Genomic DNA, 57,671 nt, shown 5'->3' on the forward strand with positions numbered 1-57,671 from the left:
CACAGTTTTAATGCGGGGCTGCCACCAGTGAAAGCAGAACAACCTAAACTGGTGTCTGGAAATAGTTGACCACTACAAGGTAAGCTACAGGTAGGTAGTTTATAGTTTTCTGCCGACCGCCATGGACGGCGGAAGTGCAGAAAACGCACGACTCCATGGATGGAGGAGGTAGGGCGACTCAGGAGACAAAGCCGAGGAGCAGCTTTTCTGACCATCCATCCCTGGATATCGCCGGTGACTGTTCCCTACCACACCGGCATACCATCCATCCCTGGATATAAAAAGCCCCGGCAGAGCCGGGGCAAAAGGACACAGTGGAAAAGCTCACCAGTATTACTGGCGTTGTTCCTCTATCAGGAACCCGGGAATGCCGGCGTTTATACTTGTTTTAATCACACCGGCATAAATTGAATTACTTACGCGAACCGGTGAAATCGGGATAAGCTTCCAAGCCACAATCCACCATATCCAGCCCCTGGTATTCGTCTTCCTCACTGACGCGGATGCCCATCACGGCCTTAAGCACACCCCAAACCACCAGGCTGGCACCGAATACCCAAACAAAGATGGTTACAGCCCCCATAATCTGGCCACTGAATGTCGAGCCGTCATTGGTCAGGGGCACAATCAACAAACCAAACAGACCGACAGTACCGTGTACGGAAATGGCACCAACTGGATCATCGATTTTCAGTTTATCCAGACCGATAATCGACAGCACGACTATCACACCGCCAATGGCGCCAAAGATACTGGCTTGTAACGCAGTAGGTGTGGAAGGTTCAGCAGTAATAGCGACCAATCCGGCCAGTGCACCGTTTAGTGCCATCGTCAGATCGGCCTTTTTAAACAGGATCTTAGCCAGTATCAGTGCTGCGACTGCACCTGCAGCGGCGGCGGCATTGGTGTTCAGAAATACCATGGCAACGGAGTTGGCATTGGTGATATCGCCCAGCTTTAACACCGAACCACCGTTAAAACCAAACCAGCCCATCCACAATATAAAGGTACCTAAGGTCGCCAGGGGCAGGTTAGAGCCAGGGATGGCATTAATTTTACCGTCTTTGGTGTACTTGCCTTTACGGGCCCCCAGCAGTAACACACCGGCAAGTGCTGCAGCCGCTCCAGCCAAGTGGACAATACCTGAGCCAGCAAAATCAGAAAAGCCCATATCACCCAGCACATACATGCCGAATACGGCTTGTCCGCCCCAGGTCCAACTGCCTTCCATAGGATAAATAAAACCGGTCATCGCCACTGCAAACAGCAGGAAAGCCCAGAGTTTCATACGTTCAGCCACTGCGCCGGAAACAATACTCATGGCCGTAGCGACAAAAACCACCTGAAAGAAAAAGTCCGATGCTTTGGAATAGATTGCCCCGCCTTCAAAGCCATCTTCACGGCCGGCAAACTCGCCCAAGGTGGCGCTGACATCCACATTACCAATACCAGCCAGGAAAACTCCGCCATCGTACATAATGGCGTAGCCACAGACCATGTACATAATGCAGGCAATAGCATATAAAGCGACGTTTTTGGTTAGAATTTCGGTGGTATTTTTAGCTCTGACCAAGCCGGCTTCCAGCATGGCAAAGCCCGCCGCCATCCACATAACCAGGGCGCCGCAAATCAGAAAGTAGAAAGTGTCGAGTGCGTACTGAAGGTGAAATGATTGTTCCACGTTATTGTCTCCTGCTGCGGTTAGATGGCATCGTTGTCAGTCTCACCGGTACGGATCCTGACTGCGTGTTCCAAATCAAAGACAAACACCTTGCCATCACCGATTTTTCCGGTTTTGGCGGCGCTCACAATGGCCTCAACCAAGCGATCAACATGATCGTCCTGCACGGCAATATCCAGTTTTACCTTAGGTAAAAAGTCCACCTGATATTCGGCGCCCCGATATAACTCGGTGTGCCCCTTTTGACGTCCGAAACCTTTAACTTCGGTGACGGTCAAGCCGTCAATGCCGATTTCGGAAATCGCCTCACGAACATCATCAAGCTTAAATGGCTTGATGATCGCACTGACTAATTTCATCTTGTTGCTCCTGAGATAATTGTTATGTGTCGACACAGGAACATAAACAAATGCCGTGCCACTTGATTTATTCATTATTAATCAATGGGTTAATCTTTTGACTCGGTGTTAACTGGTGATAAATTGCACCATTGAAGTGCTCACTCACAAAAATGCACCATTGCGGTGCGAGCCTGTCGTCAGCTAGTTTTCCTTTGCCCTGCATTTCTGCGTTACACTGATGCTGCACATCAATAACCAAGGAAAACGTTGTGAAACTCAGGTATTTACTGCTGGTGGGGCTCTTTCATGGGGGAGTTTGTGCACAACAGGCTGCTGAGCAAGATAATGTCGCAGAGGAGCCCAAAAGCACGCTGGTAACCGAAAGACTGGTTTCTGACAGTGCCGCCCTGGTGAACCCTTACGCCATCACCCAACATAAACTGAACTATCTGTTACCCTTTAGCTACCAACGAAATCCTAATCAAATAGGCTCTGATGGTTTTACTCAGGGCAATATTGACCACACCGAGGCCAAGTTCCAGATTAGCGTCAAAATGCCGGTCTATCTGCCGGAAGAAAATCTGGGTATTGAAGGCTTGTATTTCGGTTTTACCGCCATGTCTCTGTGGCAGGTCTATAACAGTGAGATATCCAAACCCTTTCGCGAAACCAACTATGAACCAGAGGTTTTCTACAACTTTCAAACCGATCTGAGTTTACTGGGGTATCGATTTAATCTGGCGCAGATTGGCCTGGTGCATCAGTCTAACGGGCAAAACCAGTTACGCTCGCGCAGTTGGAACCGTTTGTACGGTTCACTGCTGTTTTCCGACGAGGATTCATTTTATTTTTTAAAGGCCTGGTACAGAATCAAGGAAGATGAAAAAACCGATCCACTGGACCCGGCGGGCGACGATAACCCCGACATTACGCATTATTTGGGACATATGGAATTTGGCTACGGCACCCAACTGGGTAACTTCAAGTTGATGACGCAAATCCGCAATAACCTGAAAAGCAGCGACAACAAAGGCAGTATTGAGCTGAACATCAGTTACCCCTTAACTAAACGCTATGAGATCCTACTTCAATACTTTAACGGCTATGGTGATTCACTGATTGACTACAACCGGCACCAGCAACGTATCAGTCTGGGGATCCAACTGGCGTATTTTTAATCCCCAATTGGTCTGATTCCCTTAGCAGCACTAATGCCGTTTCGGCCGCGCTGGTAAAAAAGCGGCGGTCGATACGGCCAATCTCATCGTACTCAGTATGATAGAAACGATGTTCGCCGACTCCCAGGTATAAAAAAGCGATACCCTGTTGATCAAAAGCGGCATGATCACTGGCCCGGCGATAATCAATCCAGCCTTTTCCCTTATAGCCTCTTGCCAGCCCTTCCAACCCCAGTGATAGCGTTACAGGCGCTTGCGCTATGGCCCTTTCCACGGCACTTAACAAATGCGGATAATGCCTGGTTCCCCCCACATAAAGTTGCTGCTGACGCCCGCCATAACCCAACATATCCAGATTCAGATTTAACTTAATCGCACTCAAAGCAACAGGAGGGGATGCAACAAAAGCCTGCGCACCATAGAGTCCGGCTTCCTCTGCATCGGTAGCCAGAAAAATGACTGAATGCTCTGTTCGCTGCGCGTGTAAAACAGATGCAAGATACAACATAACCGCCACACCTGATGCATTATCATCGGCGCCATTAAATATACGTTTACCTTGTTTGCCCAGATGATCATAGTGCGCGCTGACAACGATATATTGCTGCGGCTTGGATTTTCCTGGCAACCACCCCAGTATATTTACCCCGACAAGCTCGCCAATGGCGAATTCATGACGAAATGGCATCTCGTAGTTTTCAGCAAATGCCTGCAGTTGGTTTTGCCTAAACACCTGTTTTATATAATCACGGGCCAGCTCTGCGCCGCTACTGCCGGTTTTACGCCCTTCCATGGCGTCACTGCTAAGTATCTGCAAGTGTTGCCAAAGTTGTTCATTTGCTGCAACTGGCAGGCATATCAGCCAAATCAGCAATAGCGAACTAAAATGCTTCATCAAAGCCTGGTCAGCAAATTCAGCTTATTCTGATAGCGGTGTTCGTCCTGATCGTGTATCGAGCGGCGTTTGGCCAGCTTAAGATAACGTTCAGCCATGGCCAGATCGCCCATTTCGTAGTAGCTCTTGGCCAAACCAAAGTAAAATTCATGTTGCTGGGGATTCAGGGCAATAGCACGACGATAGTGGCTAATGGCATCAGACCAATGAGCCAGATCGTATTCCTGTTCGCCCAATAAGAAGTGATAAAACGGATTATCGGCCCGCTGGCGCTCCAGTTTGTTGAAGATGTCCTGTGCCATCTCCTCACGGTCAGTCATATTGTATAGCACCGCCAGGTTTTCCAGGGCACTGCGGTTGTTCTCGATTGTGATAGCCCGTTGATAGCTCTTTTCAGCCGCGGCCATCAGGTTATTCTGACGGTACAATACGCCAAGATTGACCCAGGCCTCACCCAGGCTCGGATCAGCTTGCAGAGCCGCTCTTGAATAAGCATACGCCTGCAAATGTTGATTATGCACCAGCGCATCAGCTGCCTTGTTATTGTAAAACATGGCTAATACCCGGTGTTTGTCGATAGTTCGGGTGGGGAAATGAGCGCTCATGGACTGCGGATCAAAATCCACCTGCACGGTCTGGCTGGCGAAATACACGGTATTAGGGGAAATTCTGGGTAAAATCCGCAGGTTCACATGGCCGTTAAGCAAGCTGTAGCCATCGCGGCGCGTCCAGAATTCGGGCACATCCACTTCCTGAAACTCAATTTGCATGCCGGCATGTTCGCCAAGAGCATAGGTCATAATGGACATGGACAGACAATTGGCAGAACGGTTATGAAAGGTGTCGCGGGCCACCGTATTGGCTTCGTTGTCGTACAGTAGATTCATATTGGCGCGGCCGAAGATGGCACGTAACAATTTCTTGGCCATCAATTTAGCTTCGCCGGAGCCGCCGACAAACTGCTCGGCAAACTCCTGCATTTCTTCGTCCAGGGCAAATACATCCTGTTCCGATTCCACCGCCACCTGTGCAAAACCGGCGAACTGCTCATCCATAAACAAACCCTGGGGCGATTTAACCTGCGTAGTTTGTGGCGTACTGGTACAAGCCAGCATGGCCATACATATCCATACCAGTGTGATTGGGCGATACAGCTTCATATTGCGACTCCCGACAAGGGGTGGGTTACTTCAGGCTTTAACTGTTAAGTTAGTCCCCTGTTAACATCTTCTCAACAACTTTCAGCCCATCAAACTGTAAGTTGTCGTAACCACAGGTTGTCAGTCTCGTCTGGCAGAGGAAAAAGGCAGTGCAGTGAAAGTAACGCCAGATAGCTCTGGCGTTTGATGACTTGACCAATAGTGCAATTAGCGGGTGGCCAGATCGGCATCCCGCGCAGGCTTAAACTCAGCGCCAACTTTCCAGGCAGGCCAGGCATCAGAATTACCCAGTTTCTCGGTCAGCGTATAAATCAGCTCCAGATCCTGGCGCACGCCGCCATATTGCCAGCTATCCAGAAATTCATCGCTGGGCTTATGATAACGATTGGCAATATAGTCAGGATCGCTGTCACCTAAATCCATAAACAGCAGTCCGGGTACCCCCTGTTTGGCCAGCGCAAAATGATCGGAGCGAAAAAACAAGCCGTTTTGTGGGTTGGCATCCGGCTTGATATGGCGGTTTTGCCCCACTGCAGCGTCAGCCAACCAGTCTTCCAGTTCCTGCAGTCCCTGGCCATACTGAATGACATAGTCTGACTCACCCGTCATATTCATGCTGTCGATGTTCATCAGTGCCACCATGTTTTTGGTGGGGACGGGAGGCTGGGCAGCGAAGGCCTGCGCCCCCAGTAAACCGGTCTCTTCAGCGGTAAAGAAGGCCAGCAGCACCGAACGCTGCAGTGGTTGCTTGCGCTGTTTAAGCATTCTGGCCAATTCCAGAACACCGGCCACTCCGGTGGCGTTGTCCACCGCGGCATTGAAAATATTGTCGCCTTTTACACCAACCTTTTTGCCAAACCCGTCCCAATGAGCCGACAAAACCACATACTCGTCGGCCCGGCTGGTACCAGGGATCAGGCCAATCACATTGCGGCTTTCGCCCATCTGATGCCAGTGGCGGGTTTGCAGATCGGCATGAATGCCCAGGTCCACGGCTTTAAAACCCGGCTGGGCAGCTGCCGCTTTCAATTCGTCGAAATCCAGGCCTAGCTGGGAGAACAATGCACGGGTGCTGTCGGTTTGGATCCAGCCCATCGCTTCCAACTCCCCGGCGTTATCATTGTCATCCACCAGGGTGAATTTTGTGCCGGTGGCACCGGATTCCACAACCGACCAGGGGTAACCCGCCGCGCCAGTTTCGTGCACAATAAACACGCCAGCTGCGCCGCGACGAATGGCTTCTTCATATTTATAAGTCCAGCGCCCGTAATAGGTCATAGCATTACCGCGGAACACCTCAGGATCCTGAGTTGCGTAACCGGGATCATTCACCAGCATCAACAGGGTTTTGCCCTTAACATCCAGCCCCTGATAGTCATTCCAGCTATACTCCGGGGCATCAATGCCATAGCCGACAAACACCACAGCAGAGGATTTAAGCTCAGTGCGGGACGCCACTTTCTGGGTGCGGGATACAAAGTCCTTGCCAGGCTTAAAGGTCAAGGGTCCCATTTTTAGCTGCATGTCCTGGGAAGCGGCAATCCCCGCCATCGGTACTTTCTGCACAAAGTCACCAAAATAGCCAGGCTGCACTCCCAGTGCTTTTAATTCCTGAACAAGATACTGAATGGTTTTCTCTTCACCTGCAGACATAGGGGCCCGGCCCTCAAATGCATCAGACGCAATCGTTTTTACCTGCTGCTGATAATTGTCGGCGGAGAACACCACCTTGTCCGGTGTCGCCAATACAGAGGCTGACAAGCCTATACAACCTAAAAACAGGTATCTTCTTAACATCTCAACCCCCATTCCCCGTCACTACCGAGGATGCGTTTTTAATTTGTTCCAACAGCCACAGATGCGCAGACTGCTGGTCGGTAAAGAAAGCATGTGGCATCTCTGCGCCCTGGTATATTTGTCGCCATAACTGTTCCACCAGGCCCGGATAATTGGCATCGGCCAGCACCACCGCCGCAGCCACCATGCCGCTCGCTTTGGAACGGCCTATAGAGATATTCATCAACTGCACTGCATCATGGGTCAATAAGGACTCACCATGCAGCACCACGAGATTCCCCCAGGGCTGCCCCGACAAAGCCTGACGATACTCCTGCACAGCCTGCTGATAGCTTTCGATCAATTCCGCATTGCCGGGGCCTTCACCATGCAGCAACAAAACTCGCCCATCAAGCGCTAACGAAAAACTTCCATGTGCCCTGAACATATTTGCCATTCCAACCTGATACTCGCGGTACTGTTTTTAGATTACGTCATTGTAACCAAGCGCCTCTGTGCTGCCAGCAGATTGAGCAGCACGTCAGACCAGCCTAGTCTAAGCCAAGAAATCCGCCGGTCTGATGCGCCCATAACTTGGCATAGATACCCTGCTTTGCCAGCAGTTCTGCATGAGTACCGGATTCCACCACCCGGCCCTGATCCAACACCAGCAGTCTGTCCATAGCGGCGATAGTGGATAGCCGGTGGGCAATGGCCAGCACGGTTTTGTTTTGCATAACCTTGTTAAGACAATCCTGAATCGCCACTTCCACTTCAGAATCCAGTGCCGAGGTGGCTTCATCCAAAATCAAAATGGGCGCATCCTTGAGCATCACCCGGGCAATAGCAATGCGCTGACGCTGCCCACCGGACAAGGTCACGCCTCGTTCACCCACATGGGCATCGTAGCCGGTGCGGCCATGTAAGTCCGAAAGATTCTGAATAAAATCATGGGCTTCAGCTTGTTTGGCAGCCTTGATCATATCCTCTTCGCTGGCATCCATGCGGCCGTACAGAATATTCTCACGAACCGAACGATGCAGCAGTGAAGTATCCTGAGTCACCATGCTGATATGTTCGCGCAGACTCTCCTGACTGACATCGCGAATATCCTGCCCGTCAATCAGAATCTTACCTGAGTTGAGATCATAAAAACGCAAAAGCAGATTAACCAGAGTGGACTTGCCGGCACCAGAACGGCCCACCAGCCCGACTTTTTCGCCGGGCTTGATCTGAATCGTTAATTCATCGAACACCTTGTTGCGGTTGTCATAAGCAAAACTGGCCTGACGAAATTCTATGCCGCCACCTTTGATTGTCAGAGGTTTCGCATCAGGTCTATCCAGCACCGCCACGGGTTTTGACAGGGTATTCATACCGTCCTGCACGGTGCCAAGATTTTCAAACAAGCCAGCCACTTCCCACATTATCCATTGCGACATCCCGTTCAGACGCAGTGCCAGACTCACTGCAACGGCAATATCACCAGGGCTGGCAAGTTGCTGCAACCATAAGTAGATGGCCAGCGCACTGGTGGAAAAAATCAGTAGCGCATTACTAAACCAGACACAGGCGTTTAATACCGTTACCAGGCGCATTTGCGGATACACCGTGGTCAGAAAACTGTCCATACTGTCTCTGGCGTACTGGGTTTCCCGACTGGTATGAGCAAACAGCTTGACCGTGGTGATGTTGGTGTAACTGTCCACCACTCGACCTGTCATTACCGAACGCGCGTCAGCCTGGCGCTCGGAGATTTTCTCCAGACGCGGTAGCAATACTCTTAGAATCCCCACATAAACCAGAAACCAAATTCCCAGTGGCAATGCCAGACGCCAGTCGACGGCAAACACCACTACAAAGGCACTGATAAAATAGACGCTGACATAAACCATCAGGTCTAACAGCTTGAGTACCGTCTCACGCACCGACAGCGCTGTCTGCATCACTTTGGTGGCCACCCGCCCCGCAAACTCATGCTGGAAGAAGCCCAGACTCTGGCTAAGCAGATAGCGGTGAGCCTGCCAACGAATGCGCATCGGGAAGTTACCCAGCAAGCCCTGATGGTGAACCAGTGAGTGCAGCAGCACAGCACCGGGCAGCAGTAATAAAATTACCACGCTCATCAACAGCAGGCTCTGGCTTTCCTGCTGCAAAAAGGTGGCTCTGTCCCGGGTTGCAAACCAGTCCACCATTTGGCCCAGGTAACCAAACAAGCTGACTTCCAGAATAGCAATCAGGGCGCTGAGGATGGACAAACTGATGATCACCCGTTTGGCACCACGGCAATAGTACAGACAAAATGCCAGCATTGTGCCTGGCGGCTTGACAGGTGCTTGTTCGGGAAAGGCTTTTACCAGCCGCTCAAAAATAGCAAACATTTTATTCCTTATCTAAAGGCACAGAGAACACAGAGGGGTTGATGGGCCAAAACTCTGCAGGCTTCTCTCCACGCCTGAAAGCCAAGAGCATCCCCTGAAACCTCCGTGCTCTTCGTTCCTCGGTGGTGACAATCTATCTGCGCAACAGTATAAAAACCAAAGAGGCACAGAACACAAAGTGATTGTAGATTTTGCCACTGTGCACCTTGCTTTGCGCACTCAGCGGCTCTGCGAGCTATCTTCATTCACCGCCGAGGCGCACAGAGCGCAGAGTTTTTAAGGGCCTGTGTAAAACCCTATATGGGCTGCGTAAGGCTAAAGTAAAAATCGTTAAAGCTTACGAGCGCGAAAGCGCCGGCCTTTAATTTTACCTTCACGTAAGTAAGCAAGTGCTCGCTTAACACTGCGGGCTTTTATCGCAACATAGCTGTGAGAATCCAATAAACTAATTTGGCCAATATCCACACCTTCCACCCCACCATCTTTGCTTAACGCGCCAAGAATATCCCCTGGCCGCAATTTGTCTTTACGGCCTCCTTCAATGCACAGGGTTCTGAACGCAGGTTCACGAATGGCCCGACCGTTATAACGCACTTTGCTGATATCGGCCCAGGAAATGGCCTGCTGCTGCAGATCTTCTATGGCTGCAGCCCTTGAGGCTTCCTGCGGTGAACACAAGGTTAGGGCCAGGCCCTGACTGTCGGCCCGGCCGGTGCGGCCAATACGATGAATATGGGTTTCAGGATCGCTGGCCAGATGATAATTCACCACTACAGCCACATCCTTAATATCCAGACCACGAGCTGCCACATCGGTGGCCACCAGAATATTCAGACTGCGGTGAGCAAACTGCAACAGTACTTCCTGACGCTGACGCTGTTCCATATCGCCGTGCAACGCCAAAGCGCTAAAGCCTTTTTCATTCAGGTCGTCTGCCACTTGCTGACATTCTGCCCGGGTATTACAAAATACCATGCAGGACTCCGGTTCAAAATGCGTCAGCAAACAACGCAGTCCATGCAAACGCTTGTCGTCACTTATTTCATAAAAGAACTGGCGGATCTTACTTTGACTGTGCACGGCCTCAACCACGATGCGTTGCGGCTGTCTCTGTAGGGTGCGGCTAATCTGCTCGATAGCAGTGGGGTATGTGGCAGAAAACAGCAAGGTCTGCCTGCTGCTGGGCGTGGTACGAACCAGTTTGTCCAGGTCTTCAGCAAACCCCATATCCAGCATACGATCGGCTTCATCCAGAACCAGAGTGTTCACCTGACTCAGCGATAAATTACCGCGCAGCACATGGTCTAATACCCGGCCCGGCGTGCCCACCACAACCTGAGCCTGATGTTGCAATGAACTCACCTGCGCAGCCATGGGTACGCCGCCATATAATGCCAGTACTTTGATATTGTCCCGAAAGCGCGCCAGTTTGCGGATTTCACCACACACCTGCTCGGCCAGTTCACGGATCGGACACAACACCAGGGCCTGCGTCGCTATTTGTTCAGGTGTCAGGCGATTCAGTAAACCAATGCTGAATGCAACGGTTTTGCCACTGCCCGTGCTGGCCTGAGCAATAACATCCTGCCCGGCCAGAATGACTGGCAGGCTGGCGGCCTGTATTTCGGTCATCTGCGAATACCCTAAGGCAACCAGGTTATCTTGCATGGCAACGGGTAAAGACAGGGCTGAGAAAGCAGTGCGCATTGAGTTTATCCGGGACGAAGAAAAAGACCGACAAGTTTACCTTATTGGTCAGCTAAAAAGCGTAATAATTATTGAAAACCATCTTGTAAATTATTGCATTGCCCTTACTTAGGGGCTGTTCATTTCTTGATTACGATGTTGCCAGAAATAAACAGCCCCTCGTGTCAGCTACAACAGACGGAACACTATGCAAGCACAGTCACAAACAATTCCGACACCGGCATCCACTTCTTGGCTTATCCAATTGGTAGAAAGCCCTTGGTTCAGTAACAGCATTGTCGCCCTGATCCTGTTTAACGCCGTTACCCTGGGTTTGGAAACCACCGCCTTTGGCCAGGCCAATATCGCCGCCTTACATATGGTAGATACCGTTATCCTGTGTGTGTTTACCCTGGAATTACTGCTCAAACTGGTTGCTTATCGGCAGCAATTTTTCCGCGGAGGCTGGAATTGGTTTGACCTGATTATTGTACTGCTGTCCTGGCTGCCCACCAGTGGCCCATTAGCTGTGCTGCGAGCCTTCAGGATCCTACGGGTACTGCGCTTATTTTCTGTGGTGCCGCAAATGCGCAGAGTCATAGGTGCTTTAGGTCATTCATTGCCTGGTATGGCATCCGTGGTAGGCGTGTTGGGTATTATCTTTTATGTTTCAGCCGTGCTGGTAACGAAACTCTTTGGTACTCATCCCGATGCCAATATGCAGGAATGGTTCGGCAGTATCGGCGCTTCGGCTTATACCCTGTTTCAGGTGATGACGCTGGAAAGCTGGTCGATGGGAATCGTACGTCCAACCATGGAATTATTTCCCTGGTCCTGGTTGTTTTTTGTGCCTTTTATCATTATTACCAGCTTCGCGGTACTCAACCTGTTTATCGGTATTATTGTCGATGCAATGCAGATGATGCATGAAGAAGACGCCAGCAGACACCCAGAATCCGCTCCTGCCAGTAAAGAAGATGTCGCTGCACTGCAACAGCAACTTCAGGACATCATTGCGCGGCTGGACAAATAGCGCTGAGGCGCAGCTCAGGGTAAATGCGGTTCACGGTCAATCTGTTTGGCAGGCCAGAAATTCAGGGTGCCGTTGTGCAGATGCAATGGAAAGCCATAGTCTCGCCGGTACCGCGCAGCCCAATATTCAGCCAGCATGGTAAATGCTTGCCCCTGTTTGTATCTGGTGGCGGCACTGCGCCATTGGTCTACCAGCTCTGCTGATGTCCCCTGCCGTGACATGGCCAGATAGGTTGTTTCTATCTGATGCTGGTACACATTGGCAACGAAATGACAGTCTTGCTGCAGTTGCATGCAGTAATAATTGATTCCCGCCGAAGAAAAAAACAAAGCACTGACGCGCCCTTTCAGCAATGCACCAACCGCCTGAGCCCAGGTGGTGTAAGACACGATGTTTTCAAGCCCGGCCTCAAGCATCATCTGTTCACGAAAGTCGCCGCGTTGTACACCAATGGCCGGTAACGCGGCAAAATCCTTCAGGGTATGGATATCGGTTCGCAGTGGGCCGTTGGCAAACAGGCCATGCATATTGCGGGTGATAGGCGTAATCCAGTGAAACTGTGATTCCCGTTCTGCACTGCGTACCATCGAGAAAACCAGCAGATTGGGCTCGGTGCTGGCCCGATAAAAAATACGCGCCCAGGGGTGTAACAATATAGGGGCGGGGCTTTTGGCTTCATTCTGAATACCACGGACCAGTTGAACGGCATAACCATCCAGGTCCCCTTGTGCATTGCTGTACACAAAGGGCGGCTCCTGATGCGTTAATATCGTTAACGGGGCATCCTGTGCCTGGGTATACGCGCCCCACAACGAGCACAATGCCAGCAACCATCCATGCTTCAATGCCTTACTCCTGGGTCAATTGCAACTTCCAGTTAACGGTCTGACCTGCATGGAACGGCACAATAGGGTTACCGTTTGGCAACACTATTTGCTCCGGAATTTGCCAGGGCTCACGTACCAGCGTGATTTGATCGGTATTACGCGCCAGGCCGTAGAAATCTGCCCCATAGTGGCTGGCAAAACCTTCCAGTTTATCCAGACATCCCAGATCTTCAAAAACCTGGGCATACAGTTCAATAGCACTCCAGGCACTGTAACAACCTGCGCATCCACAGGCAGATTCTTTACGGTGTTTCTCATGGGGGGCAGAATCTGTGCCTAAAAAGAATTTGGCTGAGCCGGAGGCGACCACATCCCGCAAGGCCTGCTGGTGGGTGCTGCGTTTTAACACTGGCAGACAATAATTATGCGGTCTGATCCCCCCCACCAACATATCATTGCGATTCAGCATCAGATGCTGAGGGGTAATCGTTGCCGCCACGTGTGCGGACGCCTCCAGCACAAAGTGCGCAGCATCGGCTGTGGTAATATGCTCAAACACCACTTTAAGCTGGGGGAATGACTCAACAATTCGGCGCAGATGGCGGTCGATAAATTCCTTTTCCCGGTCAAATATATCCACATGCTTGTCGGTGACTTCACCATGCACCAGCAGCAACATATTCTGGTCGGCCATTTCAGCAAATATCGGAAACAACGCATCCAAAGCCGACACCGCAGCATCAGAATTGGTAGTCGCACCTGCCGGATACAACTTCGCAGCCACCGCGCCAGCGGCCTTGGCTGCACGAATGTCTGCTGCCGTTGTGCTGTTGGTCAGGTATAAGGTCATCAGGGGCTCAAAATGGCTGCCTACGGGCCTGGCGTCAATAATACGCTGGCGATATTCAGTCAGCATCTGGGCATTCGTTACCGGCGGTACCAAATTAGGCATGACAATGGCGCGGCGAAAACAACGGGCCGTCGCAGGCACAGTTTCACGTAGCATGTCGCCATCGCGAAAATGCAAGTGCCAGTCATCAGGCGTGGTAATGGTCAATTGAGTCATGAAGTCCTCTTGCTGGTCTATTTTGTCCAGTTGTCCTGAACATTAGCGTGTCACTTATTATGCCAGAACTACTCGGTATGTGTTGTGCCCGGTAATTAAAATTGTCTGCTTTATCATAAGGTGACGTATGGCCAGGTAGCGCGTAAACTGAACAGGTCAGAAAATATTGCAGATTTGCCAAGGGATTATTTCCATAGCAGTGGCAAAGCCAGTTGTGGCTGACTGGTAGCAAACCAGCCAAGGAGGAATATTGTTGAAGTATTTGGGTTCCCGGCTGACGTTACTGATTATTTTATTTGGCTGTATCAGCAAGCTGCAGGCTTCTTCCACGCCCCTGACTGATTATTTTGCCGAATCCTGGACAACTCAGGATGGCCTGCCGCATAACAGTGTCAACAGCATAGTACAAACCCCTGATGGTTACTTATGGTTTGCCACCTGGGAGGGTGTCGTACGTTACAACGGCAGACGATTCACCCATTTTGGCTGGGGAACCGATACCCACTTACGTGATTCAGGCATACGAACCTTAGCGATAAACAGCAAAGGGGAATTGCTGGCGGCAGGTTCCAGAGGCAGTTTTGCCCGCTATGCCAACCATCAATGGCACCCGATGCCACAATTAGATGTACGCATCAACCAAGTGCTGACAAATAATGCCGGTGAACTTTGGATTGCCACTAACAATCAGGGCTTGTACCGGCAAACGGCGAACGGCCAGTTACAGCATTTTGACAGTTCGTCCGGTCTGCCTTCGCAAAGTATCAAAGCCTTGTTTGAAGACAATAACAGCCGGATTTGGGTTGGCACCACTGCCGGTCTGGCCTATCTGGATAGAAATAGTTTTCACGTCCATACGGCCATCCCTGATATTCCGGTTGTGGGCCTGACAGAGGATAGTCAGGGTGCCTTGCTGGTCGCCTCTGAACAGGGTTTATTTCGCCAGAATGGTCAGGATTTTGTGCCTTTTTATCAGCATATCCTTTCCCGGGGCGTGAGTCAGATTTTGGCCGATAACCAAAATGCTTTGTGGGTCGGTACAGTGAACGACGGTTTATACCGGCTACACAATGGCCAGATTGAACATAAAGGAGTCAATGACGGCTTACCAGACAGCCGCATCAAAGCCTTGTATCAGGATCGTGAGGGCAGTATCTGGGTGGGGACTAACGGCGGATTGGTGCGCCTCAGAAAAGCCAACTTTACCACCATCAGCAGTAAAAGTGGTCTGGTCGGCGACTACGCCCGAACCGTCCTGGTAACTGAATCAGGTTCAATACTGGTTGGCACCAGCAATGGCTTATCCACAATTGACAATGGCCAAGTCAGTACCATCGAAATACCTATGCCAAATGGCGACACCCCTTCGATACTCAGTCTGGCCGAAAATGACCAGCACTTTTTACTCGGCACCTATAGTCATGGCTTGCTGATGCTGAATAAGCAAAACGGCCAGTTGTCACAGATGAATACCCGCGATGGGCTGTTAGCCAACCATGTCCGCTCATTGTTGGTCGCCTCTGACAATAGCCTATGGATAGGCACAACCAGAGGATTAAATCACCTGACGACCCAGGGCATACAGAGCTTCGATAAAAGTAACGGGCTGACGGACGACTATATCATGGCCATAGCACAAGACCCCCGCGGTGGCATCTGGATTGGTTCAGAAATGGGGGCACAAATTATTCATCAACATAAGGTCGTCAGCCTGGAACTGGCGAATCTGGATGAAACCCGTTCTGTGTATGGCTTTCATGCAGATAAGGACGGGCAACATATGTGGCTGGCCACCGACCGGGGTTTGATTCGGTATCGATATACCGACGGTCAGACCCGCCTGATTGGCAGGCAGCAGGGATTACCTATCAACAAGTTCTGGCAGGTCACCGAAGACAATCAGGGTTTTTTCTGGTTAACCTCCAATCTGGGCATGGTCAGAATTCCCTATAGCGCCGCCCACCAGGCGGCAGACAACGAGTCAGACAAAGTTCGCTACCGGGTGTTTGCCGATGGCGACGGTATGCAAAGCTTTCAGGCCAATGGCACATCCAGTCCGGCCATCGCCAAAGACCAACAGGGCAATATCTGGGTAGCCACGGCCAAAGGGGTGGTGCGTACCCGGCCTGAGGATATCAGCAAACTGACTACCGCCAGCTTACCGATGCAAATGGAGGCCATCTCGGTGGACGGCAAGACATTTACCCATAACCTGCTGAGTCCACTTCCAGCGCAGACCAGCAGGATCCGCTTTGAGTTTGTCGCGCTTGGCTACATTATGCCACAAACCATCCAGTACCAGACCAGACTGGTGGGGTTTGATCGGGACTGGATATCCCGGGATACCGACAACACCGCCGAATATACAAACCTGCCACCAGGGGATTATATCTTTGAGGCTCAGGCCTCTTACCCGGCTTCAGATGCAGAAATGGGGGTTGGCAGCTTGCGTCAGGCATTCAGTATCAAGCCGGCGTTCTGGCAACGTCTGGACGTTATATTGCTGTTTTTTGTGTTTGTTATTGTACTGCTGCTGATACTCATCCGTACCCGCGAACATCTTCTCAGGGTTCAGTCGCAAAAGCTTAAGCAACAAGTTCAGGAACAAACCCAGGCATTGCAGGAACAGGCCCAGCGTTTCGCTCGCCTGGCCCTGCAAGACCAGCTTACCGGCTTGGAGAACCGCCGCTCCTTTGACAGTTTTTTAAAATCGCTGGGCAGCCAGGCCAATCGCAATGTGCTGGCTTATGTGGCGATTATGGACATTGACCATTTCAAACTGGTTAACGACAACTGGTCACATGATGTTGGCGATCAGGTTATTCGTGAAGTGGGGCGAATCATTGCCGCGCACTCCCGCCCCGGCGATCACGCGGCCCGATGGGGTGGCGAAGAGTTTTCACTGATCATTAAAGATGTGGATGAAACCACGGCCGTGGAAATCTGCGAGCGTATTCGCAAACAAGTTGCCAGTGCCGACATGAGCCATATTGCCAACGGTGTCAAAGTGACACTGAGTGTGGGTATTAAACAATGCGACGACCCGGACAACTATCACAGGACTTTGGTGCTGGCTGATCAGGCCCTATATCACGCTAAAGCCAGCGGCAGAAATAAAGTGCAGCTATGGCGCCCCGATTTACCCAGCACCAACATTCCTTATGTTTCGTCAGTGCGAAAGAACTAGGGCACCGCCTGTGAACCTGAGGTCAATGCATTAAAGCGCTGATGTTCTCAGCTGTGGGGTAGTCACTTTTACTCCAACCAAGGCGCACAAACACCAGGTTCCAACTGGGGATCACCATGACCACCTGCTTACGGTTGCCCAGCATCGCATAGGCATCCGCTGGCAATTGTGGCCAGCGCCGCGCGTCTTCAGCTTTGTTTCTGCCAGCATTCAACCACAACTGATAGCCATACCTGTCATCATTTTCGCTGGAATTAGGCTGGGTTGCCCTGAACAGCCATTCTTTGTTCAATAGTTGCTGGCCCTGCCAGTTGCCGTCATTTAGCAACAATTGGCCAAGGCTGGCCCAGTCTCTGCCAGAGGCATACAAATAAGAGCTGCCGACAAACACGCCACTGGGGTCGTTTTCCAGATAAAAGTGTGACAAGCCAAGCGGCTGGACCAATTCCTGATGCAAGAAATCCAATGCCGCCTGGTTGCCGCCTAACTGCTGATTCAGATAGCGCATAATCACATTCGTGGTGCCAGACGAATAGGCAAAATGACGGCCTGGCTCATAGGCAATATCACTGTGCAAAGGCAGGGCTGAGGCATCATGGGCAATAAACAACATATTGGCCGCATCAGTTCCTGGTGCATAGGTTTCATCAAAATCCAAGCCGCTGGTCATCTGCAATAGTTGGCTGAGGCGGATACTGGCGCGCCGGTCAGACCGCCATTCGTCAAACAGCGACATATTATTTTCATTTACCAGGCCAAGCTGCTGCATGCGCCCTTGCATTATGGCCGTGACGCTTTTAGCCATCGACCAACCCAGTAGCGGTGTATAGGCGTTATATCCTCTGGCATATGACTCGGCCACCAATTTACCGTCTTTAACCAGCAGTAACGCTCGGCTGTCCAGGCCTTTTGCATTGTCAGCCGCCAACAGGTCATCCAGCTTGCTTTGCCAACTGGCGCTTATTTGCTGGGGCAACCCGGGAGAAAGGTCGGCCTTAGCGGAAGACAACTGCAAACGGTCAAGTGGCTGGGTATCCCCAATATCCAGCGTACAGCCCAGTCCCGGTCTGTAGGTTGCGCTGGCCTGGCGGATGCCAAGCAGATTGGCAGCGACGTTGCTGGATGAATAATGTAATTCAAGCAAACTGTTAGCCGGTGAATACGAAGCCAAATCTTGCAGAATCCGCTGATTATCCTGACCGCTGATAAAGTGCCCTGAACAACCGAGTTTCGCCCCCATACTGGCGGACACCTGCAAGGCGTCGGCGATCCGCCACAAACCAAACCCCAGCCAGACTGGTGACGACGCCACCGTCACGGTCAATATTGCTACAGCCCACCAACGTTTTTTCACTCTGAGTTTCCCGGCAAAGACCATTTTTATCCATCATCCTGGGGGCTTAATTCGAGCAAGTCAAAAGCAATTTTCACTGGTAATAGCCTCGCGCTTATTTGATACTGAACCTTGTTCTGACAGTGGATTTCGCTATGACCAGGTCGTTTTACTATGATTGCCACTATGACCCGGATATTCTTGCCGTCCGGGTAAGTACCGGTGGTCTGGCCGAGCCACAGGATATTCACACCCTGTATCAGCAAGCCCTGGATGCCGGCCGTGAAGCCAATTGTTATAAATTGCTGTTGGATGTACGTGAACTGGCGTTGGATTATGACAGTGGCAAGGTGTTTCAGGTGTTAAGGGATATCAGCCCAATACTGCAGCAGTTACAGGTGGCAAGACTGGTCACACTGTCCGAGTTCAAGCATGATTTAATTGAAGAATACGCTAAAGAACAAGGGTTTAACCTTAAAAACTTTACCGAACAACATCAGGCCCTTGAATGGTTGAACGCCGCAGGTTAGCCAAGGGACTGGGTCTGTGGTTACTGTTACTGATGCAAGCCGCCTGCAGTCGCCCGGTTGAGCCGATACCCGAGAGGCTGCCACCACCAGCGCCACAACCACTGTCTTTCTCACAAGATATTAAACCCATATTAGACAAGCGCTGCCTGACCTGTCACGGCTGTTTCGACGCCCCCTGCCAACTTAAGCTGGAATCTGCACAAGCCTTGCTGCGCGGTGCACATCATCAGGAAGTCTACAACGGTACCCGCAGAGAAGCGCAATCCCCTACCCGTTTAGGGATTGATGCCCAGACAGAAGCGCAATGGCGGGCGCTGGGTTTTTATTCGGTACTCACGCCCGACATGCATGGTCAATCCTTAATGCAGAATATGCTGGCACTGGGTAAACAACATCCATTTAAGGCCAATCAGAAACTGCCTGAGCATATTAATCTGGGATTACAGCGACAAAACCAATGCATAGACAACAGCGGTTTTGACCAATATGCGCAAACGCATCCTTGGGAAGGTATGCCTTTAGGTATGACGGCATTAAGTGACGCAGAATATGCCGCGTTAAGTGGATGGCTGAACCAGGGGGCCACTATCGATTGGCAGGACAGGCCATTAACCGCTCAGCAACAGCAATATGTTGCCTCCTGGGAAGCCTATCTGAATCAATCTGAGCCGAACCGGCAACTGGTGGCACGCTGGCTGTACGAGCATTTGTTTCTTGCCCATTTATATTTTGCTGATCAGGCTGAACAGACCCAGTACTTTAGCCTGCAGCGCTCCCTAACCCCGCCGGGGCAACCCATAGTGCCAATCACAACCGCGCAGCCTAACGGCGATGCGCAACAACAGGTTTACTATAGATTAAGCCTTATCGACGAAACCCTGGTGCATAAGCGCCATATCGCCTTGCGCTTTGACGAAGCCACACAAGCGCGTATTGAACAGCTGTTTTTTGCCAGTGAGTGGCAACCCGGGCAACTGCCAGGTTATACCTATGCAGAGCGGGCCAATCCGTTTGTTACCTTTGCCGCAATTCCCGCCAGGGCACGCTATCAGTTTATGCTGGACAATGCTGAGTACTTTGTACGCACTTTTATCCGTGGCCCGGTTTGTCGCGGGCAGATAGCCACAGATGTGATACGCGACCATTTCTGGACGCTGTTCCAGCACCCGCAACAAGATCTATTCATTACGCATCCAGACTATGCTGCCAAGGTGATGCCGTTGCTTGGCATGCCAGGACAGGACGATGACTTGCTGGATGCCGGCAGCAACTGGTTAAAATATCGGGAAAAACGTAATCAATACGCACGGTTGCGCGGTCAAGCCTACCAACAGCAATATCCAGATGGACCTGATCTAACGCATATATGGCATGGGGATGGCAACAATACCAATGCGCTGCTGAGTATCTTTCGTCATCACGACAGCGCCTCGGTAGAACGAGGCTTAATTGGTCAGATCCCTCAGACAATCTGGTGGATGGACTATCCACTGCTGGAACGCACTTACTATGAGCTGGTAGTCAATTTTAATGTATTCGGTAATCTTGCCCATCAGCTACAAACCCGTCTTTACTTTGACCTGATTCGCAATGGATCTGAACAGAATCTGCTGAGATTGTTACCGGCAAAATCCCGAGCTGACTACATGCAGGCCTGGTATCAGGGCAGTGGTTTATTAAAACGTAAATTCAGCTACGCACCGCTGGACGATACCACGCCAACGGCTTTGCTCTATCAAAGTGAGGATCCCTATCAGGAACTGGCACAACGTTTGTTGGCTGACTTTGACGACATAAATGCAATGCGAAAGGATCCGTTAAATCGTTGCACAAATAGCCCCTGTGCGCGCCAGGAGCAAGCCGCTTGGATGCAGCAAACTGACAACCTGCTGGCCGGACTTTCCACCCAAACCGCTGACAATTTGATGGCACTGCGCTGGCTGCCCGATGTGACCCTGCTAAGAATTAGTAATGGTGAAAAAGACACCTTATATAGTCTGATCCGCAACCGCGCCCATTCCAATGTGGCTTTTATGCTGGGAGAATCTTTGCGTTATGAAGAGGAAAAAGACAATCTGACCATTTTCCCCGGTTTACTTGGCAGCTACCCCAATTTCATATTTGATTTGCCAGCAGCGCAGCTAGGCAGTTGGCTTAAGCAAATGCAGGCCATCAGTAACGAGGCAGAATTTGAAAAGTGGATCAGCCAATGGGGGCTCAGGCGCACTCATCCGCTATTCTGGCAGACACTGGATAACATCCACCAATGGCACAAACAGCACCGGCCACTGGAAGCCGGTGTGCTGGATATTAACCGTTATAAAAACCTTTAGCGATTGCGTAACAGGAACACTAAGCCGACCACACAACCCATAAAAATCAGGCTCCAGCCCACAGACAGCAATACATAAGGCTCAGCCAATACACCCGCGCTTTGGGTCTCGTTGCCCCATACTTCCAAGGTTAAAAGGCAGGTAATTCCTGTGCTCAGAAACAAGCCACAGAGTCCGGGAATGGTTAACAAATTGCGCAACACATCAACCTCCTTGTTAGTTGCAAAAAATTCGATTGCAGGGATTCCGTCCCTGACGTTAAGCGGGAGAGGATAATACCTCTTGCAGGCACTGTTTGAAAAGCCCTACAGCGCGCTTCATCTGCGTCTCATCGAGTTGTGAATAGCCCAGCACGAAGCCACTTATCGGTTTTCCTTGGAAGTGTGATTGGCCAAAATTGTTATGGCCTAACGGACCTGAGTGACGGACAACAGCGCTATTGATCTTATGTAATCGCTGCATTGTTCAGAAACTGTATATTTTTCATAACCAGAATAACTCACATAATGAACAAGCCGCAAAGGCATATGATGTAATGACCAAGTAACAACAAGGAATAACAGGAGAGTTTATGTACGCTGTGATTTTTCGCGCCACGATAAACAAGGTTGATGATGAATATTTAAGTTTAGCCAGCCAGCTACGCCAACTGGCGTTTGACAAGTATGGCTGTCTGGACTTTATTGCCGTTTGTGAAGGCAATCAGGAAGTGGCGATTTCTTACTGGCCCAACGAGCAGGCAATTCGCGCCTGGAAGGCGGACCCGATGCATATGCAAGCCCAACAAAAAGGCCGCGAACACTGGTACAGCGATTACCAGGTACAGGTAGTAAAAGTAACACGTCAGTATCCGTAACCGGGTTACTGACCACTCTGAACCCGGATAAGCTGTAGCCATTTTCGGCCCACCACAGTAACAACATGTAACATCTTATTTACATTTTGATTCATTTTCCGTCAGCAACAAATCTTTGCTGACTTTCTCTCTGCCATGGCTTTTCTATACTGGGGGTGACCCGGCCAAAACGGTCAGGTTACCGCACTAAATCCCAGGAATGATTGACAAGGAACTGTCGACGCATCCACTGTTCCTTGCCCGCTTAATCCGTTGTTTTCCCAGGAATTCTTGATTTATTATCAAACAAGGAAAGACAATGTTCTCATCTAAATACAGCAAACTCAGCATAGGCCTGTTACTTGGCCTGTCCACACTTTATGCCCAGGCAGACAACAAAGGTCCACAACCCGCTAATCAGGTCAGCCCGCCTAAGCTTTCCGATCTGGTGAAAAAAGGTCGCTATATTGTGCGCTTTCAGGAAAGTGCCCCGTCAGTGGGGCTTGCCAGTAAGGCCCGCGGCCCTGCCGTGATTGCCGGTGGCAAATTCAACACAGACAATGCCAGAGCTATGCTGGAAGGTATCGGTGCTGAAGTACTGCTAAGCTTGCCTGAGCACAAAATGATGGCCGTTAATTTGGATCTGCTGGGGCTGAAACGCCTGAGCGACAACCCCCAGGTGGCCAGTGTTGAAGAAGACCCCCGCCGTTATCTGATGGCGCAAACCACGCCCTATGGGATTCCCATGGTGCAGGCCAATCAACTGAGTCAGCTGGATACCTCGGCCAGAAAAGTCTGCATTATCGACACAGGCTATAACCTCGGCCACCCCGACCTGCCAGACCAGAACGACGGCGTAACCGGGCAGGCCAATAACAGCCAGGTAGGTAACTGGTATAACGACGGTAATGGCCATGGTACCCATGTGGCCGGCACTGTCGCCGCCATTGACAATAGCCAGGGTGTTATCGGCGTCTATCCCGGAGTGAATTTGCACATTGTTAAAATTTTTAATGACAGCGGTAACTGGACCAATGCGTCAGACCTGATTGCCGGTATTCAGCAGTGCCAGAATGCCGGGGCCAATGTTGTTAATATGAGCCTGGGTGGCAGTGGCTCATCTTCATCTGAACAAACCGCCATGCAGAATTTTGTGAATAACGGCATTATGCTGGTGGCGGCAGCCGGCAACTCAGGTAACGGCAGCTTATCTTATCCGGCGTCCTATGATGCGGTGATATCGGTCGCTGCTGTCGATTCCAGTGAGAATCGTGCCTCCTACTCCCAATACAACAACCAGGTTGAACTGGCTGCGCCGGGCTCGTCTGTTTATTCAACCTACCCCACCAATACTTACGCAACCTTAAGCGGCACCTCAATGGCATCCCCGCATACCGCCGGTGCGGCGGCACTGGTATGGAGTTTCCATCCAACCTGCAGCAATGAAGAAATCCGTAACGCGCTGCAGGATACCGCCAAGGACAAAGGCAGTGCAGGCCGGGATAACTATTACGGCTATGGCCTGGTACAGGCCAAAGATGCGGTGGACTACCTCAATACCTATGGCTGTGAGGGCGACGATGATGACGGTGGTGGCGATGTTGACCCGGTTAATGGTTCAGTGAATGTAGCCAACACCAGCACCGGTAATTGGGTGCGGTATACCTGGGATATTCCGGCAGGTGTCACACAAATGCAGGTCAGCATTAGTGGTGGCAGTGGCGACGCCGATTTATATATGCGTCACGGCTCATCTCCCACCCTGTACACCTTTGACTGCCGCCCTTATTTGTACGGCAATAACGAAACTTGTACTTTCCCAGCTCCGGCCAGCGGCACCTGGCATATTGGGGTACGGGCATACAGCAGCTTTAACAATGTAGTATTGAACTACCAGTACTACTGATTTATCGCTGGCGGCCGGTAACCACCGGCCGCATCTTTATGTTGACCTAAGGCCTTAGCGCAGATAAATTTCACTTATGATATTATTTTTCATATTTGAAATGCATGTTTGACAACCAACTGGCCGCGCGTTTGGTCCAACTACGAAAAGACCGCCAACTGTCTTTGCAGCAGCTAGCCCAGCAAAGCGGCATTAGCACCGCTACGCTATCCAGAATAGAAAACGCCGCCACCAGCCCCACAGCCAGTCAGCTTAACAGCCTGTGCAACGCCTTTGGTATTACTTTGTCGCAATTGATGTATGCCGCCGAAGCCGGTGCGATTCGCTTGCTACGCAGCGACAAGATGATGCACTGGACCGATCCCGAAACCGGTTACCAGCGCCGCTTGCTGTGTCCGCCGACACCGGGTTTTGTGATGGAGTTATTGGAGATTCGCCTGCCGCCCGGGGCCGACATCCAATATGACAAACCTCCAATAGCCGGGCTTGAACAACATATCGTGCTGCACCAGGGCAATCTGCACTTAACCATTGAACAGCAAACGTACCAGTTAGGCCGCGGCGATAGTCTTGGATTTAAAGTCTATGGCAGTACCCGCTTTGTTAATCCGGGTGATAAAGAATGCATCTATATACTGGCGGTAGCAAAACCATGATAAACATCATTCAGGCCGATTTTAACCATCCACAGGTGCTTGAACTGCTTAGACTGCATCTGCAGGGCATGCAGCAGAACTCTCCGGCAGGCCATGTATTTGCCCTGGATTTATCCGGCCTGCAGCAGCCAGATATCAGCTTGTACTGCCTGTGGAATGGCGAGCATGCCTGCGGCATTGGCGCATTAAAAGCACTCAATACAGACTCTGGTGAAATCAAATCCATGCGTACCCACCCCAACTGGCTGAAGCAGGGAGTGGCCAGGCAATTACTGGAACATATTATCTATGAGGCCCGCCAGCGAGGCTATCAGCGGTTAATGCTGGAAACCGGCTCAGGCGAGGCGTTTGAGCCCGCGATCCGGCTCTATCAGCGCTATGGTTTTGTTAGCGGCCCGGCGTTTGCGGACTATGTCAAAAGCCCGTTTAATCAGTTTTTTCAGTTGGATCTGTTCAATCTGGCTCCGGATTTGATTCATTCCACCACTACAGGTGATTAAAAACTGTTTCACCACGAGGAAGCCTTTCTCGCAAAGTCGCAAAGAACCCGGGGAAATTGAAAACGACAGATACCTCAGTGAGCTATTCTCTGCGGCCTCTGCGTCACAGCGAGAGGCATTCTGCGGGCTATTCTTTGCCCCCTAAGCGTATTTGTGAGAAGCCTTTGTATTCACCGCCGAGTCGCAGAGAACGCAGAGTTTCCAATAAGATCAGCTTCTTACATACTCGTTTTAGCCAATGTCGCTTCTTATGTGGGTCTGCCCCTTTTTATCTGGATCTGACCCTTTTTATCTTTGCAGTGAGCTATTCTCTGCGGCCTCTGCGTCACAGCGAGAGGCATTCTGCGGGCTATTCTTTGCCCCCTAAGCGTATTTGTGAGAAGCCTTTGTATTCACCGCCGAGTCGCAGAGAACGCAGAGTTTCCAATAAGATCAGTATCTTAGATACTCGTTTTAGCGAGGGTCGCTTCTAATGTGGATCTGACCCTTCTTATCCCTGGATCTGACCCTTCTTATCCCCGGAGAGACTTGCCTGCACCATTTTTAGCTGGGAAATCCCGGCTGCTTTTCTGCCTGTATACCGGTCTGATGCCACTGGGTTTGTTCAGCGCAGAATATCTGCGCATCCACCACTTTAGCGGGCTCTGCATCTAAGCTGCCAGCAGGAACGATCAGGAACTTGCCACTTTTAGACAAAAAAGGCAAAGGCGACCCACAGTCTGTACAAAATACCTTTGCGAATGAGCGGCTGGGGTGTTCATAACGTTTGGTTTTCTCTTCACCTTTTAGCCATTGGATATTAGCGGGTGCCGTAAACAGGTTGGCGGCATTCGCCGACCCGGTAAGCTTTCTGCATTGCTCACAATGGCAGAAGTAGAACTTTTGAAAACTGTCTTCCAACTTAAAGGCAACGCTGCCACAGCAGCAACCGCCGGTAATTTCACCCATTATATTCAACCTCGTTGATTGCTTATTGAGATTATAAAGTACCAGTCAGCTCACAGGTGCGAAGTTCAACTTTAGCCTTAGCTTAACTGTGACACTCGAAGCCGAACCATCTGTTTAATTAAGTCTTTAGGCATAGGTTTGTTAAGCGGAAATTGAACAGAGCCTTTAGCAAACTTAAAGTCCGACAACTGCTCTTTAAACTGTTCGATTACATCTGGATGAGGGTAAAAGCCGATATGTTTCTTGTAACCTGCGATCATAAGTTGTTGCTCTCTTTTACCGCCGACCACTAAAGAAAATGCAGGGATATTGTAATTCATCAGTTCACTCACATAAGGTGAGCTCTCCCAGATAAGAGAACGCACCTCTTGCAGTGCGCGTTGAACTTCAGGGGGGTGGCTTAAGATATACTTGTCTACTTCAGCAGACTTGGCGTTCGAATCTTCCATAATTTTTACCTTTGAATTTAACGCAATGTCGATATTGGATGTAACCCGCACTCATTTCAAGTCAGCCCATCAGAGCGTCCTGCCTGTTGCCCTGCAGGCCAGCTAAAGCTGTGCAGTCTGGTTTTTGTATTCACCGCCGAGTCGCAGAGAACGCAGAGTTTCCAATAAGATCAGCATGTTACATACTCGTTTTAGTCAGTGTCGCTTCTTATGTGTATCTGACCCTGTTTATACAAGCCCCCCGGCTACCCGATTAGAATCTTAACTCTCTACAACATCGAATACAGTCAAGGTTACTTTATTTCCTTCAACAGATGCTATACCGCTTATGCTCACTCCCTCGACATCATAGCGGATAAAAAACTCTATAAAATCTCCCTTGTGTTTAAATGTGACAATTTCTAAATGCGGCTCTGTTGGCGCCTCACTCAAAAATAACACGGGTTTGTCAAATTTCTGAATGGTTATATGAGCCGGGATAAGGTTGTTCGTAACAACTCGAATGGGAAGTCTGTTTTCTATATCAGGGTGCAGATACTGCTGAATTTCATTGTGTTCAAGGATTGACTGAATAACCTTGGTCGATATTTCGTTGTCCATCGAGATATCCTCATTTTTTTGACAGGCGACTAGAGTGAATGCGGCCAATGCAATAAGCACTATAACCTTTATAGCTTTACCAATATCTGTTAATGTCTTTACCATATGCGGCCTTCTCAAATGCTTTTCCTTCTTCACCCGCCTGATCTTTGCCATCTTTCCAATCCCCCCAATGAACCATCTCGTGAAGCAATGTCGATTCAACTAATATGTGCATGTTAGGTTTTTTCATATCACTCGCTTCGAACTTGTCGCATATTGATTTTGCCAAGAACACCCTGTTTGGAAATTTCGCACCTTGGAATTGCCCATTACTGCCAGGCATCACCCGAAAGTGTATTTCCGGATTAAACCCCTTAGTGAGAGCCGTAGTTGCTTGTGTGGCAGTAAGCTCAGAGTATTTCAAAAAGGCACTCCACACTTTTGGTTTGCTTTTTACATTAGGTAGATTGGTTTCTATCCACGTGGCTAATTTCGGATATTGCTTTTGTAAAGCAGTATCAACTTTCATAGATAACCTCCTTATTATTTCGCGAAAATGCAGAAAAGTTGGCATTCTAACGAATGCTATGAACTCCCCCTTTTCTCGGAGTTTTCCAAACTAAGTGGCAACTGTTGAGGAGAACCGTCATGTCAAATTTAAACTAAGTCTATGGCGTTGATTTAGCCACATTGCATCTCAGTATTTACGGTAAATGCTGTTGTGGCAAGGCAGAAGCCCCTTAACTTTCATGTTGGATATGACGCGCAGCCCCATGCACGCCTGTCCCATTTATACCAGACGTCCTGTCTGTTGCCCTGCAGGCCAGCTAAAGCTGTGCAATCTGGTCCCTATCGGCCCACATCAGATAATTAAGTATGTTTCAGCACGATGAAGCCTTTTGTATTCACCGCCGCTTCCGGCTGCATCCGCTTGTATAGTGTTACTTGCAGCTCGCGTCTTATTACTACAAATAATCGCCCTCAAGTTCTCCATTGGAGGAGCCCTTAAACTGCTGAAGGTCATCTGTGATTTCGTAAAAATCCGCCTTATCTTTAACAAAGATATGCCCAAGTGTTTTCAAGTCGACCGGCCTGTCAAGGGACCCTGCGATGATACCAAGCGCGTTTTGTTCAATGTGGTCCCAAAATAATCCAGAACCGCATTTTCGACAAAATCCTCTCCGTGCAATATCCGATATTTTGTACCAGCTAAGCCCCTCATCTTTAACAATAGTAATCTTCGATTTAAGAGCTTTTGAATGTGCCCCGAAATTACCGTTAAGCTTAGCGCATTGAGTGCAGTGGCAGTTAACAATGCCCCGCAACGGGCCTTCTACTTCATACTGCACAGCGCCACAAAAACAGCCACCAGTGGTAATTTTAGTTTCTTCGTCAATCATGATAATCCTCTTGTAACACATAATGAATGATATGAAGTCCCTTTCCCGGGGTTATGCCATGCTTACCTGGCAAGGTTTGAACAACATGACCTCCATGTCTTATATGACGCGCCCTCCATGGCGCGCCAGTCCCATTTCTTTACTGCGCGGTAAAGAAACGAGACGCAAAGAAAGCGCGCCCGCTGGATTCCCAACAACGTCAGTCCAGGGCACTGCTAAAAGGCGGTCGTGAAAACGACGTTCCAGACGCGTCTTCCACTCAATTTGCTCCCAGCAAATTGCCCACCTTTTAGCAGCACCCTGAACCGACCGGAAATTTTTTAGCGGGGGGCAAAGCGGCTTGGGCCGCTTAAGGGGTGGCAACTGATTGATGTTTTGTCGGTTAATGTCTGCTTTGTGCCCAGGCTGTGTAAAAACTAGTTTTTTGTAGCATCTCAGTATTATCCCAGGCCTTTGATGTAAGAATTTCTTTGGAGTTGTCTGTATACACTCTGATTTGTTTCCAGTCGGTTTGGGGGCTTTAAAAGCGGGGTATTCAGTACTTTTGAGTGGTTTTCCGGGGTCTAAAGCGTTTATAGCGGCTAGCCCCAGTGCTCTTGAAGCTTACTGGCTAGTCCTTCAGTGCCCCAGATTGATATCATCCGTTTCAGGTTGTAGGCCAGTACATGTAGACTGATTTCGGTGCTGACATTTTTAAATCGTCGCATCAGGAAGTGAGTCGCACCCATCCACATTTTAATTGTTCCAAACGGATGCTCTACCGTTTGCTTTCGGATAACTGCTGTTTGTGGAAGTGCATCAAGCCTAGCTTGCATATCTTCCATTTCACCTTCATGAACCCATCGTCTGATACGTCTGGGATCGCGCTTGGATGTGGTGCATTTTGACCGCTGGCTGCAATCTCGGCAGGCGATATTATTGAAGTACATCTGAAGTTCCAGTCCGTCTTCAACTGCTGTAAACCTATTCTGAAGCTCGCTACCAGCCGGGCAAATATAGACGTCCTTTTCTCTGTCATACCTAAACAGCGAACGGTTATAAAGACCTTTACGGCCAGCACCAGAGGTGTCACCTTTTGGCACCAGGGCTGTGGCTCCTAAGTCTTGAGCTGCTTTAATATCACTACGGCTGTAATAGCCTTTATCAGCCAGTACGGTAATATCGGCCTTGCCAACAGCATCTTGCGCCAATTTCGTTACCGCCGTTAGTTGTCCACGATCAGGTGTATTTGTCACTTCATGGGCAACAATCAAGTGATGCTTGGCATCCACGGCGGTCTGAACGTTGTAGCTAACCTGACGGTTTACATTGTTTATCTTCATCAACCGCGAATCTGGATCTGTTAGTGATAGCTGTTTATCAGGGTGTTGCTCTACCTCCTGCTGAACTTGCTTTAGCTCTTCTAAACGCCTTTGAAGCCATGCCAGTTTAGCCGCTGTTAAATCTGCATTTTTTTCAAGCTCTGCGCTCTTGTCGGCATCATCGAGCTTATTCAAATACAGGCAGATACTTTGCTCAACTCGTTCGATGTGGCCTTTAACTTTGCTGGGGGTATAGTTATTAGATTTGCTGTTTACCGCTTTGAACTTGCTGCCGTCGATGGCAACAACCACATCTGTGAACATTTGCATCTGCCGACACAAGTCGATAAAAGCCCGGCAAGCATTCTTGATACCTTTACCGTTACTTTTTCTGAAGTCTGCGATGGTTTTAAAGTCTGGGGTTAGTCGTTCCAGTAGCCACATCAGCTCAACGTTCCGATGTGCTTCTTTTTCCAGCCTGCGGGAAGATTGTATGCGGTTCAGGTATCCATAAATGTATAGCTTCAGCATGGTCGCCGGGTGATATCCTGGTCGCCCAGTCTGTTTAGCGCTGACTCGCTCGAAACCCAGAGAATCAAGTTGGAGTCCATCAACAAAGATATCGACCACTCGCACAGGGTTATCTTCAGTAACGAAGTCATCCAGCGCTTCAGGAAGTAAGGTTACTTGATGCCTGCCTTGGCCTTTTATATGGTGGGTCATACCAGCACACTTTGTTCTAATTCGTATGCTGTGAATTTTAGTAAAGTGGCAGGTAACCACTTGGCTTTATCAAGAACGATTGATCATATAAATCTGCTGCTTAGGCCAAAAGGTGATCAGCAGTTTTCACACAGCCTGTGCCAGTTGCGGACGCTGAGACTATGGTTACTTTCCAATTGCCAGGAGGCAGCCAGGTGAATTAACTACAGCTCCTTTTTCGATACCCTGTGAAATGTAAGGTCTGACCCCGCTTTTATGAACATGAAGATCATAAATTCGTTATTATTGATTGTTCTCTGAATACCATCTCATTGAGGTCATGATGCTGTGATAAACGTTATATATAAACGACTTGCATAGCATCAAAATTAATACCATTAATGCATAAACTAACGGCTCTATTATGCTTATCAAAACTTCAATTTCAAAACTAATGCCATTAGCCATCTCCAAGAAGGCAAAGAATAAGAGGGATAGAAATGCAATCAACAATAAATCTACTAGTATTCGGATAAAGATGCAATGGGAGTATTTCAAATAATTCAACTTGGTCGTAGGTTCTATATGGTCAGCAAGTTCATGTTGCAACTCTTTATCTGTAAGAGTTGCAAAGATTGCGTAGCCTGCCAATATAAAACCCATTATTGAAAGCAAAGTGGATAACAATAACTTTAGAGCGTCTTTAACCCTGTCGAATTCATCAACTTCAATCTTTAGTCCATCATAGTTATAGCTAAAGAAAATGATATAAGACACAATGAAGATCAAAACGTTGTCTTTTGAGTCTGGTATCTTCCTCGTTAATGCATAAAGTTTCCAGAAGTTATTCTCTTCTGTGAGATCTTCAAATTTCATTGTTTACCTTTTTATGATATCTAATAAATACTTGATTTTTTCTTTAACTTTTTCAATATCTGTTATCCTAGGACCTCTAACTATTCCATCTTTTACTAGATCTTGAAATCTTTCGTATACCTTCTTTGTCAGCAAAATAGGATCGTCATCATGCTCTCCCAATGGAACAGTAAGCTTAAAGCTTTCGTTGGTTCCAACTAACTTGTCATCATGAATGTCTTTGCCAACTACCTTTAGCAAAATATTTCTGTCATCAGCGGCTTCTTTAGCCAGGTCTGCAACAGGTGAAGGGGGGAGTGACTTCTTATCTTTTGAGAATGTCACTGTGGATTTGGAGTTTGGAATTGTTTTTTTCTTCTTTCTCCAGCTCTCAAAGAAGGGATTTGAGTCAGATTCATTATTAGGAGTAACTAAGTCAAGAGATATTTTGTCAATAACTTTGAAGCTCTTAATGAATTCCTCAATGTCGGCATCCGAAGATAGGGGAATGATATTTACTTCAGGCTTTCCATAGGTTACATTTAAATCTTTCTTGGTCTTCTTTCTTCCTGTTTTTCCACGGAACTCATACTTTTCTTTTTCTGCTTGATAAATATCTTCTATCAAAGCATCCCTTTCTTCACTGATGAATCTCTCTATGCAAGCTCGAAAAGTATCAAGCGAAGGAGCAAATTTGTGCTCCTTTATAAAGAATAATTGATGGTCTTTCAAAGACAAAATAAATATTGATGATGGGGAGTTCTGCAAAGCAGTGGGGTCATCTTTAAGCTCTCCATCTAAATATACTTGCTCCCTTTCCAAAAATGTGTCTTTAACCAGTCTGCCGAAAACAAAAGGAATGCTCTCGTCTTCCGCTCCATAAATAACCTCCAGCAACTGAGGGTTGTAGAAAAAACATCTAGATTCTCCATAATGTCTTTCATGTTTATTAAAAAAAGCCGGATGCACAAAATCTAGGTAGCTTTCTAATAAGTTTCTTTCTCCAACATGACAGACAAAGTTTGCAAATTCAATATTTAAATCTTTCAAGCACAGGTCCTTACTTCTTGTTTATTTTATATAGTCCCAAACGTGACCGCAATAAAAGGGTCAGATCCAAATTAACGCCCTACCACTCTACTGAGCCGTCACTATGACGCCAAGCTTAATTGCTAATGTCCGCTTTGCTCAACCCAGCCATTCACAAAGTGGCATTAGTTATGAAATCCTCGCACTTGCGATAGTCAAAAGTTGATTTGTCGTTGGTGGACCAATTGCTCGTTGAATAAACCTATGATGCCCTTAAGCGGCCCAAGCCGCTTTGACCCCGCTTAAAAATTCCCGGTCGGTTCAGGGCGCTGCTAAAAGGTGGGCAATTTGCTGGGAGCAAATTGAGTGGAAGACGCGTCTGGAACGTCGTTTTCACGACCGCCTTTTAGCAGTGCCCTGGACTGACGTTGTTGGGAATCCAGCGGGCGTGTTTCTTTTGGTTACTTTTCTTTGCACGAGCAAAGAAAAGTGACTGGCGCGCCTGGACGGCGTGTCATAAAAAACAGGGAAGTTGCTAAATCAGGGCAACAAAAGCCCCTGTTTGTTGCCCAATCTACAATAAACAATTCGGCGGGCGCTTTGAAAGCTACGTCTCTGTAGCTTTTCCTTCGGACCAGCATAAAGCTGTCCAAAATTTTTCCTGAAAACTTGGTCTTTGCGTCTAGTTTCTTCACCACAAAGATCAAAAGATCAAAAGATCAAAAGATCAAAAGATCAAAAGATCACGAGAATGGACGACCACGAACTACACGAAAAGGCACAAACCGGCCTTCGGCCGATCTTAGAATACCTCTCACAGTGACGCGGAGGCGCAGAGAAAAGCGCGCGAAGGTATTTACTGCTTCAATTGCTCTGAGTTCTCAGCGACTCAGCGAGAATGGCTTCTTCGTGGTGAAACAGTTTTTTTACCTGTAGTGGTGTCAGGAAACAGATTGAACAGCGTTAGCTGGCCTGAAAGGCAACAGGCAGGACGCTCGAATGGGACAGGCGCGCCAGGTACAGCGCGTCATCAAGAACAGGGAAGTATGCTGGAAAATCCCCTTACGCCTTGACATCCGTTACGCAAGTTCAAAGCCTTACCATCGAAAGATCACAAAAAATCTGAGGGTTCTCATTTGCAGGTTAAGCTTGACTATAATCAGCGAAGAAACAAGTTCAATCAATTTTTTGTACTGGCTCAGACTAGGGGCTTACTACTGCTAATTTTCCTTAGTTAATGTGCGTTTCCACCTAATTATTAAAATTTCTAGGGGCATTAATCGGTACATTGTTCTGCTTTAATATCCATTTAGCAATATCATCTTTACGCATAAATTTTACAGCTTTGTGTTGCTTAGCGTAGGTAATAAAATCATCTAATGCTTTTACGCGAGCTGGTGAACCAGCTAACCTGTCATGCGCACTAATTGACATCATGCGACGACGCTTTTTTCCTTCTTGATAAAGTACGTCAAACTCATCTTTCAGCTCTTGTAAATAAGCTTTTCCTGTCATTGCGGTACTACCTGTGTAGCGAACAATATCATTGTTTCTAAACGTATAAGGCACCACAACAATTGAGCTATCACCTACTGGGGTATAAGATGGCTCATCTCTTGATAAATCATCAATGTGGTAAATAAAGCCAAGCTCTTTCAAAATGGCTAATGTGTTTGGTGAGTGACGCATCCAAAACGCATTAAATCCCACAGGACGTTTTCCTGTCACTTTTTCTATTATATCTGCGCTTTTTATATAAGAAGCACGCTCTTCCTCAGGTGTCATTGAATATTGTGGCGTCCAAGTTTGTCCATGACCTGAAGCTTCATGTCCTCTACGAACAACTTCTTTGGCAAGCTCAGGGTTGAGTTCAACCGCACGACCCACCATGTGTGAGGTGACTTTAATATTATGCTTATCCCATAAGTTCAATAGTCGTGGAACCCCCTCATTCATACCATATTGATACCATGATGGTGCAATAGTATCTGGGTATCCCGCTTCTTGTGCGGGGAATGGCCCAGGATCTTGCTTATCTTGTGCTGTTGCCTCAAACTGCATCGAAATTGAAATAACTAACTGTGCATCGTCAGGCCAAAAGGAGTCTTTATCATTTGGTTCTGTGGCACTGGCCAAAAAAGAAGCTATCGCTAATGGCAAGCCTAGCCAAACTGTTTTTAAAAATTTCATATAAACCTTAATAGATATTGTCAAAACCGTATTGTTATTGCCAAATGGTGCATTTACTTATTAGATACAACAACTTTGCCAATCGTATTGCCTTGTTCGATTAGGGCATGGGCTTTCCGTAAATTTTCAGCATTTATCGGTACTAGCTGTTCTTGAATCGTTGATTTAATAATCCCTTGCTCAACTAATGCAGATAATTCGTTTAATAGTTCCCCTTGTTTAGCCATGTCTTCTGTTTGATACATTGAACGGGTAAACATAAACTCCCATATAAAACCAGCACTTTTACTTTTTAACGGCCCCATATCCAGCGGTTGGTCGCTCTCAACAATACTGCAAATCATGCCTTGCGGCGCAATAAGCTGAGTCATTGCCTGCCAATGACCTTGGGTGTCATTTAAACAAAGAATGTAGTTCATGCTATTTTCATTTAGTTGCTCAACTAAATCATGACGATGGTTAACAACCTTGTCAGCCCCTAATGCTTGACACCATGCTATAGTTTCAGGTCTTGAAGCTGTTGCGATAACGGATAACTTGGTAAGCTTTTTAGCAAGCTGAATGGCAATTGAACCGACACCACCTGCGCCGCCGATAATCAACAGATTACCCACTGACTGTAAGCTAATACCTAATCGTTCAAATAAACTTTCCCAGGCAGTAATACTGGTTAGTGGCAATGCAGCGGCTTCTGAGAACGTTAGATTATTTGGCTTTTTACCAACAATCCTTGAGTCAACCGTTTGATATTCGGCGTTACTGCCTGAGCGGGTAATATCACCTGCGTAGAACACCTCATCGTCGACAGAAAAATCTGTCACTTGCTCTCCAACTGCTTCAACAGTGCCGGCAGCATCCCAACCTAATACTCTAGGCGATGTTTCAACCTTTTCTTTAGGCGCTCGCACTTTGGTATCAACCGGATTAACAGAAACAGCGTTAACTTTCACCAGTAAGTCGTAACCAGAAACCGAAGGCTTAGCGATCTCGAGGTCTTGTAGGGCTTGTTCATTTTCTATCGGTAAATACCGATATAGACCAACTGCTTTCATATTTAACTCCTTAATTTTTCTGAGCATAAACCGGGTAATCGGTGTACCCACGTTCATCACCACCGAACAACGTTGTTGGATCTGAAATGTCATTTAGCGGTAGGTTATTTGCTAATCGATAGGGTAAATCAGGATTGGCCAAAAATTTCCGACCAAAAGCAACGTAGTCAACTAAATTGTTATTAATTAGTTCGTCAGCTTTATCTAGTGTGTAATTACCCGCAACAACAATTGCGCCAGAGAAGTTTTCACGGAGTTGCTGACGAAATGCTTTCGTAACCGTTGGAGCATCGTCCCAATCGGCTTCTGCAAGGTGAATGTATGCGATACCCAACTCATCAACATATTTTGCTAGCAACAAAATTGCGTCAATTGCTTCTGGGTCATTCATACCTCTTTGGGTAATAAATGGCGCTAATCTTATCGCGGTGCGCTCAGCGCCTATTTCATCACTAATGGATTTAATGATCTCTAACGCAAAGCGAATGCGATTTTCTAAACTGCCGCCATATTCGTCGTTTCGTTTATTTGATGTACTTCGTAAAAATTGGTCAATTAAATAACCGTTTCCTGCATGCACTTCTACACCGTCAAATCCCGCTTCAATAGCGTTAACTGCAGCTTGGCGGTAGTCTTCCACAATACCTTTGATTTCTTGCCTAGATAACGCCCGTGGGATAGGACAGTCAAGCATACGGCCAACGCCATCATCACCCACGACCCACACTTGTGCGTCAGGTGCTAAGGCACTCGGTGCAACGGGTAGTCCATCAGGGTGAAACACAGGATGTGACATCCGGCCAACATGCCAAAGCTGAGAAAAAATAATGCCATCATTGTCATGAATAGCCTTCGTGACTTTCTTCCAACCGTCAATTTGTGCTTGTGTGTAAATGCCCGGTGTAAAGGAGTAACCTTTACCTTGTGCTGAAATTTGTGTCGCTTCTGAAACGATAAAGCCAGCACTTGCCCGTTGTGCATAGTAAGTTGCCATCAAATCAGTGGGGATATCACCGGGCTGCGCGGTACGAGAACGCGTCATAGGTGCCATCACCACTCTATTATTGGTATTAAGGTTTCCAAGTTTGCCTGTATTAAATAATGCATTTTTCATATTCTTAACCTTATTAATGAATGTCGTTTCTCGAAAATAGAATTTCGATTTTTAGGCCATCAGGGCCGGTGATAAATATTTGATGTTCGTTTGCTTCGGGTATCTCACGTTCAACAAAATGCACATTTAAAGTTAACAAACGACCTTTGATTCTTTGGTAGTCATTTGAGATAAACGCTAAATGATCAACCGTTGGCAAGCTCGGTGCTGAACTGGGCTTTTCATCATGTCCCAGATAAAAAGATTGCTCAGGGTTAATATCATTTCTTCCTGCAATGTGGATACAAGGCACATTGAGTTCGTCATACAACCAAACACCAGCAAAACCAAACGGTGGGCGTTGCCCCTCTTTCAAGCCAAGTGTCTGTATTAAAAACTGCGACATTTCATTTAAATCAGATACCAGCAGTAATGCGTGATTCAATTGCATATCGACCTCCTTAAAGCGATGCAATCAGTTTAACTGTTTTGACTAAATTGATAATTGCTCGTAGAGTTAATTCACTATTCAGAAAAACTGAAGAATCATGACAAAAATTGATGATATGGCATTGTTCGTTCACGTAGTGAAAGCTGGAGGATTAGCGGCAGCGGGGCGAAAATTAGGGCTTTCACCCGCAAGTATGACGGCACGCATTAACCAAATTGAAAAGCGTTACGGCACAAGATTGTTGACTCGAAATACACGAAGCATCTCGTTAACCGATGCTGGTGAGCGTTTTTATAGTGGCTGTTTGCGGGTAATTGAAGAAGTAGAAAATACTGAGAATATGCTACAAACATCGCAAAACACATTGCGAGGGCACTTACGGATATCGGCAACTTCTGATTTTGGCCGACAATATGTCGCACCAGCACTTGCCGAATTTACCAGTAACCACCCTGATGTTTCTCCTCATTTGATGTTATCTGATGACTTAATCAACATCATCGATGAAGGTGTTGATATCGCCTTTAGATTCGGTAATTTACCAGACAGTAATCTTATCAGCAGACCTTTAGCTCAAAATCGCCGTGTGTTATGCGCCTCTCCTGACTATATAAAACATAACGGGTTACCAAGACACCCAGAAGAGCTATCCAAGCACCGTTGTCTAATTCTAGAGCGCTCAGGCCAACCATTAAACGATTGGTATTTTGAAATTGATAATAAACGACAGTCAATAAAGGTAGATCCGCATTTATCATGTTCAGATGGTGAAGTAATCAGACGTTGGGCACTTCAAGGTTATGGTATTGCTTTTAAGTCATTAATCGACATAAGAAAAGATCTATCTAACAACAAGCTTGTATTGCTATTAGATGAATATGTACGAGGATTTAGCCATAGTGATACCGAAGTTGTCGGCGTACAAGCCATATATCCCAGTAGACAATATCTGCCAATGCAGGTAAAAGCATTTTTAACTTTTTTTGAACAGTGGCTAAATACCCAAATTATCAAAACATAAAGTTGAGAGCACACAAATGGGGCCAAGTCTTGCATTTTGCATGGTGATATTACATTTTAAAACGGCCGTTGTTCGCTCAACCCAGCCATCCACAAGGTGCCATATGTGCAGAAATCCTAGCACCTACATTAGTAAAAAGTTGGTTGGCCGTTAACGGACCAATAATTAGTCAAGCAAACCGACGGTGCCCTTAAGCGGCCCAAGCCGCTTTGACCCCCGCATTTCACAAATAATTATTTCTCCACCACGAAGATCAGAAGAACACGAAGAGTAGAAAATCGGATTTGCCCTTCGCGCACTTCGTGTTCTTCGTGGTGAAACAGATTTTTTACCTGTAGTGGTGTCAGGAAACAGATTGAACAGCGTTAGCTGGCCTGAAAGGCAACAGGCAGGACGCTCGAATGGGACTGGTGCACCATGGATGGAGTGTCATATCCAGCAGGGAAAGCCAAGTCAGAAACTCGCTCACCCCAGCCATTCACAAGTGGCATTAGTTCCGCAATCCTCGCACTTACGATAGCCAAAAGTTGGTTGGCAGTTGATAGACTAATTGTTAGTAAAATAAACCTATGACGCCCCTAAGCGGCCCAAGCCGCTTTGCCCCCGAAAAAACTCCCGGTAATGATTTCTGGCGGTTCCGTCAGTGATAAAGATTCAACGCCTATTCTTATGTTCCCTTTGCTTTTTTCAAACGGTCCAATCTTCCACTTGGAGACCCGGTACCCGGCAAAACTCCTTCATGTTGTTCGTGACGACCACGCAATTCACAGCAATTGCATGACCGGCAATCGCCGCATCATTGGGGCCAATCGGTGTACCCAAGGCGGCAAGGTGCTGCTTGATGGCCGCAGTGGCATCCACCGCCTCTTTGTCCCAGGCTAATACGCTATCAATACGCGCCATAAACTGGTCAACGATGATGGAGTGCTTGGGCGAGGCCTTCTTGCCAATGGCACCAAACCTTAGCTCTGCATAGGTGATAGCAGAAACTACCAGACGGTCCTTGTTCTCTACATGCCCCTGAAGCACCTTCAGCAGAGTTTCAGGACGCTCTCGCATAATAAAAGAACAGATGTTGGTATCGAGCATATAGGTTTTCTTCACAGCACAACCCGACCTTCTTCAATGACGTCGGGGCGTTCTACCAGGAAGTCGTCATCAGCTACATCTATTTCAGCGAAGCTGGTCCAGGTTTTCCGGGCAGGCCTCAGAATCACTGCGTCCCCTTCCCGGGTGATTTCCACTTCAGAGACGCCTTCAAATTCAAAATCCTTGGGCAGGCGAACGGCCTGGTTCCTGCCATTCTTAAAGAGTGATGCTGTTTTCATTTTCCACCTCAATTAAATGCATATGCCATATATAGGCTTAGCTTAGGCCTCCCCATGCATATGTCAAGCATATGATTGAATATTATGGTTTAGCTATACACGGCCATTGAAACCATCAGCCATTACAACCAAGTGTTACTTGGGTGCGCAGTTCAGTGAATGAGACGCTCATGACAACGTTTTGAGACGTTCTGACAACATCGATGAGAGTCCACAATAAAAAATAACCTAAAAACCTTGCGCCAGATCAACAAACATTTATAATTTTCAGAAATTACTGAAACTTCAAAAACAACATGAACCTTACCCCAAATCTAACCAGTTTTGTGATGCACTTCGGTGAAATGGGCAGCCGCTGGGGCTTTAACCGCACAGTGGGGCAGATGTATGCCCTGTTGGTGATCAGCGCCGAACCGCTGACGGCCAATGAGCTGGCCGAAACCCTGAATATTTCCCGCGGCAATGTCAGCATGGGCCTGAAGGAACTGCAGTCCTGGCAGTTAGTGCAGGTGTCCCATCTGCCGGGGGATCGTAAGGACTATTTCCGCGCCATCGGCAGTATCTGGGATATGGCCAAACGGGTCATTGAAGAGCGCCGTAAACGCGAAATCGACCCGACTTTGTCACTGCTCAGGGACATGCTGCTGGACAAGCCGGCCAGTGCCCAGGAAAAACATGCCCAGCAGCGCCTGCAGGAAATCCATGACTTGTTGGAGTCGGTTACCAATTGGACCAATGAGTTACAACGCCTTAGTCCGGATAACCTCAGCACCCTGCTTAAACTCAGCTCCGGGGTGGGTAAGGTACTGGATATGAAAGACAAGTTTATTGGTAAAGAGGAGCGTAAGAAAAACCGCTAGCCCCTTTACTGTTAAGGCCCCCGGGCCGGTTGCTTCAATCACCAATGGGAGTTTTCTGATGGAAGACGTACTGCTGCTTTCCCGGCTGCAATTTGCCGCCAATATCAGTTTCCATATTCTGTTTCCCACCATCACCATCGCGCTGTGCTGGTTGCTGTGTTTTTTCAAAATTCGCTTTGACCTGACTCGGGATCCAGTGTGGATGCGCGCCTACCGCTTCTGGGTCAAGGTGTTTGCCCTGAGTTTTGCGCTGGGGGTGGTGTCCGGTATTACCATGTCATTCCAGTTTGGCACTAACTGGCCGGGCTTTATGGAAAAGGTCGGTAATATTGCCGGGCCGTTGCTGGGCTATGAGGTATTAACCGCGTTTTTCCTGGAAGCCACCTTCCTCGGTGTGATGCTGTTTGGCCAGGGCCGGGTGCCTAACTGGGTGCATACGCTGGCCACCTGCATGGTGGCGGTGGGTACATCGATTTCCGCTTTCTGGATCCTGGCGCTGAATTCCTGGATGCAGACCCCGCAAGGCTTTGAGATGCGTGACGGCGTGGCCCATGTGCTGGACTGGTGGGCGGTGATCTTTAATCCGTCATTCCCCTACCGTCTGGCGCATATGCTACTGGCGTCCGGCCTGACCGCCAGTTTCTTGATGGCGGGCTTATCGGCCTACCGGATTTATCGCGGCGACGCCAAACGGGCACCGCGTCTGGCTCTGAAAACCGCCATGACCTTTGCCGCCATTTTAATGCCGCTGCAAATTCTGGTGGGCGATCTGCATGGTCTGAATACCTTTAAGCATCAGCCGCAAAAAGTCGCCGCCATGGAAGGGGTATGGGAAACAGAACAAGGTGCGCCCCTGCTGCTGTTTGCCATTCCTGATGAGAAGCAGCGTACCAACCATCTGGCCATCGGCATCCCCAATATGGCCAGTCTGATCCTGACCCATAAAGTGGACGGTGAAATTCGCGGTCTGAACGAGTTTATTGGCGAGCATCCGCCGGTCAAACCGGTGTTCTACGGCTTTCGGATTATGGTTGGTATTGGCATGTTGATGTTGCTGGTGGCCTGGATAGGCAGCTATCAGCTATGGCGTCACAATACGCTGTCGCCCTGGCTGCTGAAAACCACCATGGCCATGACCTTTTCCGGCTGGGTGGCCACCCTGGCTGGCTGGTATGTAACCGAAATTGGCCGCCAGCCTTATTTAGTCAGCGGTGTGCTGCGTACCGCCGAGGCGGTAACAGATATTGCCCCGGGCAATGTGCTGCTGACCTTTATCCTGTATATCAGCCTGTACGCCTTCTTGCTGGTCGCCTATATCCGTACTTTGCTGCTAATGGCACGCAAAGCAGTGGAGATTGAAGAAATCCAGCCCCATGAACATCCAAACCATCGGGACAATGCCCCACTGGCACAAGGAGCTCACTGATGATACTTGACGCACATTTGCCCTATATATTTGTCGGCCTGATGGGCTTAGCGGTGCTGGTTTACGCCATTCTGGATGGCTACGACCTGGGGGTGGGCATACTGCTGCCCCTAAAACACGAAGATAAAAGCGATCAGATGATTGCCTCTATTGGCCCGTTCTGGGACGCCAATGAAACCTGGCTGGTGCTGGCCATCGGCATCTTATTTATTGCCTTTCCCAGTGCTCATAGTCTGGTGCTTAAAGAGCTGTATTTGCCTGCGACCTTTATGCTGTTTGGCCTGATTTTACGGGGGGTGGCGTTTGACTTTCGCGCCAAGGTTAAACAAACCCGCAAAGCCAACTGGGACAAAGCGTTTAAGTTCGGCTCGTTATTAGCGTCCTTTATGCAAGGCTATATGTTGGGCATGTATATTATGGGCTTTGAGCATAGTCTGCAGGCCGAAGTGTTCGCCCTGCTCAGCGGCTTGGGTGTCACAGCCGCCTATTGCTTTATTGGTGCCTGCTGGCTGATTATGAAAACCGAAGGTGAATTGCAGCAAAAAGCCATTCACTGGGCACGTAAAACCGGCTGGATTTGTTTTGCTGGGGTGCTGGCCGTTTGCCTGGTCAATCCCCTGATTAACTCATCAGTACTGGAACGTTGGACCAGCCTGCCCTTCGCTCTGTTTATCTGGCCGATCCCCTTTGTCAGCCTGTGCCTGTTTGTGCTGTGTCACCAGGTGCTGAAACGTTTGCCACTGCAAAACGATGCAGGTTGCTGGGTACCTTTTATGATTGCCCTGTTTATCTTTCTGTTTTGCTTTCAGGGCCTGGCCGTCAGTTTCTTTCCGGATATTGTACCGGGTCGCCTGGATATCTTCGAAGCTGCCAGCGCGCCATCTTCCCTGCGTTTTATCCTGGTCGGCGCATTGATTGTGGTGCCCTGTATCCTGGCATACACCGCCTGGTCTTACCGGGTCTTCTGGGGCAAAGTACGGGAGCTGCGCTACTACTAGTTTAGCGATCATGATTCACCGCAGAGACGCAGAGAACGCTTACATTTCAATAGCTTATGATCTCAGCTATTGTGTCTCTTTGTGCCTCAGTGGTGACTATCTATTTGCGCAGAAAGATTAAAAACCACAGAGGCACAGAGAACACGGAGTTTTTACTAGCTTATATTTTTTGTCTTCTCTGTGACTTCTGCGTCTCGGCGGTGAAAACGTATCTTTGCCGCAGGTTAGTTCATGTCATTTCGTGCGGTTCGTGGTCACTTTGCGTTCTTAGCTATGAAAAGGAAGCAAGTATTCACCGCAGAGAACGCTGAGATTTCAATAGTTTATGATCTTAGCTTTTGTGTCTTTTTGTGCCTCAGTGGTGACTATCTATTTGCGCAGAGAGATTAAAAACCACAGAGGCACAGAGAACACGGAGTTTTTACTAGCCTGAAAACGCTTGTCTCTCTCCGTGAGCTCTGCGGCTCTGCAGTGAACAAGCTTTAAAGCGCACTCAGCGTCACCGCGAGAGACTAAAATGTATTGGCCGGGGCTTTTAAACCAAATCGGCCATGGTCGCGTAGGCAGAAATACCAGGCCCAGTATAAAAGCAACAACTGCAGCGGTGCGCGGATAAACAGATAAACCGGCCCCCACTGGTGTCCACCAAGCCCAGTGTGATGCAATGCCGCATAAATATTAGCCGGGAAGAACAGTATCAGGGTAGCCAGCGCCGCCATAGCAGCCCTTTTTCGCCAAGGCGGCAGCAATAATCCCAGCGCAATCAAACCTTCCAGTACACCGGTCAGATAAACCAGCCACTCAGCAAAGGGTATCCAGGGCGGCAGCATCTGCACCATACCGGCCGTTTTGATAAAGTGGCCTAGGCAAAAAAACAGATAGGCTAAGGCCAGCCCGTGCGCGCCGCCCAGCCTCTGCCAATCCTGTAGACTAAATAACCGATAAATCCCCAACGGCAGGGTCAGTAAAAAAAGTACGATAAGGGGTGTGATCACGGAAACTCCTCAGTATTTGTGCGGCTTGAAACTGGCAGGCAGCATAGCTATTCTTGCCAACATTCGAATAATGCATTTAAAGCATACTGTTAATTCGGTTTTTGCATGAACCTGAATCGCGCCAGACAACTAGACCTGCAGCTATTGCTGGCCTTTCGCCACTTGTATCAGCTGCGCGGCCTGACCCGTGCTGCCAGTCAGATGAATCTGTCACAACCGGCCATGAGCCGGGTGCTGGCCAAACTCCGGGATATCTTCGCTGATCCGCTGTTTCTGCGCTCCCCCCAGGGCCTGCAACCTACGCCCCGGGCAACACAGCTATTACCACAAGTACAGAGCGCTATTGAACAGATGCAGGCTTTAATTGAGGAAACCCGTTACCACCCGGCCGAGGACCAGGGTCGGCTGATTCTTTGTTGTAATGACTTTGCCGCCAACCAATTGCTGCCAGCTATCTGCACCCAACTGAAACAGCAGGCCCCAGGATTAACTGTGGATATTCGCCCCTGGACACCGGGCCTGCTGATGACGTTGGCCAGCACAGCCATTGATATGGCCCTGTGCCTGAATGAGCCCCACGGCGCAGATGTGACACTGGAGACGTTGTACAGCGACCCATATGTGGTGGTCATGTGTGCCAATCATCCATTGGCAAACGACCCTGTGAGTCAGCAAAGTTATCTGGCCGCCGAGCATATATTGATCCCGATGGGGACCAAACAGCAGGGCATTATTGAGGCCATGCTTGCCTCGCAAGGCATTGTGCGTCGTATCGCCCTGCGGGTTCCCTATCTGTTGGCGGCCCTGGCCATGCTACCGGGTAATCCTTATCTGCTGACCGTGCCAAGCTGGGTGGCTAGTTGTTACAAGACTCAATTTAATCTTGCTTGTCAGCCACTGCCCTTTGCTACGCCTGACGCCCAATATTGTCTGGCCTGGCCCAGCAGGCTGCAAAATGAGCCACGTCAACGCTGGGCACGTGAGCAGGCCAGTTTAGCCATGCATCGAAGCTTCACCGGTGACCAACAGGAGATCTGAGTGCAGCATATTGATCCATTAAGCCAACTGATTGAATCTCTGGCCCCTACCACGGAGGTTTTTGCCAGAGTCACGGCACATGCCCCTTGGGGGGTGAGTGAACCCAGACAGGATGTCTGCGCGTTCACTTATGTATTAGATGGCCCCTGTTTTTTGCGGGTAGACGACCATCTGCAACAGCAGTTAACACCAGGTCAACTATTGCTCTTACCCAGAGGGGCTGCACACAGCGTCGCCAGCGGCCCTGACGCAGAATGCCAGGATGTGGATGCTCTGTTTGGCGGCAAATCCAGAGCGGAAGTTGAGCAAATGGTGCTTGGCGGTGATGGTGAACAAAGTCATATTTTGTGTGGCTATATTCGTTTTATGCCGCTGCACAGGCATTTGCCTAATTTGCTGACCGACAGTCTGCCTGAAGTGTTGATTCTGGACGCCCCTGCAACTTGTCGCCTGGGGCAATTACTGCAGTGGATTTACGCTGAGAACGCCGACTACCGGGCCGGACAATCGCTGATGCTGGAAAAGATGCTGCAAATGCTGTTGCTTGAGATCATCAGAACCCTGGATACGCTGCCATTAAATCCAGGGGTACTGAATGCCGTGAACGATCGACATTTGGCGCCAGCGATGCAGGCAATTATTAAAGATCTCTGCCGGCCCTGGCATCTTGACCAGTTGGCCGGTATTGCCGCGCTGTCCCGCTCTGCCTTTACCAGTCGATTTAAGAAGCTGACCGGCCTGTCCTGTCAGGCATTTATCCGCCATTGGCGCTGCCAGCAGGCAGCACAACTGCTAAAACTCTCCGACCAACCGGTCGCCAGTATTGGACTAAAATGCGGGTTTCAATCCAGTGATGTGTTTATCCGCAACTTTCGCAGCTTCTGCGGTATGACCCCCAATCAGTTCCGCTACGCAGCCAACACCTGATGCTTACTGCAGCCTTCTTAGCGACCCTTTGGCTAACAATATCGACGTTAAGGCCAGCAATGCTAAGCCCATCTTTTTTTCAATTTCCCTGCATTTAAGATAGATAGCAGATACATAACACTTAGGATAATTAGAATGCATAAACGCGTGTTGGTAACCGGTGGAACCGGCAGTATTGGCTCAGCCATTGTGGCAGAACTGCTGGCTAACCATTATCAGGTGGATGTGCTGTGTCGCAGCCAGCAAAGTGCTGAAAAAGTGCCGGCGCCAGCCAAGGTTGTCATGGGTGATATCAGTGCGCCGCAGCAATGGGCTGAGCATATTCAGCAAATTGATGTACTGATTCACACCGCTTGTGGTTTTGCTGAGGACATGGGCAGCATAGACCGCCAATTTTTGCAGGCGGTTGCTGCACAGGCAGCCCTGCGCTGCGACCCTTTACTGATTTTATATACCACCGGCTGCTGGACCTTTGGCAACCAGCCAGACATCATCAATGAACAAAGCGTGCAGCACGCCATTCATGATTTTCAATGGATGCTGGATAACAGCAGTTGGCTGGCGACCCAACCGCAAATTCGATTGCGCAGGGTCAGTCCGGCCAATGTTGTGAGTCAGGAGCAGCAATTTGCCATGCCAATTTTGCACTGGGAACTTGAGCGTCACGGCCAGCCTGCCATTCCAGATATCGATGAGCTTTCTTGGCCCGTAGTGGAACGGCGGGATTTGGCAAGGTTGTACCGCCTGGTATTGGAGCAAGGTGAAGATGGCGAAGAGTATATTGGCTGTGCATCGCATATACCGGCAGTAACGCTCGCCGGGCGACTTGCCGACAACGCGGTAAAACGGGTTGCCATCAGCGACTGGTTTGCTACCTACGGCACCTGGACGGAAGGTTATGGACTACATCAAAAGCTGTGTAGTGAAAAAGCCAGAACGAATCTTGGCTGGCAACCAGAATTTTCAGGCGCTTAAAAAAAAGACCGTACCAAAATGGTACGGCCAAAACACCTTCAGGGAATGGTATTCAATTAAGGGCGAATACCGGCCCGTTTGGAGCCCGATAGCCAGGAGAGTGGTCCCGACTATCGAGTTAATTGGTTATATCAATATCCGGGCCAACTTTTATTTCACTTAATTATCAATAACTTAACACATTTCCTTTGCCTACTCCTTCTAATATTGTCGCTTATTGCCGACAGTGCACTGCTGAATAACCCAACAACCACGTCCTTAGCGCCAGTGTTGCAGCTCATGGTTAGTGTCTCCTATCAGAGACAGCGCACTGTCGGGTGGCTGCAAACAAAAAGGGCTGCAAATGCAGCCCCTTAACAGCAGTACTTCAGCTTACTAGGCAGGATTGACTTCAAAAGTCAGAAACAAGGAGGCTCTTTCGGTATCGATGCCGTCTGTGGTGGATGGGGTATTGACCCCGGCTTCCAGCAGGTACATACCGGCTTCATCGAAACTGACTTCAATAAAACCATTGGCATCGGCTTTAACATGAATTTCACCGCGCTGATTGCGATAGCGGGTTTCACCACGGATCAGCATCACTTCGGTGCCTTCGGCCACAGGTTTGCCATCTTGCAGCAGTTGCCAACGCACCGTTTCGCCGGTAAACAGATCATTAGGATGGGTGCCATTGGCTACTTCCAGGCCCAGACCTGTGGCTTTTAATTCTGTGGTTTGGTTACGACTGACGTAAGTTTCCACCCTGGCATGCATACGCGTGGTAGACAAATCTGTCGCACCAGCAGGAATCTCTTTACTGTCTTTGCCGCCAAATACCCGGCCACGTTCGCCCTGGGCGTCTTTATAGAAGGTAAAGACAGTAGCAGGTTGTTCCAGGCCAATACGGTAGGTGCCGGACTGCGCCAGTGTTACACCAGCGGCGCTTTTACGCAGCAAGTCAAAATAGGCAATAGGTGCACTGCGGCTGCCATCCGGCGCAACGGCAATCAACTGCGGCCTGGCACGTCCGCCCCGACCTTTATCCTCAGAACTGCCGTAGCTTCTGTCGGCATGAAAGATGTCATTGGAAATACTGAAATCCAGGGCAATGGCATGTGCCTCCTGCCCGGACAAATTAGTATGGCTGGGTACCAGCCAGCGGGCGTGCGCCAGAGCAGACTGGCTGCATAACATCAAACCGGCCAGACTAAATGCTTTAACCCAGGGAGACATAGCGTACTTGCGCATGATGATTTTCCTTCTTATTTAACTTTGATTTGAATCGGGCCCAACTCCACTTTGGCAGGCAGCGAAATGTCGCCCTGCTTGCCCAAAGTAATAGCGACCCGGTGATAATCACGACCGCCCTCTTCCCGCGATGCTTCGATATTTAACAGGTATTCGCCTGCCGGCAGTGGCTTACCCAGATTATCTTTGCCATCCCATTGCAACTGATGGTCGCCAGGGCGACGCGTGGCGCCGGTTACGCCATCAATCTCTTTTCCGGCACTGCGGCCAATCTTGCGCCAGAACTGGCGTAAATCCTTAAGCCACTTGTCGCCTTCTTCCATTTGTTTCCACAGTGCAATAGTGGCCACCGGATTACGCTGAGCGTCTTCCACCCACACAGCTATGTAGGGCCGGTGATAGGGCTGAACATCCAGTTGTGGCTGATTCAGGGTAATATCCAATTGTGCAGCACCTGCCACACTTGTTACTAATGCCGCACCCAGCAGCAACGATGCAAACTTCATCCTCAGACTCCAGTTAGTGTTGGGACAAACAAAAAATAAATCAGCACAGGCGTTAAAGCGCCAAGTACCGCGGCCAGCATTCCCGAGCGGCGTTTACCGCGGTTTTGCCACAAGATAATCAATCCCGTCAGGGCAAACAGCAGCATCAATACGGCGGAGATATCAATCACCCAGGACCAGGCCAGACCACTATGCCGGCCTTTGTGTAAGTCGCTCCAAACGCCCAGCCAACTGCCCTTATGGTATTCCAGCAATAACACTTCGCCCTGCAAATCCAGGGTTGCCAGTGCGTAACCCGCCGGCAGGGCATAATCCAGTACCAGCTCAGCGTCGTCAGCAGACCATTCCACCGCTCTGGGGTGTTCAAGATTATGTTGCTGGCGCAGATAATCCCCGACTGCAGCAATTAATTGCGGGGGCGACTGCGCCAAAGCCTGCCATTGCGGCGGAGTACTGATATCCAGTTCCCCCTCTTTACCGCCGCCATCCAGCCAACCGACATGGTTCAGCACCACACCGGTGACACAGAAAAACACCAACAAGCCAAATAATGCGGTAGACAGATAGATATGCAGCCAGCGGCTGCCGTTATAGAAGGAACGAAGCGCACCTCTGGACATACTTAAAACTCATTCATGCCGTGTCAGATCACAGCGGCAAACTTTATCCAGATTGAAGCATTTATGCAAACCATTACTATTTGCATAACTATAACTTTTTAGAGTAACTCAGGGACGCTGGTAATATTCCTGGGCCTGGTCTTGAGGCATTTGCGGGGGCGCATCCGCGCGGGGATCCAGCTCGGCCATGATTGGGGTATTGGGGGTACTGGTGGAAAACGCCACATGTTCCTCTATGGGCACAGGCGCTCTGACCAAACGCCGCCAGGTCAGAAATAGCAGGCTGAGTACCGACATACTGGCAAAATACACAAACATGCCATCCGGGCCTAATGCCTGTATAAATAATGGAGCCAATAACGGGCCAGACATGGCGCCAAGACTGTAGCAAAGCAGTAAGCCCTGATTGGCGGCAATCACTTGTGAAGGATTGAGTTCATCACATGCCTGGCTGAGGCTGATTGGGTAAACCGCAAAAATAACCCCACCGAACATTAAGGTTAATATTGAGGTCAGGGCGCTGCCCGCTTCGGAGTCGAATAATATAAACGCCACACTCACGGCCAGCACTGCTGCGAACAAACACATCAGTACCAGCCGTCGATCATACCTGTCAGACAACCTGCCTAAAGGGTATTGCAAGCACATACCGCCCAGGATCAGATAGGCCATCATATCGGCGATTTGGCTAAGCTCAAGCCCCACCTTGGCGTAGAAAAAAGGCAACAGACCATAAGCCACACTGAGGATCAAACCAGAGATAAAACAACTGAATACCGCTGTTGGCGTGAGCCGTACCAAGCTCCAAAACGGCAGTTTCTCGTGTCGCTCCAGATGCTGAATATTGACCTTGGCCAGGGCCAGCGGCAACACAGATAAGGAACAGGCCAGTGCCGCTACTGCGAAGGGCAGCAACGACATAATATCCAAACGCTTAAGTAGCAGTTGACCGAGGATCATGGCCGCATAAAACAGCACCATATACAGTGCCATCACCCGCCCGCGTATAGAAACGGGGCTACTAACCATAATCCAGGATTCGATCACCACCAATAATCCGCCGGTGGCAAAACCACCCAACAAACGCAGCAGCATCCAGGACTCGGGCGCAACAAATATGCCAAATAACAAAGCCAGGCTGCACAGCATGGAAGCATAGGCGGCATAAGCGCGAATATGCCCTACCCGTAAAATCAGCTTACTGTTGACAAACGACCCCACCATTAAGCCGGTAAAATACGCGGTGGAGATCATGCCAATCAGGGTGGCCGATACCTGCTCTTCGGTCATTCGCAGGGTCAGCAGGGTGGTTAACAAACCGTGACCAACAGAATAAATCAGCAGGCTTAACAGCGGTGAAGCCAGGGATGTCAGGGTAGCTCTGGGCATGAATAAGGGTCTTTATGGCTAAGCAAACAGCATGGCTATTGGATAGCAATAAATTGCCCAAAAAGACAATGAAATTTAAAAATCCCCGCCAGGCGGGGATTTTGTCAGGGGCGGAACAACTATCCGAAATCAGAAAGTGTAGTTGGCTGACAGCCAGAAACTACGTGCTTTCTCTGTGGTGTTATAGTCGGATGAACATTCATAACCCAGTTGATCTGCAGACAACAGGCAACTACGGCTGGATAAATCTTCATCCAGCAGATTATTAACCCGGCCATTAATCGTCAGTTGGGCATTCACCTGATAGCGAGCCGCCAGATGTAACAGTTCATAAGACTTGTAGTACAGCTCGATGGTTTGCGGCCCTTGTGGTCCCTGAATGTCGGCTGTACCGCGGAAGCGCTTGCTGCGCACCTCACCAATCAATGCCAGGCTTAAGTCATCCAGTACCTGCCAGTTGAAAGTAGTATTCAGCATATTTTTGGGCGTGCTGACCAAGGGTAAGCCTTCATCACGGCCGCTTTTCACTTCACTGTCGGTATAAGTGTAGTTTGCGCTGAATGACAAACTATCAGTGAAGTTAACCTTACCGGCCAGTTCCACTCCCCGGGTTTCGGCCTTGTCTACATTATCGGCCTGACTGAAACTGCTATAGCCCAGATCCGCCCAGCCGGGACCGATTTGTACACAGGCCTGACCATTTGCCGCCACTTCACAGTTGGGCAGATTATCCTGATTAATAATCTTGTCTTTAAAATCGTTATAGAACAGAGTGATATTACCACTGACCCGGTCACTGCCCTGGTAATAAGCAGCCACCTCATAGTTCACGCTGGTTTCCGGCTGCAGGTCCGGGGTGCCGACAAAAGGATGCACACCCTGACCACCAAAGCCGACGATGCCGGGGAACAACTGATTTGGCTTAGGGGTTTTATAACCGGTGCTGATGCCACCTTTAATGGTCCAGTCACTGTTAGGACGCACATTCAGGTAAGCGCGCGGGCTGAACTGCCCACCGAATATATTGTGGTCATCATATCGGCCGCCAAACACTGCGGTAACCGACTCATTCAGATCCCAGCTGTCTTCGGCAAACACCGCCCATTGCCGGTGTTTCTGGCTGGTGCCGTCACGGAAACCGTCACCATACATACCAAATACACCGTCTTCCATATCCGCACTAAAGTATTGGCCACCCAATACAAAGTAGTGATTCTGCCACTGCGACTCCAGTTTGGTGTCCAGGATCAGATTGTCAATCTTCAGGGTGCGCAAGGGCCTGGGCAAAAACTGCTGTTCCAGTTGGCTGTATAAGGCTTCGGTCAGCTCTGGGCTATTACTCCCCTGATCGCTCACAGCCTGGTCCCAGATAGCTTGCAAATCACTGCGCTCCTGCACGGTCAGCGGCAATGAACGGCCGAAGTTTTCGCTGCGGCTGCGGGTCAGACTGCTGGTCAGCGTGCCGATTTCCCAGCGGCCAATGTGTGACAGTACAAATTGCTCGCGTTCCACACGCTGATATGGGGTATAACCAACCCTTGGCTGGATAATGCCCCCGCGGCTGCGCCACAGACTGACAGGACTGTCCAGGGTCCCGGTCTGCCCTTCGGTGTTGTCATAACGTTGCTTGGCGATGTCGTATTCAAAGGCCAGTTCCTGAGTATCACTCAGCGCGTAGTTTAAAGTGAAACCCGCATTCCAGTTTTTGGCAGCGACAATTTTCTTGTCGCCAAAACTCCCTTCATCTGTCCAGGTGCTGCCATCCGGAAGTGGCAGACTGTCGGCGTAAGTGGGTTCACTTTGTTCGCGGTCATACACACTGGCACGCAGCGCATATACCAGATTATCGATGCCGCTGGGGCCGGTCAGATAGAAATCGACCTTCTTATCATCACCATACTGATCATCTTGCTGAAAAGTGGAGCCCAGACTCAGACTACCAATGGTTTTGTCCATTTGTTTGCGGGTAATAATGTTGATGACACCGCCAATGGCATCGGCGCCATACAATGTGGACATAGGGCCACGCACTACCTCGATGCGCTCAACCGCTTCCAGTGGCGGCATATACATAAACTGGCTGTTACCGAAGTTATTCGGCCCAATATCCCCAATATCTGACTGACGGCGACCGTTGATCAGTACCAATGTGTAGTCAGAAGGCAGCCCACGCATGGTAATGCTGATATTGCCGTTTTTGTCCTGGCCACTGCCCACATCTATGCCTTCAATGTCACGCAGTGCATCGGCCAGGCTGGTAAACGGCTTAGCTTGCAGTTCCTGGCGGCTGACTACCGAGATACTGGCCGGTGCATCCACCAGCTTCTGCTCAAATCCCGACGCCGTCACCACAATGGTTTCCACATCCTGCTCTGCGAGTTGATTGGCCAGTGCCGGCAGTGGTAAGCCGATTGCAATAGCCATAGCTATTTGGTGGGGACGAAATCCAGACATGTGCAGCTCCGTTAGCAATAAGTGGGCGACTATCATCCGCCCTGGAATTTGGCGCGAATAATAATAACTCTCATTGCCTGAAGCAATAATTTTAGCGTTTTTTACCAGCTTAAAATCAACCGTTTGGCGTTAAAGTTATATTTATCAGTCGGTTAGGACTATGCGTTGACGCCTGGATAGTGCCGACCAACAGGTCGAAGCGTGACGCAAAGGTATGTAGACTGGCGAGATGAATGATTTCAGCAACTGCAACTCAAATTGCAGTTGCTTTCAAGATAGGGGTATCAGCGAGCAAAAAACCGGGCATTTGTGCCGCTTCCAAAGGCCTGGACCAATGATAGCCCTGACCTTTGTCGCAACCTAGCTGGCCAAGGAAATCGGCGGTTTGTTTATCTTCAATACCTTCAGCGATGGTAGTTAAGCCCAGACTACGTGCCATTTGCACTATGGCGGTCACAATGGCCTGATTTTCCACACTGTCCATCAGGTTAGTGACAAAGGAGCGGTCAATTTTCAGTTGTGAAACCTGAAACTTCTTCAGATACGCCAGGTTGGAATAACCGGTGCCGAAATCGTCAATAGCCAGTCGCACGCCCAGTCCCTGGATCACAGACAAGCTCTGACGCAGCTCCTGTCCGGCTTCCAAAAACACTGATTCGGTCAGTTCAAGCAACAGAAATTGCCCAGCCAAGTTGTATTGTTCCAGCAGCCGCGCCAGGGTTTGCGCAAAGCGACCGCGAATCAATTGCGCCGGTGACACGTTTACCGCAATAGACAACTCAGGTAAACCAGCCTTGTGCCACTCAACACATTGTCTGATGGCATTTTCCAGTACCCAGTCCCCCAGCATGCCTATCTGCCCACTGCGTTCAGCCAGGGGAATAAACACCTCGGGGCTGATCTCCCCTATTTGTGGGTGTTCCCAGCGAAGTAGCGCCTCCACTGATTCAATCATGCCACTTTGCAGACACACTTTGGGCTGGTATTGAATAGATAGCTGCTGTAACTCGATGGCATTGCGTAAACCACGCTCCATACACAGTTGCTGGGATAATTGTTCGCTCATGCCACTTTGGAAGTAGCGATACTGGTTACGACCGCTTTCCTTGGCTTTGTACATAGCCAGATCGGCCTGCTGGCAAATACTGTCAAAATCCATCCCATCCTGCGGCACCATAGAGATCCCCATAGAACAGGTCAGGGTCAGCTCATGACCATCAATTTCCAGGGCGGTAGCGGTACATTGCAGGATGCGCATGGCCAGCGCATCCACCTGCTTGCTATGGGTGATATTGGTGCTGATGATCACAAATTCATCACCGCCAAACCGGCACAGACTGTCAGATTCCCGCAAGGTGGCAGACAAGGTTTTAGCAACCTGCTGTAAATACCTGTCACCTAATTTATGTCCAAGTGAGTCATTAATAGATTTAAAGTTATCCAAATCCAGAAAGGTCAGCGCCACCATGGTCTGATTACTGCTGCAACGCACTACCGCAGTATCAAACATTTCCCGGGCTTTAAGCCGGTTGGGCAGGCCCGTGAGTGGATCATGATGGATAAGCTGCTCAACCTGCAACTGAGACTGACGGTAACGGGCATTTTCCAGTTTCAGTTCATCGAGGATAGTGCGAAGTTGTGACACCACTGCCCAGATACCATAGGCCGTCATAGCCAATAGCAAAAACATCAAAAACGCGCTGTTCAGGTCCTGCATTGGGACTTCACGCGTCCACTGGCCACTTTGCCCCATCCAGCCGAGAATCAGTAAATTCACCGAGCTGATAGCAAAACTCCACAACATCAGGCGAATACCGCTTAGCATGGCGGCAAAAAACATCACTGCTGGCAGCAGCATAATGGCTTCATCACGTAAGCCGTAGAAACTCCACATAAACAGCAAGGCGCTGAAATTGATAATACCCAGGAATAAAGCGCTGCCCAGCTCAATCCGACCCGTAGCGGCAACGCGGTAACTGGCATAAAGCAAGGCTGACACAGGGGGCACATAGCAAGTGACAAACCACTCACCAAGCCAGGTCCAGTGCACAAATATAATGGCCAGGCACAACTGCGTAAGAAACTGTAGTTCCTTAAGTCGTTTCAGCCTGAAGGTGTTATTGGGCTGCATTTTCCATTTTTTATTTTTAACCTGCAGCCTTACATCAATGTTGATGCTGACCTTTTATTTGCAGATTGTTGATTATGCAAACAATTTGAACGGATATATAAGCTGAATACAAGACACAAAAAGTAAAAAAACAAAGATATTTTGTGTATTTCAGGTTAGTAACCACTTTTTTACCAATTTGTTTGCATAAAAGTATGTCACTTTCGCTAAACCTGTTGCCAATTTGCCAGGATTATTCACCGGAGCATAATAGTTCAAAACTGAGCTTTGACGCCAGGCGGTCGCTGTGATGCGTCCTTACCCCAAGTGCTATTTGGCACACTGCCCATTACAAAATGCAGCTTTCCGCCCTGCATAATATCGGCGTGAGTCAGATAGCTGCGCTCCAGCACTTTACCGTTAAGGGTCGCGCTTTGAATATACAAATTGTCCTTGGACAACCCCTCGGTGGTCATGGCAAAGGTTTTACCATTAGCCAGGCGGAAGGCGGCTTGCGGCACCTGTGGGGCACCAATAACGTAGATCAGATCGCCCGGCGCCACAGGATAGAAGCCGATTGCAGAGAACAGATACCAGGCTGACATCTGCCCCACATCGTCATTCCCTGCCAGACCGTCGGGCTTATCCGAAGACAAGGTATCCATGATCTGGCGGATACGCTGCTGGGTACGCCACGGCTCACCGGCGTAGTTGTACAGGTAGGCGATATGGTGGCTGGGCTCATTGCCGTGGGCATACTGGCCAATCAGGCCGGCAATATCCTCATGCTCTTTGATCTTTTCGTATGACAGCTCTTTGCTGAACAAGGTGTCCAGGCGCTCAACAAAGGGCTTGTCACCGCCAAACAGATCAATCAGACCTTGTACATCATGAGGTACGTAGAAGGTATATTGATAGCTGTTCCCTTCGGTGAATGGCCCCATATACTTGGCGGCTTCGGGGTCAAACTCAGGATCCCAGTTACCTTTGCTGTCCAGCCCACGCATAAAGTTGACACGCTGATCAAACACATTGCGATAAAACTGACTGCGGCGGTAAAACTCCGCGGCATTGGTTTTATCCCCCTGGGCGTCAAAGAAGCGGGCAATAGTGAAGTCGTCATAGGCATATTCCAGCGTGATAGATACCGACTCAGGTAACACATTCATGGGCACATAGCCGTATTGCTTGTACTCAGGGATAGCATCGTAACGGGCGTGATTGGCGGTGGCCAGAATCGCCTCTTTGGCCAGTTCCACATCAAAATCGCGGATACCTTTAAGGTAAGCGTCAGCAATCACAGACACGGCGTGATAACCAATCATGGTCCAGGTTTCATGGCCCTGGAAAGACCAGATTGGCAGGATTTTGTTGGGGCTTTGCTGATAGTGCACCAGCATGGAGGTAATCATATCGTTAACCCGTTCTGGATCCACATAAGTCAGCAGCGGATGCAAGGCACGGTAGGTATCCCACAAGGAAAACAGAGTGTAGTTAGTAAAACCTTCGGCCTTGTGAATAGCCCCGTCTACGCCCAGGTACTGACCATTCACGTCCTGGTAAACAGAGGGCGCCTGCAGGGCATGGTACATGGCCGTGTAGAACTGACGTTTCTCTTTCAGCTCACCTTGCATATCAATGCCGGCCAGCTCGTGATCCCAGGCACTGCGCGCCTCGCTGCGTACCTGGTCAAAGTTCCAGTGGGGAATTTCAGCCTGCAGGTTTTCAAGCGCATTGGCATGGCTGACCGCTGACATACCCACTTTAATCAGCAGCGGTTTGTCGGTGGGCTTGCTAAAGTGCGCCATCACCTTGATGGCCTTACCGGCCGTGTACTGCTCAGCCGGATTAACTATAGTGGAGGGCTTGTTGCCACCATGGTCAAGGCAGCCGTTGCAGCGGTAGCGGGTATTGTCTTCGTTAATCAGTTCAATATCGTCAAAAGGACGGGAAAACTGCACGGCAAAGTAGGTAGGACGGTTCTTGGCCCAGCCATTGGTGCGACGATGCAGCAACAGAGTTTGCTTATCCACTACCCTGGCATCAGACCAAATCACTTTATTGCTGAAGTTGTAAATGGAATGGGTCAGGTCCAACAGCACATGACCGGTTTCGCCGCGGCTGAAGGTGTAACGATGAATACCAGCTCGTACAGTAGTGGACAATTCGGCATGGATGTCATAATCCAGTAAATCAACGGCGTAATAACCAGGTTCTGCCCACTCACGTTCATGACTGAAACGGCTGCGATAGCCAGATTCAGGATTATTAACTGTTCCCGGTGTTGTCTGGGCAACCCCCACCATGGGCTGAATCAGTAAATCGCCCAGGTCTGAATGGCCGGTTCCGGAAAAATGAGTATGAGAAAAGCCCAGCATGGTGGTGTCGTCATAATGGTAACCGGCACATCGCTTGTAGATTTCCGGCTGCGGATCAATACC

The 57,671-nt window shown here is 49.2% G+C and carries 50 protein-coding genes (1 of these 50 running past the window's edge); 16 read left to right on the plus strand and 34 right to left on the minus strand.

Features of this window, described 5'->3' with window-relative positions; translation table 11 throughout:
- Positions 1–412: 412 nt before the first annotated feature.
- Positions 413–1,681 carry an ammonium transporter gene (locus CSR04_RS14860; protein WP_102797097.1) on the minus strand — a complete coding sequence of 423 codons (1,269 nt, stop codon included), beginning with the start codon at positions 1,679–1,681 and terminating at the stop codon, positions 413–415.
- 20 nt (positions 1,682–1,701) lie between these two features.
- The gene (gene glnK / locus CSR04_RS14865) at positions 1,702–2,040 is read right to left on the minus strand and encodes a P-II family nitrogen regulator (RefSeq protein WP_102797098.1); all 339 of its coding nucleotides are present in this window, start codon (positions 2,038–2,040) and stop codon (positions 1,702–1,704) included.
- 251 nt (positions 2,041–2,291) lie between these two features.
- On the opposite strand from glnK, the gene CSR04_RS14870 reads away from it, so the two are divergent.
- Positions 2,292–3,200, plus strand: a complete 909-nt coding sequence (locus tag CSR04_RS14870) for a phospholipase A (RefSeq protein ID WP_245921649.1) — start codon at positions 2,292–2,294, stop codon at positions 3,198–3,200.
- Here CSR04_RS14870 and CSR04_RS14875 read toward each other — a convergent pair.
- From CSR04_RS14875 to dbpA, 6 genes are all read right to left on the minus strand, one after another.
- Positions 3,169–4,095 (minus strand): M28 family peptidase, encoded by a 927-nt coding sequence (locus CSR04_RS14875; RefSeq protein WP_102797100.1) that lies wholly within the window; start codon positions 4,093–4,095, stop codon positions 3,169–3,171. The two genes, CSR04_RS14870 and CSR04_RS14875, sit on opposite strands and share 32 nt — an antisense overlap.
- Positions 4,095–5,255 carry a tetratricopeptide repeat protein gene (locus tag CSR04_RS14880; protein ID WP_102797101.1) on the minus strand — a complete coding sequence of 387 codons (1,161 nt, stop codon included), beginning with the start codon at positions 5,253–5,255 and terminating at the stop codon, positions 4,095–4,097. The genes CSR04_RS14875 and CSR04_RS14880 overlap by 1 nt, the downstream gene beginning before the upstream one ends.
- Before the next feature lie 207 nt (positions 5,256–5,462).
- Entirely contained in the window at positions 5,463–7,052 is a 1,590-nt protein-coding gene (locus CSR04_RS14885) for a M28 family metallopeptidase (protein WP_102797102.1), read from the minus strand.
- A gap of 1 nt (position 7,053) precedes the next feature.
- Entirely contained in the window at positions 7,054–7,479 is a 426-nt protein-coding gene (locus CSR04_RS14890; RefSeq protein WP_102797103.1) for a hypothetical protein, read from the minus strand.
- Between the two features lie 103 nt (positions 7,480–7,582).
- Positions 7,583–9,412 carry an ABC transporter ATP-binding protein gene (locus CSR04_RS14895; protein ID WP_102797104.1) on the minus strand — a complete coding sequence of 610 codons (1,830 nt, stop codon included), beginning with the start codon at positions 9,410–9,412 and terminating at the stop codon, positions 7,583–7,585.
- Between the two features lie 330 nt (positions 9,413–9,742).
- On the minus strand, positions 9,743–11,119 hold the full coding sequence (gene dbpA, locus CSR04_RS14900) for an ATP-dependent RNA helicase DbpA (RefSeq protein WP_102797105.1): 1,377 nt from the start codon (positions 11,117–11,119) through the stop codon (positions 9,743–9,745).
- Between the two features lie 187 nt (positions 11,120–11,306).
- Here dbpA and CSR04_RS14905 point away from each other — a divergent pair, with 187 nt between their 5' ends.
- Positions 11,307–12,131, plus strand: coding sequence for an ion transporter (locus tag CSR04_RS14905; protein WP_102797106.1), 825 nt, complete (start codon positions 11,307–11,309; stop codon positions 12,129–12,131).
- Positions 12,132–12,145: 14 nt separating this feature from the next.
- Here the strand turns inward: CSR04_RS14905 and CSR04_RS14910 are convergent, their stop codons facing one another.
- Both CSR04_RS14910 and pyrC read right to left on the minus strand, forming a co-directional pair.
- Entirely contained in the window at positions 12,146–12,976 is an 831-nt protein-coding gene (locus CSR04_RS14910; RefSeq protein WP_102797107.1) for a substrate-binding periplasmic protein, read from the minus strand.
- A gap of 4 nt (positions 12,977–12,980) precedes the next feature.
- Positions 12,981–14,024: a dihydroorotase gene (gene pyrC, locus CSR04_RS14915; RefSeq protein WP_102797108.1), complete on the minus strand. Its 1,044-nt coding sequence runs from the start codon at positions 14,022–14,024 to the stop codon at positions 12,981–12,983.
- Positions 14,025–14,274: 250 nt separating this feature from the next.
- Between pyrC and CSR04_RS14920 the strand changes: the two genes are divergently transcribed.
- Positions 14,275–17,211 carry a ligand-binding sensor domain-containing diguanylate cyclase gene (locus CSR04_RS14920; RefSeq protein WP_102797109.1) on the plus strand — a complete coding sequence of 979 codons (2,937 nt, stop codon included), beginning with the start codon at positions 14,275–14,277 and terminating at the stop codon, positions 17,209–17,211.
- A gap of 22 nt (positions 17,212–17,233) precedes the next feature.
- On the opposite strand, the gene CSR04_RS14925 is transcribed toward CSR04_RS14920, so the two are convergent.
- Positions 17,234–18,565 carry a serine hydrolase domain-containing protein gene (locus CSR04_RS14925; protein ID WP_216362574.1) on the minus strand — a complete coding sequence of 444 codons (1,332 nt, stop codon included), beginning with the start codon at positions 18,563–18,565 and terminating at the stop codon, positions 17,234–17,236.
- Between the two features lie 134 nt (positions 18,566–18,699).
- Between CSR04_RS14925 and CSR04_RS14930 the strand changes: the two genes are divergently transcribed.
- Both CSR04_RS14930 and CSR04_RS14935 read left to right on the plus strand, forming a co-directional pair.
- Entirely contained in the window at positions 18,700–19,074 is a 375-nt protein-coding gene (locus CSR04_RS14930; protein WP_102797111.1) for a hypothetical protein, read from the plus strand.
- Positions 19,053–21,407 (plus strand): fatty acid cis/trans isomerase, encoded by a 2,355-nt coding sequence (locus CSR04_RS14935; RefSeq protein WP_216362575.1) that lies wholly within the window; start codon positions 19,053–19,055, stop codon positions 21,405–21,407. The genes CSR04_RS14930 and CSR04_RS14935 overlap by 22 nt, the downstream gene beginning before the upstream one ends.
- Here the strand turns inward: CSR04_RS14935 and CSR04_RS14940 are convergent.
- On the minus strand, positions 21,404–21,610 hold the full coding sequence (locus tag CSR04_RS14940) for a DUF3955 domain-containing protein (protein WP_172449374.1): 207 nt from the start codon (positions 21,608–21,610) through the stop codon (positions 21,404–21,406). The genes CSR04_RS14935 and CSR04_RS14940 overlap by 4 nt on opposite strands.
- Positions 21,611–21,978: 368 nt before the next feature.
- On the opposite strand from CSR04_RS14940, the gene CSR04_RS14945 reads away from it, so the two are divergent.
- The 4 genes from CSR04_RS14945 to CSR04_RS14960 all read left to right on the plus strand — a co-directional run bounded on the left by CSR04_RS14945 (position 21,979) and on the right by CSR04_RS14960 (position 25,304).
- Positions 21,979–22,263: an antibiotic biosynthesis monooxygenase family protein gene (locus tag CSR04_RS14945; RefSeq protein WP_102797113.1), complete on the plus strand. Its 285-nt coding sequence runs from the start codon at positions 21,979–21,981 to the stop codon at positions 22,261–22,263.
- A 298-nt stretch (positions 22,264–22,561) separates the two neighbouring features.
- Positions 22,562–24,148 carry a S8 family serine peptidase gene (locus tag CSR04_RS14950; RefSeq protein WP_102797114.1) on the plus strand — a complete coding sequence of 529 codons (1,587 nt, stop codon included), beginning with the start codon at positions 22,562–22,564 and terminating at the stop codon, positions 24,146–24,148.
- Positions 24,149–24,252: 104 nt separating this feature from the next.
- Positions 24,253–24,804 (plus strand): helix-turn-helix domain-containing protein, encoded by a 552-nt coding sequence (locus CSR04_RS14955; protein WP_102797115.1) that lies wholly within the window; start codon positions 24,253–24,255, stop codon positions 24,802–24,804.
- The gene (locus tag CSR04_RS14960; protein WP_216362576.1) at positions 24,801–25,304 is read left to right on the plus strand and encodes a GNAT family N-acetyltransferase; all 504 of its coding nucleotides are present in this window, start codon (positions 24,801–24,803) and stop codon (positions 25,302–25,304) included. Before CSR04_RS14955 ends, CSR04_RS14960 begins: the two co-directional genes overlap by 4 nt.
- Positions 25,305–25,847: 543 nt before the next feature.
- On the opposite strand, the gene CSR04_RS14965 is transcribed toward CSR04_RS14960, so the two are convergent.
- The 12 genes from CSR04_RS14965 to CSR04_RS15020 all read right to left on the minus strand — a co-directional run bounded on the left by CSR04_RS14965 (position 25,848) and on the right by CSR04_RS15020 (position 37,356).
- On the minus strand, positions 25,848–26,252 hold the full coding sequence (locus CSR04_RS14965; RefSeq protein ID WP_216362577.1) for a GFA family protein: 405 nt from the start codon (positions 26,250–26,252) through the stop codon (positions 25,848–25,850).
- A gap of 77 nt (positions 26,253–26,329) precedes the next feature.
- A complete protein-coding gene (locus CSR04_RS14970; protein WP_102797116.1) occupies positions 26,330–26,701 on the minus strand; it encodes an iron chaperone in 372 nt (123 codons plus the stop codon).
- 261 nt (positions 26,702–26,962) lie between these two features.
- Positions 26,963–27,406, minus strand: a complete 444-nt coding sequence (locus CSR04_RS14975; RefSeq protein WP_102797117.1) for a hypothetical protein — start codon at positions 27,404–27,406, stop codon at positions 26,963–26,965.
- The gene (locus CSR04_RS14980) at positions 27,378–27,812 is read right to left on the minus strand and encodes a hypothetical protein (RefSeq protein ID WP_172449375.1); all 435 of its coding nucleotides are present in this window, start codon (positions 27,810–27,812) and stop codon (positions 27,378–27,380) included. The genes CSR04_RS14975 and CSR04_RS14980 overlap by 29 nt, the downstream gene beginning before the upstream one ends.
- Before the next feature lie 436 nt (positions 27,813–28,248).
- The gene (locus tag CSR04_RS14985; RefSeq protein ID WP_102797318.1) at positions 28,249–28,683 is read right to left on the minus strand and encodes a GFA family protein; all 435 of its coding nucleotides are present in this window, start codon (positions 28,681–28,683) and stop codon (positions 28,249–28,251) included.
- Positions 28,684–29,264: 581 nt separating this feature from the next.
- Positions 29,265–30,707 carry an IS1182 family transposase gene (locus tag CSR04_RS14990; RefSeq protein WP_102797119.1) on the minus strand — a complete coding sequence of 481 codons (1,443 nt, stop codon included), beginning with the start codon at positions 30,705–30,707 and terminating at the stop codon, positions 29,265–29,267.
- Between the two features lie 282 nt (positions 30,708–30,989).
- A complete protein-coding gene (locus CSR04_RS14995) occupies positions 30,990–31,562 on the minus strand; it encodes a hypothetical protein (RefSeq protein ID WP_102797120.1) in 573 nt (190 codons plus the stop codon).
- Between the two features lie 3 nt (positions 31,563–31,565).
- Positions 31,566–32,591, minus strand: coding sequence for a hypothetical protein (locus tag CSR04_RS15000; protein ID WP_102797121.1), 1,026 nt, complete (start codon positions 32,589–32,591; stop codon positions 31,566–31,568).
- A 1,230-nt stretch (positions 32,592–33,821) separates the two neighbouring features.
- Entirely contained in the window at positions 33,822–34,760 is a 939-nt protein-coding gene (locus CSR04_RS15005) for a polysaccharide deacetylase family protein (protein ID WP_102797122.1), read from the minus strand.
- Between the two features lie 53 nt (positions 34,761–34,813).
- Complete coding sequence (locus CSR04_RS15010; RefSeq protein ID WP_102797123.1) at positions 34,814–35,812, minus strand: zinc-binding alcohol dehydrogenase family protein; 999 nt, start codon at positions 35,810–35,812, stop codon at positions 34,814–34,816.
- 10 nt (positions 35,813–35,822) lie between these two features.
- Complete coding sequence (locus CSR04_RS15015; protein WP_102797124.1) at positions 35,823–36,926, minus strand: alkene reductase; 1,104 nt, start codon at positions 36,924–36,926, stop codon at positions 35,823–35,825.
- 13 nt (positions 36,927–36,939) lie between these two features.
- Entirely contained in the window at positions 36,940–37,356 is a 417-nt protein-coding gene (locus tag CSR04_RS15020) for a VOC family protein (protein ID WP_102797125.1), read from the minus strand.
- A 97-nt stretch (positions 37,357–37,453) separates the two neighbouring features.
- On the opposite strand from CSR04_RS15020, the gene CSR04_RS15025 reads away from it, so the two are divergent.
- Positions 37,454–38,377 (plus strand): LysR family transcriptional regulator, encoded by a 924-nt coding sequence (locus tag CSR04_RS15025; protein ID WP_102797126.1) that lies wholly within the window; start codon positions 37,454–37,456, stop codon positions 38,375–38,377.
- 687 nt (positions 38,378–39,064) lie between these two features.
- On the opposite strand, the gene CSR04_RS15030 is transcribed toward CSR04_RS15025, so the two are convergent.
- Positions 39,065–39,481, minus strand: coding sequence for a type II toxin-antitoxin system VapC family toxin (locus CSR04_RS15030; RefSeq protein WP_102797127.1), 417 nt, complete (start codon positions 39,479–39,481; stop codon positions 39,065–39,067).
- Positions 39,478–39,705 (minus strand): type II toxin-antitoxin system VapB family antitoxin, encoded by a 228-nt coding sequence (gene vapB, locus CSR04_RS15035; RefSeq protein ID WP_102797128.1) that lies wholly within the window; start codon positions 39,703–39,705, stop codon positions 39,478–39,480. The genes CSR04_RS15030 and vapB overlap by 4 nt, the downstream gene beginning before the upstream one ends.
- 296 nt (positions 39,706–40,001) lie before the next feature.
- Between vapB and CSR04_RS15040 the strand changes: the two genes are divergently transcribed.
- Genes CSR04_RS15040 through cydB form a run of 3 tightly spaced genes read left to right on the plus strand, consistent with a single transcriptional unit; the run spans position 40,002 to position 42,989 of the window.
- Positions 40,002–40,565 carry a GbsR/MarR family transcriptional regulator gene (locus CSR04_RS15040; RefSeq protein WP_102797129.1) on the plus strand — a complete coding sequence of 188 codons (564 nt, stop codon included), beginning with the start codon at positions 40,002–40,004 and terminating at the stop codon, positions 40,563–40,565.
- 58 nt (positions 40,566–40,623) lie between these two features.
- On the plus strand, positions 40,624–41,991 hold the full coding sequence (locus CSR04_RS15045; protein ID WP_102797130.1) for a cytochrome ubiquinol oxidase subunit I: 1,368 nt from the start codon (positions 40,624–40,626) through the stop codon (positions 41,989–41,991).
- Positions 41,991–42,989 (plus strand): cytochrome d ubiquinol oxidase subunit II, encoded by a 999-nt coding sequence (gene cydB, locus CSR04_RS15050; protein ID WP_102797131.1) that lies wholly within the window; start codon positions 41,991–41,993, stop codon positions 42,987–42,989. Before CSR04_RS15045 ends, cydB begins: the two co-directional genes overlap by 1 nt.
- Before the next feature lie 512 nt (positions 42,990–43,501).
- Here the strand turns inward: cydB and CSR04_RS15055 are convergent.
- Positions 43,502–43,984 carry a DoxX family protein gene (locus CSR04_RS15055; RefSeq protein WP_102797132.1) on the minus strand — a complete coding sequence of 161 codons (483 nt, stop codon included), beginning with the start codon at positions 43,982–43,984 and terminating at the stop codon, positions 43,502–43,504.
- Between the two features lie 105 nt (positions 43,985–44,089).
- Here CSR04_RS15055 and CSR04_RS15060 point away from each other — a divergent pair, with 105 nt between their 5' ends.
- The 3 genes from CSR04_RS15060 to CSR04_RS15070 all read left to right on the plus strand — a co-directional run bounded on the left by CSR04_RS15060 (position 44,090) and on the right by CSR04_RS15070 (position 46,924).
- Positions 44,090–45,022 carry a LysR family transcriptional regulator gene (locus CSR04_RS15060; protein ID WP_102797133.1) on the plus strand — a complete coding sequence of 311 codons (933 nt, stop codon included), beginning with the start codon at positions 44,090–44,092 and terminating at the stop codon, positions 45,020–45,022.
- Complete coding sequence (locus tag CSR04_RS15065; RefSeq protein ID WP_102797134.1) at positions 45,023–45,949, plus strand: AraC family transcriptional regulator; 927 nt, start codon at positions 45,023–45,025, stop codon at positions 45,947–45,949. It begins immediately after the preceding gene.
- A gap of 135 nt (positions 45,950–46,084) precedes the next feature.
- Positions 46,085–46,924, plus strand: a complete 840-nt coding sequence (locus CSR04_RS15070; RefSeq protein WP_102797135.1) for an NAD-dependent epimerase/dehydratase family protein — start codon at positions 46,085–46,087, stop codon at positions 46,922–46,924.
- A 375-nt stretch (positions 46,925–47,299) separates the two neighbouring features.
- Here the strand turns inward: CSR04_RS15070 and CSR04_RS15075 are convergent, their stop codons facing one another.
- From CSR04_RS15075 to CSR04_RS15105, 7 genes are all read right to left on the minus strand, one after another.
- Positions 47,300–48,151 carry a DUF4198 domain-containing protein gene (locus CSR04_RS15075; protein ID WP_102797136.1) on the minus strand — a complete coding sequence of 284 codons (852 nt, stop codon included), beginning with the start codon at positions 48,149–48,151 and terminating at the stop codon, positions 47,300–47,302.
- Positions 48,152–48,165: 14 nt separating this feature from the next.
- Complete coding sequence (locus tag CSR04_RS15080) at positions 48,166–48,657, minus strand: DUF2271 domain-containing protein (protein ID WP_102797137.1); 492 nt, start codon at positions 48,655–48,657, stop codon at positions 48,166–48,168.
- 2 nt (positions 48,658–48,659) lie between these two features.
- A complete protein-coding gene (locus tag CSR04_RS15085) occupies positions 48,660–49,277 on the minus strand; it encodes a PepSY-associated TM helix domain-containing protein (protein ID WP_102797138.1) in 618 nt (205 codons plus the stop codon).
- A gap of 108 nt (positions 49,278–49,385) precedes the next feature.
- Positions 49,386–50,666, minus strand: coding sequence for an MFS transporter (locus CSR04_RS15090; protein ID WP_102797139.1), 1,281 nt, complete (start codon positions 50,664–50,666; stop codon positions 49,386–49,388).
- Between the two features lie 129 nt (positions 50,667–50,795).
- Positions 50,796–53,120 (minus strand): TonB-dependent receptor domain-containing protein, encoded by a 2,325-nt coding sequence (locus CSR04_RS15095; RefSeq protein WP_102797140.1) that lies wholly within the window; start codon positions 53,118–53,120, stop codon positions 50,796–50,798.
- Positions 53,121–53,373: 253 nt separating this feature from the next.
- Positions 53,374–55,251 carry a putative bifunctional diguanylate cyclase/phosphodiesterase gene (locus tag CSR04_RS15100; RefSeq protein ID WP_102797141.1) on the minus strand — a complete coding sequence of 626 codons (1,878 nt, stop codon included), beginning with the start codon at positions 55,249–55,251 and terminating at the stop codon, positions 53,374–53,376.
- 254 nt (positions 55,252–55,505) lie between these two features.
- Positions 55,506–57,671: the 3' portion of a GH92 family glycosyl hydrolase gene (locus CSR04_RS15105; protein ID WP_102797319.1), read on the minus strand. It continues 207 nt past the right edge of the window; 2,166 of the gene's 2,373 nt are visible here — the last part of the coding sequence; its start codon lies off the right edge, out of view; it ends in the stop codon at positions 55,506–55,508.

The sequence above is a fragment of the Bowmanella denitrificans genome (assembly GCF_002887595.1).
GTDB lineage: Bacteria > Pseudomonadota > Gammaproteobacteria > Enterobacterales > Alteromonadaceae > Bowmanella > Bowmanella denitrificans.

Coding starts and splice junctions, on each gene's coding strand:
- CSR04_RS14950 (WP_102797114.1), top strand. CDS start 22,562: ATGTTCTCATCTAAATACAGCAAACTCAGCATAGGCCTGTTACTTGGC.
- CSR04_RS14905 (WP_102797106.1), top strand. CDS start 11,307: ATGCAAGCACAGTCACAAACAATTCCGACACCGGCATCCACTTCTTGG.
- CSR04_RS14970 (WP_102797116.1), bottom strand. CDS start 26,701: ATGGAAGATTCGAACGCCAAGTCTGCTGAAGTAGACAAGTATATCTTA.
- glnK (WP_102797098.1), bottom strand. CDS start 2,040: ATGAAATTAGTCAGTGCGATCATCAAGCCATTTAAGCTTGATGATGTT.
- pyrC (WP_102797108.1), bottom strand. CDS start 14,024: ATGACTCAATTGACCATTACCACGCCTGATGACTGGCACTTGCATTTT.
- CSR04_RS15060 (WP_102797133.1), top strand. CDS start 44,090: ATGAACCTGAATCGCGCCAGACAACTAGACCTGCAGCTATTGCTGGCC.
- CSR04_RS14990 (WP_102797119.1), bottom strand. CDS start 30,707: ATGACCCACCATATAAAAGGCCAAGGCAGGCATCAAGTAACCTTACTT.
- CSR04_RS15020 (WP_102797125.1), bottom strand. CDS start 37,356: ATGCAATTGAATCACGCATTACTGCTGGTATCTGATTTAAATGAAATG.
- CSR04_RS15085 (WP_102797138.1), bottom strand. CDS start 49,277: ATGTCCAGAGGTGCGCTTCGTTCCTTCTATAACGGCAGCCGCTGGCTG.
- CSR04_RS14995 (WP_102797120.1), bottom strand. CDS start 31,562: ATGAAATTTGAAGATCTCACAGAAGAGAATAACTTCTGGAAACTTTAT.
- CSR04_RS14880 (WP_102797101.1), bottom strand. CDS start 5,255: ATGAAGCTGTATCGCCCAATCACACTGGTATGGATATGTATGGCCATG.
- vapB (WP_102797128.1), bottom strand. CDS start 39,705: ATGAAAACAGCATCACTCTTTAAGAATGGCAGGAACCAGGCCGTTCGC.
- CSR04_RS15025 (WP_102797126.1), top strand. CDS start 37,454: ATGACAAAAATTGATGATATGGCATTGTTCGTTCACGTAGTGAAAGCT.
- CSR04_RS14965 (WP_216362577.1), bottom strand. CDS start 26,252: ATGGGTGAAATTACCGGCGGTTGCTGCTGTGGCAGCGTTGCCTTTAAG.
- CSR04_RS14895 (WP_102797104.1), bottom strand. CDS start 9,412: ATGTTTGCTATTTTTGAGCGGCTGGTAAAAGCCTTTCCCGAACAAGCA.
- CSR04_RS15100 (WP_102797141.1), bottom strand. CDS start 55,251: ATGCAGCCCAATAACACCTTCAGGCTGAAACGACTTAAGGAACTACAG.
- CSR04_RS14875 (WP_102797100.1), bottom strand. CDS start 4,095: ATGAAGCATTTTAGTTCGCTATTGCTGATTTGGCTGATATGCCTGCCA.
- CSR04_RS15015 (WP_102797124.1), bottom strand. CDS start 36,926: ATGAAAAATGCATTATTTAATACAGGCAAACTTGGAAACCTTAATACC.
- CSR04_RS15010 (WP_102797123.1), bottom strand. CDS start 35,812: ATGAAAGCAGTTGGTCTATATCGGTATTTACCGATAGAAAATGAACAA.
- CSR04_RS15080 (WP_102797137.1), bottom strand. CDS start 48,657: ATGAAGTTTGCATCGTTGCTGCTGGGTGCGGCATTAGTAACAAGTGTG.
- CSR04_RS14975 (WP_102797117.1), bottom strand. CDS start 27,406: ATGGTAAAGACATTAACAGATATTGGTAAAGCTATAAAGGTTATAGTG.
- CSR04_RS14960 (WP_216362576.1), top strand. CDS start 24,801: ATGATAAACATCATTCAGGCCGATTTTAACCATCCACAGGTGCTTGAA.
- CSR04_RS15070 (WP_102797135.1), top strand. CDS start 46,085: ATGCATAAACGCGTGTTGGTAACCGGTGGAACCGGCAGTATTGGCTCA.
- cydB (WP_102797131.1), top strand. CDS start 41,991: ATGATACTTGACGCACATTTGCCCTATATATTTGTCGGCCTGATGGGC.
- CSR04_RS14980 (WP_172449375.1), bottom strand. CDS start 27,812: ATGAAAGTTGATACTGCTTTACAAAAGCAATATCCGAAATTAGCCACG.
- CSR04_RS14890 (WP_102797103.1), bottom strand. CDS start 7,479: ATGTTCAGGGCACATGGAAGTTTTTCGTTAGCGCTTGATGGGCGAGTT.
- CSR04_RS14945 (WP_102797113.1), top strand. CDS start 21,979: ATGTACGCTGTGATTTTTCGCGCCACGATAAACAAGGTTGATGATGAA.
- CSR04_RS14885 (WP_102797102.1), bottom strand. CDS start 7,052: ATGTTAAGAAGATACCTGTTTTTAGGTTGTATAGGCTTGTCAGCCTCT.
- CSR04_RS15040 (WP_102797129.1), top strand. CDS start 40,002: ATGAACCTTACCCCAAATCTAACCAGTTTTGTGATGCACTTCGGTGAA.
- CSR04_RS14955 (WP_102797115.1), top strand. CDS start 24,253: ATGTTTGACAACCAACTGGCCGCGCGTTTGGTCCAACTACGAAAAGAC.
- CSR04_RS14930 (WP_102797111.1), top strand. CDS start 18,700: ATGACCAGGTCGTTTTACTATGATTGCCACTATGACCCGGATATTCTT.
- CSR04_RS14985 (WP_102797318.1), bottom strand. CDS start 28,683: ATGATTGACGAAGAAACTAAAATTACCACTGGTGGCTGTTTTTGTGGC.
- CSR04_RS15095 (WP_102797140.1), bottom strand. CDS start 53,120: ATGTCTGGATTTCGTCCCCACCAAATAGCTATGGCTATTGCAATCGGC.
- CSR04_RS15045 (WP_102797130.1), top strand. CDS start 40,624: ATGGAAGACGTACTGCTGCTTTCCCGGCTGCAATTTGCCGCCAATATC.
- dbpA (WP_102797105.1), bottom strand. CDS start 11,119: ATGCGCACTGCTTTCTCAGCCCTGTCTTTACCCGTTGCCATGCAAGAT.
- CSR04_RS15075 (WP_102797136.1), bottom strand. CDS start 48,151: ATGCGCAAGTACGCTATGTCTCCCTGGGTTAAAGCATTTAGTCTGGCC.
- CSR04_RS14935 (WP_216362575.1), top strand. CDS start 19,053: ATGGTTGAACGCCGCAGGTTAGCCAAGGGACTGGGTCTGTGGTTACTG.
- CSR04_RS15090 (WP_102797139.1), bottom strand. CDS start 50,666: ATGCCCAGAGCTACCCTGACATCCCTGGCTTCACCGCTGTTAAGCCTG.
- CSR04_RS15005 (WP_102797122.1), bottom strand. CDS start 34,760: ATGAAATTTTTAAAAACAGTTTGGCTAGGCTTGCCATTAGCGATAGCT.